Raw genomic sequence first — 57,671 nt, forward strand, 5'->3', positions numbered from 1 at the left:
GCTGCCGGATTCTGGTGACGCTGCTGCACGAAATGCAGCGCCGTGACGCGAAGCGTGGCCTGGCCTCGCTGTGCATCGGCGGCGGCATGGGCGTGGCGCTTGCGCTCGAGCTTGTCTGAGCACGGCTGGGCACGATTAAGCGCAGCCGGGCCGCGGCAGCAACGGATTAGAAGCGCGGCCGTCGGTCGGCGCTCCGGAAAACGATAATGGAGTGTGGTTTATGTCACAACGTATTGCGTATGTCACGGGCGGGATGGGCGGCATCGGAACGGGAATCTGCCAGCGCCTCGCGAAGCAGGGCTTCAAGGTAGTCGCAGGCTGCGGACCGAACTCGCCGCGTCGGGTCAAATGGCTCGAAGACCAGAAGGCGCTGGGCTTCGACTTCGTGGCCTCGGAAGGCAACGTTGGCGACTGGGATTCGACGAAGCTGGCATTCGACAAGGTCAAGGCCGAAGTGGGCGAGGTCGATGTGCTCGTCAACAACGCCGGCATCACGCGCGACGTGGTGTTTCGCAAGATGACGCGCGAAGACTGGACCGCCGTGATCGACACCAACCTGACGAGCCTCTTCAACGTCACGAAGCAGGTGATCGACGGCATGGTCGAGCGCGGCTGGGGCCGTGTCATCAATATCTCGTCGGTGAACGGCCAGAAGGGCCAGTTCGGGCAAACCAACTACTCGACGGCCAAGGCCGGGATTCACGGCTTTACGATGTCGCTCGCGCAGGAAGTAGCCACCAAGGGCGTGACGGTCAACACCGTCTCGCCGGGCTATATCGGCACGGACATGGTGAAGTCGATTCGTCCCGACGTGCTGGAAAAGATCGTCGCGACCATCCCGGTGCGCCGCTTGGGCGCTCCTGAGGAAATCGCCTCGATCGTCGCGTGGCTCGCCTCGGAAGAGTCGGGCTTCTCAACCGGTGCTGACTTCTCGCTGAACGGCGGGTTGCACATGGGCTGATCCCGCGCCGCCGCGTGCGTGACAGGGGCGCGCGGCAGCAGGGATCGACGGCGGTGGCGGGCCTGTTTGCACGCCGGGGCAGGCTCCGCTTCCGGGCTGGAAGGCAGCGCAACGCGCGATGGGATTGGCCATCGCGCGTTGGCGCTTACAAGGGCGACACATGACCACTACAAAGAAGACCGCCGAACGACTGATCAAGAAATATCCGAACCGTCGGCTGTACGACACGGAGACGAGCACCTACATCACGTTGACCGACGTGAAGCAACTCGTGCTCGATCAGGAGGAATTCAAGGTTATCGATGCGAAGAGCAACGAAGACCTCACGCGCAGCATCCTGCTGCAGATCATTCTCGAAGAGGAAAGCGGCGGCCTGCCGATGTTCTCGTCGTCGATGCTCTCGCAGATCATCCGTTTCTACGGGCATGCGATGCAGGGCATGATGGGCACTTACCTGGAAAAGAACATCCAGGCGTTCATCGACATCCAGAACAAACTCGCCGATCAGTCGAAGAACCTCTATGAAGGCAACGCGATGAACCCCGAGGTCTGGTCGCAATTCATGAACATGCAGGCGCCGATGATGCAGGGCATGATGACCAGCTATATCGAGCAATCGAAGAACATGTTCGTGCAGATGCAGGAGCAGATGCAGAACCAGGCCAAGAACATGTTCAGCACCTTTCCGTTCAAGCCCGTGACGCCTGGCTCGCCCGCGCAAGGCACGAACGAGGGCGGCAGCGGCGAAAACGAGAAGAAGTAGGCTCAGGCGATTTTCAGATCGCGCAATGCTTCCGGATGGCGCTCGGCGACGCGCAACAGCGTTTGCGCGGCGCCGGTTGGCTCGACCCAAGTGCTGCGCGCCGTTCGATACGCCAAACGGGTAAAATGCCGGATTAGCTTGATTTCGCGCGGCGCATTCTTCGCCGTGCGCCCCACATCCGGACGTACACGTGAAAAACCCTGTTGAATCAACGACCTCCCGCAATCCTGCGCCGCGCGTAGGCATGGTATCCCTCGGCTGCCCCAAAGCGCTCGTAGACTCGGAGCAGATCCTCACCCAACTGCGCGCCGAGGGTTATGAAATATCGGGGTCTTATGACGGCGCCGATCTGGTCGTGGTCAACACCTGCGGGTTCATCGACGAAGCCGTGCAGGAGAGCCTCGACGCCATCGGCGAGGCGCTCAATGAAAACGGCAAGGTGATCGTCACCGGGTGTCTGGGCGCGAAGGCCAGCGCGAGCGGCTCGAATCTCATCGAGGAAGTGCATCCGAAGGTGCTGGCCGTGACTGGCCCGCACGCCGTGGGCGAAGTCATGCAGGCGGTTCATAGCCATCTGCCCAAGCCGCACGATCCGTTCGTCGATCTCGTGCCGCCGGCGGGCGTGAAGCTCACGCCGCGTCACTACGCGTATCTCAAGATTTCCGAAGGCTGCAATCACCGCTGCACCTTCTGCATCATTCCGTCGATGCGCGGCGACCTCGTTTCGCGTCCGGTTGCGGAGGTCATGCTCGAAGCGGAGAACCTCTTCAAGTCGGGCGTGAAGGAGCTGCTCGTCATTTCGCAGGACACGAGCGCTTATGGCGTCGATGTGAAATACCGCACCGGCTTCTGGAACGGCAAGCCCATCAAGACGCGCATGACCGATCTGGTTGCCGCGCTCGGCGAACTGGCCGCGCAGTACGGCGCGTGGGTGCGTCTGCACTACGTGTACCCGTACCCGAGCGTGGACGAAGTCATTCCGCTCATGGCGGAAGGCCCGTTCAAGGGGCACGTGCTGCCGTACCTCGACGTGCCGTTCCAGCACGCGCACCCCGAGGTGCTCAAGCGCATGAAGCGCCCTGCGAACGCGGAGAAAGTGATGGAGCGCGTCAAGGCATGGCGCGAAATGTGCCCGGACCTCACGATCCGCAGCACCTTTATCGCGGGCTTCCCCGGCGAGACCGAAGAGCAGTTCGAGACGCTGCTCGACTTCATCCGCGAGGCCGAGCTCGATCGCGTGGGCTGCTTTGCCTACTCGCCGGTCGAAGGCGCGAGCGCCAACGAACTCGATGGCGCGCTGCCCGACGAAGTGCGCGAAGCGCGCCGCGCGCGGTTCATGGAAGTGGCCGAGGAAGTCTCGGCCAAGCGCATCCAGCGCAAGGTCGGCAAGACGCTCAAGGTGCTCATCGACGAGATCAACCCCGACGGCGGCATCGGCCGCACGGCGGCGGACGCGCCCGAGATCGACGGCGTGGTCTACGTCGCGCCCGCGACCAAGGCTTCGAAGCGCTACAAGGTCGGCGACTTCGTTTCGGTGAAGATCACCGGCGCCGACGGCCACGATCTTTGGGGCGAGGTCTGATCGAGATGACACACCTGACGCCGGAAGTCCTCGCCTATGGCGAGGCCATGATCGAATTCAACCAGGCCGAGAAAGGCAAGCCCCAGTATCTGCAGGGCTTCGGCGGCGATACCTCGAACTTCGCCATCGCGGCGGCGCGCCAGGGCGTGCGCACGGGCTTCGTTTCGGCGGTGGGCGACGATCAGTTCGGACGTCTGCTGCTCGATCTGTGGACGAGCGAGGGCGTGGATACCTCGATGGTGCGGGTCGACGCCAACGCGCCGACCGGCGTGTACTTTGTCTCGCACGGTCCCAACGGCCACGAATTCGATTACCTGCGCAAGGGCTCGGCGGCCAGCCGCTACGCAACGCGCGATCTGCCGCTCGACGCGCTGGCTGCCGCGCGTGTGCTGCATCTGTCGGGCATCAGCGTGGCGATCGGCGAGGCCGCCTGCGATGCTGCGTTCGCGGCTATCGACCATGCGCGCGCGAACGGCGTGCAGGTGAGCTTCGATACGAACTTGCGCCTGAAACTCTGGCCGCTCGCCCGCGCCCGCGCGGTCATGACCGAGGTGCTGCGTGTCACCGACATCTGCCTGCCCAGCTGGGACGACGTTGCGGTCCTGACCGGTCTGGACGATCGCGATGCGATCGTCGACCGTCTGCTCTCGCTCGGTTCGCGCGTGGTCGCGCTGAAGCTCGGGAAAGAGGGGTCTTATGTGGCGACGCCGCACGAGCGCCGTCTCGTGCCGGGTCGCGTCGTAGCGGCGGTCGACGCCACTGGCGCCGGTGACTGTTTTGGCGGTGCGTTCATCGCCAGGATCGTGGCCGGCGACGACCCGTTCGCGGCGGCGCAATACGCGAACGCATCAGCGGCGCTTTCGACGCTGGGCTATGGCGCGGTCGCGCCGATTCCGCGCCGTGACGAAGTCGAGCGCATGCTCGCCGCGAAGGACGGGGTCTGATGGAATCGTCGGCCCCGAAAGTCACAAACATTCTGAATCTCGTGTGGCGGTATGGCTTCGCGTGTTTCGTGGCGGCAGCGCTTGCATTGCCGCTAGCAGCCTGCGCCGCGGGCGGCAATGCATCGAGCGATTCCACGAATGCCTCGGTCGCGCAGGCGCCCGAGCCCGAGCATTCGTCGCTCAAGCCGAGCCCGGAATTTGCCGGGCTGCCGCAATACGTGGGCACGCTCGGCAAGCGCCCGATCGTGATGCGGCTCGGTGCAAAGACCGACGACCCCGAAGACAAGACCGGCGTGCATGGCGAATACCAATTCACCGATACGGGCGAAGTCGTTCTGATCGCGGGTGATCGCACCGGTACCACGCTGGAAGCAGAAGAGTCGGACGACGGTTCGCGCATCACCGGCAATTGGGTCGGCACGTTCGCAGACGATGGCTCGATCTCGGGCGATCGCATGGAAATCGACGACTCGAATCCGCAGCCGTTCGACTTGAAGCCGCTTGCCGCGGGGGCAACGGCGCCCGCAGTGGCCCATCCCGCCGCGAAAGGCGGCCAGGCCGTGAACGGGGTCGGCAATCTCGTGACCGGCGAATAACGCGCAATAACGCGCAATAACGTGCAATAGCGCGCGCCGTATGGCACGCCCCGCACGAAAGAGCGGGCATTGGACCGTCGCGGTGAACAGGGCTGGCGCTGGTGTTAATCTTCTGCATGCGGCGCACTTCGTGACTCTTTGCGGCTCCCGTTTCACTTCGTTGTCGGCCTCGCCCAGAGGAGCCCCGCGCCAACTCAATCCCCCCAGCGCTTTTACCGCTTGCCATCCGACATGAAGAAATCCGATTCCAGCCACGCGCTGCAAACGCGCATCGTCCATCCCGAAGAAGACGTCACGCCCGGCTTTGAGTCATTTGCCGCGCCCGTCACGCGTGCGTCGACCGTCGTGTTCCCCGACCTCAAGTCGGTGCGCGCGCTCGACTGGCGCAACGACGCGCAGTGGCGCTACGGCCTGCACGCGACGCCCACGTCTTCGATGCTCACGCAGCGTCTTGCCGTCATCGAGGGGGGCGAGTATGCGCTGTTGCAGCCGTCCGGCCTCTCGGCCATCTCGAACGTGTACTTCGGTCTCCTGAAGGCTGGCGACGATGTGCTGATTCCCGACAATGTCTATTCGCCGAACCGCGACCACGGCGACTGGCTCGCGCGCGATTTCGGCCTGACGGCGCGCTACTACGATCCGATGATCGGCGCGGGCATCGCCGAGCTGATCCGCCCCGAGACGAAGCTGATCTGGCTGGAAGCGCCCGGCTCGGTGACGATGGAAGTGCCCGACGTGCGCGCGATCACGGCGGCTGCGCGCGCGCGCAACGTCGTCACGGCGATCGACAACACGTGGTCCGCGGGCCTCGCGTTCAAGCCGTTCGAGCATGACATCGACATCTCGGTTCAGGCGCTCACGAAGTACCAATCGGGCGGCAGTGACGTCCTGATGGGCGCAACGATCACGCGAGACCGCGAACTGCACCTGAAGCTCAAGGCGGCGCGCATGCGGCTGGGTATCGGCGTCTCGCCGGATGACTGCTCGTTCGTTTTGCGCGGCCTGCCGAGCATGAAGGCGCGCTTCGAAACGCACGACCGCACCGCGCTCGCGCTCGCGACCTGGCTGAAGTCGCGCGGCGAGATCGCCGCGATGCTGCATCCCGCATTCGCCGATTGTCCGGGCCACGAGTTCTACAAGCGCGATTTCACGGGCGCGGGCGGCCTGTTCTCGGTGGTGTTCGACGGACGTTACAGCCCCGCGCAGATCGACACGTTCTGCGAATCGCTCGAGCTTTTCTCGCTTGGCTGGAGCTGGGGCGGGGCGCATAGCCTCGCGATGCCCTACGACATCGCGTCGATGCGCACGGAGGCGAGCTGGCCGCATCGCGGCACGCTGGTGCGCTTCTACATTGGCCTCGAGGACGAAGCCGATTTGCGCGCCGACCTCGAGCGCGCGCTCGCGACGCTGGAAGGCGGCGCATCGGTGCGCGGCCCGCAAGACTAAAGCCGTAACGAAACGGCCGCGCCTGTTGCCCGGGTGCTGTTCCGGGACAGGCGCGGCCGTTGTCGTTTCAGCAGCGCGCGTGCCGCTTGCGCGGCACGTTTGATTCGCTTCAGAAAAGCCGCAGCAAGCCGTCGAGCCCGACGAAATTGAACGCGACGCTCGCCGCCTCGCGCACCACGGGCTTCGCGCGGAACGCCACCGAAAGACCCGCCTCGGCCATCATCTTCAGGTCGTTCGAGCCGTCGCCCATGGCAATTGCGCGGCGCGGCTCGATGCCGATCTGCGCGCACGTTTCGACCAGCGTGCGCGCCTTCACCTCCGCATTGACGATCTCGCCCACGACGCGGCCGGTGAGCTTGCCGTCGACGATTTCAAGCGTGTTCGCACGCGTGAAGTCGAGACCGAGACGCGCCTTCAGCCGCTCGGTGAAGAACGTGAAGCCGCCCGAAACCAGCAGCGTTTTCAGGCCTGCGGCCTTCGCGCCGGCGAGCATTTTTTCAGCGCCGGGCGAGAGCTGCAGGCGTTCCTCGTAGACGCGCTCCAGCGCGCTCGCGTCGAGGCCCTTGAGCAGCGCGACGCGGCGCGTGAGGCTTTCGTTGAAGTCCTTGATCTCTCCGCGCATCGATGCCTCGGTGATCGCCGCAACCTCGGCCTTCAGGCCACAGAAGTCGGCGATTTCGTCGATGCATTCGATCGTGATGAGCGTCGAGTCCATGTCCATGGCGAGCAGTCCGAAGCCGGCAAGCGAGCGGCCCGGCTCGATGAACGCGAAATCGAGCTGATGCGTCCCGCAATAGACGTCGAGGTCCGCGTGCTGTGCAGGCGCGGCGTCTTCGATACGGATCGCATGCGCGTCGATCGGCACGAGGCGGGCGCCGCGCGCGAGCGCGAGCAATGGCTTGTGGTGGACGGCTTGCAGCGGAGCGGGACTCTGGATGACGAGATTCATGACTTGAGCGGTGCCGGGGATCCCGGGATGGCGCCCCGGAAACGGCGGAAGATCGAGCGGATTTCGGTAAAAAGGGCGCAAGGACCGGTGAACCCGGCCGATGCACGGCGGCGAAAGGCGAATTGTACCGTTTCGAGGTACGCGCGCGGCCCGGCTCACAGCTTACAGAGACGAAAGCCGTCTTTTTAGGCACAATGAAAGCACGTGCGGCGCCTGCCGGGGGACGGTCGCCGCGTGCCGTCAACCGTGCGTATCGTGATGAGCGGCTCGTGCCGTGCGATGCGTCGCATGCGCCCTGCAGGGCGCCAGGGGAACCGGTATGCAGGAAGCTCACAATGCCCAGACGGGCACCGCCCGAACACCGACCGGCGCGCGGGCCGAAGCTGCGGACACCGCAGTGCAATCCACGCCCAGCGCGCCAAGTGGGTCCGGCCAGCGCGCGCCGCGTGCCTCCATGCCCCGCGCGCCACGATCTCCTCGAACCTCTGCTGGCCGTCACGGCACCATCGGCGAAGTCGCCGGCATATGCATCACCAGCGCGCGCCGCGTCATCGACGTGGACAGCGGCACCCGCAAGCTCGACCTCGTGCGCTACTACGCGCGCGCCGCACCCTGGCTGCTGCCGCAGTTGCGCGATCGTCCAGTTTCGCTCGTGCGCGCGCCGCAAGGCTTCGACGGCGAGCTTTTCTTCCAGCGCCACAGCGCGCGCGCACCGATTCCCGAGGTCACGCAACACGAAGGTCTCGATCCCGGCCATCCGCCGGTGCTTACCATCGATTCGCTCGAAGCGCTCGTGCACGTCGCACAAATGGACGCGATCGAACTGCACACATGGAATGCCGTCACCGCCGATATTGAAGCGCCCGATCGCATCGTGCTCGACCTCGATCCCGATCCGGTGCTCGACTGGGAGCGCATGATCGAGGCCGCGCAGCTCACGCGCGCGATGCTCGCCGATCTCGGCCTCGATGCGTTTTGCAAGACGAGCGGCGGCAAGGGGCTGCATATTGTCGTGCCGCTCGTGCCTGGCGCGAACTGGGAGGACGCCAAGGCCTTCGCGCGCGCCGTGGCGCAGCGGCTGGCCTCGGGTTGGCCCACCCAGTTCACGGCGACCATGGGCTCCGAGCATCGCAAGAAAAAGATTTTTGTCGATTATCTGCGCAACGTGCGCGCCGCCTGCACGGCGGTTGCCTATGGCGTGCGCGCGCGGCCAGGCATGGGCGTCTCGGTGCCGATCACGTGGGACGAACTCGCCGATACGACGGGCGGCGCGCAATGGACGCTCGCGAATATCGACGCGCGTCTCGCGCACGTCAAACGTGCGGATCCGTGGGCGAGTTACGCGCGGGTGCGTCAGTCGATCAGCAGCGAGCTGACGCTGCGGCTGGAGCAGGGCGGTGCTTAGGTGTGTCGGCAGGCATCGTGCGATGGAGCACGCTTTGCGCAGCACTAGAGCACATTGCGCATTGCTAACAAAATGGGCGGCCTGGCAAGCCGGATAAAACCTGGTCACGCCGACGTCATCGTCCGGCGCAAGGCTTCGCGTGTCGCGCTAGACTGACAGTAGAAGTTCCGCCACGTGCTGCCTACACCGCGTCGATCGCGGCCGCGGCAGCTCCCGCCAGGAGGTGACGCATGCCTTGCAGCAGCTCCAGCCGTCCCAGCCGCACTCGCGCGGCGCTCGTTCGTGTTGCCGTTGCCCTGTCTTGCGCGATCGCGCTGCCGGTGCTCGCCTCGACCCCGATCAAGGTGACGTCGAAGACGCCGCCCGATGGCCCGATTCGTTACACGGTCAAGGTCACATCGAAGTTCTACGGCAACTCACAGGAAACCCGCACGCTGCGTTCGGGCGACACCGATGACTTCACCTGGCGCACCACGCCGCCGGGCGGCGCGGTGCCGGCGGCGCAGAGTTGTCCCGATTACGCCTCGCTGCCGCTCGACGCGAACGGCGCGATGGTGCGCCAGACCCAGTTGCGTCTCGCGCCCATCGTCGCGCCGGACGGCACGGCGAATGTCCAGGTGAGTTTCCGGGCCCAGGCGCCGCGCACCGGCAAATCGGCCGCCGGGGCGCAATGTCCCGAAGTGATTGCCCATAGCGAGGTGTTGCACTTCTCGATGCCGACCAACGGCACTGCGAAGACGCTCACGCTCAGCGACGGCACGCAGTTGAGCATTTCGGCGCAACGGTAGTCCGCTGCGTTCAATACTGAGCCAACGCTGCGGTAGCGCGGATGTACCTTCGCGCACGTCGCGGCGGGCGGCTGGAAGCCACGAACCGTGCGTGTACTGCGCGTGCCGTCAAGGCGATTCATGCCCGGGACGTCACGCGCGCGCTTTCGTGCGAGCCTCCCGCTCGACGAGCCGAGCGGCCAAAAAGCAATGCTCGGCCGAAAAAAGCCGCCGGTACGCGAGCACGACAGCGCCCACGGTGCCCAGCGCCGACGAAGCCGCGATCAGGAACATGATCACGATCTGATAGCGCACCGCCTGCAGCGGCGATTGCCCCGCGAGCACCTGGCCCGTCATCATGCCGGGCAGGCTCACCACACCCACCACCGCCATCTGGTTGAGCGTCGGGATCATGCCCGCGCGCACGGCCTCGCGCGCGCTCGCCTGCGCCGCCTCCCAGCGCGTGGCGCCGAGCGCGAGGGCGCTTTCCACGCGGTCGCGCCGCGCCGTGAGTTCCTGCATCATGCGCTCAACGCCGAGCGACACGCCCGTGAGCGTATTGCCGAGAATCATGCCGAGAATGGGTATTGCATATTGCGGCTCATACCACGGCCGAATGCGGATCACCACGAAAAGTCCCACCGCCGCCACGAGCCACGCGCTGATCCAGATCGACACGATACTGTCCACGCGCTGGCCCATATACGTGCGCGTGCCGCGCTGCGAGCCCGCAAAGCCGGCGATGAGCGTCATCAGCGCCATGAGCGGCAGCACTGCGTACCAGCGGTTAAACGCGAACACCCAGCCGAGCACATAGCCAATCGCGAGCAACTGTACAACGGTGCGCACGGCGGCCCATGCGAGCTTGCGTTCGAGGTCGAGCTTGAGCAGCACCGAAACGGCGCCGTTGACGAACACCAGCAGCGCCGCGATGGCGACGTCGCCGATGCCGAGGTCTTGCAGAACGCCAGGGCTCATCGCAGGGCTCCCATGGTGGCGTGCGTGGCGGCGGGCTCATCGAGCGCACCCGCGCGCATCGTGATGTGACGCTCGCCCACGCGTTGCGCCTGCGCCGGATCGTGCGAGACCCAGACGGTCGCGCGTGCGGCTCGCTCGTGTTCGAACCACTGCGTGATCAGCGTTTCGACCTCGCGCGCCGATTCGGGATCGAGCGAGGCGGTGGGCTCGTCGAGCAGCAGCGCTTCGGGATCGAGTTGCAGCACGCGCACGAGCGCCACGATTTGCGCTTCGCCGCCGGACAGCTCCGATGTCTCGCGCGCGAGGAAACCCGTCCCCCGGCCTGCCGCGTCGAAGAGCGCACGCACGCGCGCGGCGTCGAAGGCTGCGTCACGATAGGCCGCGAGCGAGAATGGATAGCGCAGATTGTCTTCCACTGTGCCGTCGATCAGCGCGGGCCGCTGCCGCACGTAGGCGATGTGACGCCGGTAGTGCGGAATCCGCGCAGATGCGATCGGTTGGCCGTGCCAGTGCAGCATGCCGCCATCGAGCGGATCGAGCAGCGCGAGCGCGCGCAGGAATACACTCTTGCCCGATCCGGACGGTCCCGTGAGCACGACGCGTTGACCCGCGTGAAGTGCGAAATTGGTGGGCTGCAGCAAGACCTGGCCGCGCTGGGCGTCGCGGCGCGTGATGCGTCTTGCTTCGATGAGCGGCGCGCTCGACCTCAGGTCAACGCCAACGTGGCTCGAATCGTTGTGATGAGTCATCGGAGAATTACAGACAAATAAGCAGCCACCAGGCACGCAGGCTGCTGCGCCATCGTTGGCGAAACAACAAATGCATAACATGGAGTGCGCATGACATCACGGCAACCCCACGGCTTGGGCCGCACGCTCGCCAAGATCTTCGCATGGCTCGTGGCCGTTGTCGTGGTGCTCGTTGCCGGGCTGGGCGTGTTCATTTACACCTTCGACTGGAATCGCGCCAGACCCTTTGTCAACGACAAGGTGACGCAAGCTATCGGGCGGCCATTTGCCATCGTCGGCGATCTCAAGGTCGGCTGGCACCGGCCGCCGAGCGAAACGGGCTGGCGCGCCTGGGTGCCCTGGCCACGCTTCTCGGCCTCGCGAATCGAAGTGGCGAACCCCGACTGGACCCAGACGCCGCACTTTGCCACGCTCGATGCGATCGATTTCGAGGTGGCCGTGCTGCCGCTGCTCGCGCACGACATCGTGATTCCGGCGATCAATCTCGTGAATCCGGCCGTCGATATCGAACGTCTCGCGGACGGCCGCAACAACTGGACATTCAAGCTGGCGTCGTCGGGCGGGCCTTCCACGTGGAAGCTCGATCTGCACGACATCACGTTCTCCAGCGGCAATATCGCGGTGAACGACCAGCAGACGAAAACCGATGTGAAGATCGCCGTGAGTCTGCTCGGCCGAGGGATCCCGATCGGCGAGGTGATGGCGCAGCAGGAGGCAGCATCGCGCCAGGGCTCCGCCGAGATGATCGGGCGCGCGGGTGCGAACAGGCTCGCCCAACAGGCCGAGAAGGCGCAGGCCTCCGAGGCGGCGGCCGCCAGCGCCGCATCCGGCGCGAGTGCCGCTAGCGTGGCTAGTGCCGCCAACGCTGCAAGCACGCCCGCAGCACGCAAGCCGGGCGAACCGTTCTACGCGATCGGCTGGACCCTCAAGGGCACGTACAACAAGACGCCGATCTCGGGTAACGGCAAGTTTGGCGGTGTGCTCGCGCTGCAAGATGCAAAGCGGCCGTTCCCGCTCCAGGCCGACGTGCATGCCGGCGACATGCATATCGCGCTGGTCGGCACGCTGACCGACCCTACGCATCTCGCCGCTGTCGATCTGCGCCTCTGGCTGCAAGGCCAGAGCATGGCGCACCTGTACAAGCTGACCGGCGTGACGCTACCGGAAACGCCGCCTTACGCAACCGAAGGGCGTTTCGTCGGCCAGTTCCATCGCGGCGCGAGTGTGTTCCGTTACGAGAATTTCACGGGCCGCGTGGGTGGCAGCGACCTGAACGGCACGTTCGTGTACGAGCAGCGTGAGCCGCGTCCGCTGCTCTCCGGCGAGCTCGTGTCGAACCTGCTGCAATTCTCGGATCTGGCGCCGATCATCGGCGCGGACAGCAAGGCGAGCAAGGAGAAGCGCGGCGACACCGCCAAGCAGCCTGCCGGCCGCGTGATCCCCGCCGAGCCGTTCAAGACCGACCGCTGGACGTCCATCGACGCCGATGTGAAATTCACCGGCAAGCGCATCATCAAGCAGGGCAGCCTGCCGATCCAGGACCTCCACACGCACGTGATCCTGACCGACGGCGTGCTCAAGTTCGATCCGCTGCAATTCGGCGTGGCGGGTGGCACGTTCGCCACGCGGCTCGCGCTCGACGGCAGCGGCGAGCCGCTCAAGGCGCGCGGCACCGTTACCGCGCGCCACCTGAAACTCAAGGAACTATTCCCGAGCTTCAAGTCGATGCAGTCGGCGCTCGGCGAGATCAACGGCGACGCTTCGCTTTCCGCGATCGGCAATTCGCCGGCGGCGCTCGCGGCCACGTCCAACGGCGAAGTGAAGGCGCTGGTCACTCAGGGCACCATCAGCCGCCTGCTGATGGAAGCGGCGGGCTTGAACGTGGCGAATGTGGTCTACGAAAAGCTGTTCGGCGGCCGCGACGTGAACATCAATTGCGCGGCGGCGGATTTCGTGGCGACCAACGGCGTGCTCGATCCGCGCGTGTTCGCGCTGGACACCGACGACGCGGTGATCAACATCGATGGCCCCATCGATCTGCGCGACGAATCGATGGACATGAAAGTGCATCCGCATACCAAGGGCTTTCGGGTGTTCTCGTTGCGCTCGCCGCTCTACGTGAAGGGTACTTTCCAGAATCCTCACGTGGGCGTGGATGCCGCCGCGCTCGCGCTGCGCGGCGGCGCCATGGTGGGGCTCGGGCTCGTCAACCCATTCTTGGCGCTCTTGCCGCTCGTCGCGCCGAGCAACAACAAGCCGCTGCCGTGCGATCAGTTGTTCGCGCAGATCCGCCAGCGTCCGATGGCGCCGCCGCCGGGCCAGAAGATGCGAGCGTTGCCGCCGCCCGCTAGCGGGGCGAAGGCGGTTTCGCTGCCTGCGTCGCATGGCGACGCTGCGCAATCCAGCGCACAGAGTCTCTACAAGGGCAGTTGAGGTGGTGCCGCACGCGCATGGGTCGCGTGCGCACCCGCCGCAGCGTGGCGTGCTGGCAAATGACCGGCAATAGCTGGCAGGCAGACACGAAAACGCCCGGCGCTTGCGCGTCGGGCGTTTGTTGAAAATAACTCAGCGTAACTGTTGGCGCGGCGCCGGATCGCCGGTGATGTCCTGGCGGCGCGCCGCGTGCCGCAAGCCGATGCCGGGCCGGGTACCGCCGAACTCGGGCAGGATCCGCCCGCGCGCCCGGCTCGCGAACACGAGGAAGCCGAAGCCGTCAGCTTCGTACCAGTAGCCGCCGTTCTCGAGCCCTTCGATCGGCTGCTCGAGCGCATGCGCGATCGATTCGATGCAGCGCCGGCGCAATTCGCTCGTGCCGGGATAGGGCGGGTGCGCACCGCGAACGCTGCACAACAGCACGTCGAGCCCAGGCAGCACGTGCGCATAGAGCACCGGCTCGTCCTGCGCGCGTGCGCGTGCGATCTTGGTGTCGAGTTGACCGAAAGGCTTGAAGTGACTCAGGACGGCGAGAAACGACTCGTCGCCATCAGCCCTGATGCGTTTCCGCTTTTTCGGGAAGGACATAAAAATTCGCCTGAAAAAGGTGGATTGCAAAAAACGCAGCGTTCCCATGCGACCACTCCCGGACTGGTGCGCCGCACGTCGATCCTTCAAGCATACCGATTTGCCGGATTCACGAGGACTCAGGTCCGTGAGGACTCTGTCGACACCCTCGTTGTGTCAGGCAAACGCCATGCCGGACCACACGTCGCGCTCATGTAGGTATCCCGGCGCTCTCTAGTTGCCATTTACTTATCTCCGGTCTCAATAATAGACCTGCGCGCGCGCGCGGTGTGACGATTTCTCTGGAAAATGCCGGCTTTTCTCACTACGTGGTGCGGGTCACCACATACGTTGTAATCTCATAATCTACCGGAGATAATGATTCAGCACGGGCGGCGTGGCCATTTCACGGCACGCGAGGACCTGGCCTGGGGTGGCCGGGCGGGGAGGTCCGGCGCGCAAGCGCGGCCCGGAGCGGCATCCAATCAGACCGACATGAAACTGTTCGCCAAGGGGCTTTTGCTGATCGCGATACCGAGCGCAATCGAGCTTGCGCTGCTCGGCATCGTATTCGATACGCAAGGCGAGGCCGCCCAGGCCGCGAAGAGCGCCGAGAACAGCAAGCAGATTCTCTGGCAGGCCGAGGGCCTCGTCCATCCGCTGTTGCGCGAGGCGGCGCGGGTACGCACCGCGATCGTGCTCGAAGATCCCTCGTTCATCGACCGCCGCGCCGTCTGGGCCGAATTCTCCGACCGCATCGCGTTGCTCGCGCATATGGTGAGCGACAACCCCAAGCAGCTCGCGCGCATCCAGCGCATCAACGACTACGCGCGAACGTGGCGTGCGCGTTGCAGCATGGTGGCCGACGCGCTGCGCGCCGACCCTCCCGGCGGCTTTGCGTACGCGGGCGGCGTTGGCCTGCCGCCGGAAATCGACGCGGTGCGCAGCGAGCTGGATGCGTTCATCGCCGAGCAAACGCGCTTTGACGAAGCGCGCAGCGCCTCACTGCGAGAGAGCCGCGAGCGGCAGCAGGATGCGCTCATCTTCGCCGTCGTCGGGTCGATGTTGGTCTGGGCCGCCACCGCAATTGTGTTCGCGCGCAATGTGGGCCTGCGCCTTGCCGCGCTGAGCGCCAATGCGCAACGACTGAGCGTTGGCGTGGCGCTCGCGCCGCCGCTTGCCGGCAACGACGAAATCGCCTCGCTCGACGCCGTGCTCAACCAGACGAGCCGGCGCCTGAACGAAGCCGAGCATGAACAGACGGCGCTCAAGGCGCAATTGCAGGAGCGCGCCGCGGACCTCGCCGCCGCCAACGACAATCTGCGCCAGGAGAGCCAGGACAATGAGATGTTCATCTACAGCGTCTCGCACGACCTGCGCTCGCCACTCGTGAACCTGCAGGGCTTTTCGAAGGAGTTGCAGGTTTCCTGCGGCGACCTGCGTGAGCAGATCGATCTGGCCGATCTGCCAGCTAACGAGCGCCGGCACATGGTGGAGGTGCTCGACGGCGATGTCGACGAATCGTTGCAATTCCTGCGCCAGGCCGTGGCGCGCGCGGCGGCCATCATCGACGCGCTGCTGCGCATTTCGCGCGCCGGGCGGCTCGAGTATCGCTGGCAGCGCGTGAATGTGGGCCGGATAGTCGAGCGCGCGCTCGCAGGCCTCGCCGAGGGGCTTGCTCTGCAGGCGCGCATCGAGGTGCGCGAGTTGCCGCCCGCGTGGGGCGACCCGGCGGCGCTCGAGCAGATCTTCGGCAACCTGATCGACAACGCCTTGCGTCACCTCGATCCGGCACGGCCCGGGCAGGTGGAAATCGGCGCGCTGGAGCTGGGCGAGGGCGTGGACGGCCGCGCGGCTCCGTCCGCAATTTCCAGCGCGGCCAGCGCGAATGCGCGCGATGCTTCGCGCATATCGGGCACGCGTACGCGGACCTATTATGTGCGCGACAATGGCATCGGCATCCCGGCTGCGTATCTGCCCAAACTCTTTCGTGCGTTCCAGCGCCTGCATGGCGGCGATTCGGACGGACAGGGCACGGGGCTCGCGCTCGCGCGCCGCATTGCGGAGCGCCATGGCGGCCGAGTCTGGGTCGAGTCGACGGAAGGCGCGGGCTCCACCTTCTTCGTCGCGCTGCCCGACGAGCCGCTGCGCGCAGCATGAAGGCAAGACCATCGAAAACGCATGAGGAAACGTCGGAGAGCGGTATGAGAGAGGGAGAAAAGGCGGAACAGAAGGCGGACGACAGCGCGGGGGCGCAGCCGGATCTGCACCGGAGCAGTGCGCGCGCCGGCCTGTCGGCAGAGCCCGTTGAGACTGGGCGGCGCGTGAGTATCGTGCTGATCGAAGACGACGATGGCCATGCCACGCTGGTCGAACGCAACCTGCGGCGCTCGGGCGTGTCCAACGGCTTTTTGCGTTTTCGCGACGGCCAGGAGGCGCTCGATTATTTCTTTGGCGTGCCGGGTGCCGGCACGATTGCAGCGTCGAATTACCCGTCGCGGGAAGAACTGGCGAATTTCGTCGTGCTGCTCGATTTGCGCATGCCGCGCGTGGACGGCTTCGAAGTGCTGCGGCGCTTGAAGGCCGATCCCGTGACCGCTTCGGTGCCGGTGATCGTGCTCACCACGACCGATGATCCGCGCGAGATCGAGCGTTGTTATGAACTGGGCTGCAATGTGTACATCACGAAACCCGTCGAATATGACGCGTTCATCGAGGCCGTGCGGCGGCTCGGATTTTTTCTCCAGGTCGTCAAGCTGCCGCCGGGACATCGCTTCGTGCGTCCTTGAAGTATTCGATACACGCAGGATCATCATGACAATATTGATACCGCGCGCGCCAGCGGCGCGGCGTCAGCCACGAGGGATGCTCGACGTATGGGCGGCATGAGCAGCATGAACGGCTTGAACGAAGGGGCGCCGATGTTGGCGGGCGCGCACGTGCTCGTCGTCGACGACGACGAAGGCATTCTGCGGCTCGCGCGCAAATCGCTGGTGCGGGCCGGCGCGCGCGTGGACACTTGCACGGGCGTTGGGGAGGCGCGCGCGGTGCTTGCGGCGCGCACGCCCGATGTGCTCGTGCTCGATTACCAGTTGGACGGCGCCGAGACCGGCCTCGACTTTTTCCGCCGCCTGCGTGCCGAGGACGTGCGCGTGCCGGCGATTCTCGTCACCGGCTTCACCGACGAATCGCGCGTGATCGCCGCGCTGCGCGCGGGCGTCTCCGACGTGGTGCCGAAATCGGGCGATTACCTTGATTACTTGCCCGAAGCGGTGGCGCGCGTGCTCGCACAGGTCGCGCTGCAGCACGCCTCCGACCAGGCGCTGCTTTTGCGCGATCGCGAAGAGCACTACCGCACGCTGTCTGAAGCGCTGCCGCACCTCGTGTTCACCTGCCGCGCGGACGGCGAGTGCGATTTTCTTTCGAAGCAATGGCGCGAATACACGGGCCTCGACGCCGACACCACGCACGGCCTCGCGTGGCTCGACGCCGTGCATCCCGACGACCGCGACGAGATTCGCGACACCTGGCTCAAAGCCGTGCGTACCGCCAATGACGATTATCGGCACGAACTGCGCATTCTTCGCCACGATGGCGCATATCGATGGTTCGATGTCCGAATCGTTGCCATGCGTGATCCACGTGGCGGCGTCAACAAGTGGTTCGGCAGTTGCACCGACATCCATGCGCAGCGCGAATCGAACGAAGAGCGCGAGTTGCTGTTGGCTTCAGAGCAGGCCGCGCGTCAGACGGCTGAAGAGGCCAATCGCGCAAAGGACCGCTTTCTGGCGATGCTTTCGCACGAGTTGCGTACGCCGCTCACGCCGGTGCTGGCCGGCACGCGCCTGCTCGAGCAGATTGACGGCTTGCCCGACGCCGCGCGTGCGGGCGTGCTGATGATCCGCCGCAATATCGAACTCGAGGCGCGCCTGATCGACGATCTGCTCGATCTCACGCGCGTCGCGAACGGCAAGCTGAGCCTCACGCTCGACACGGTCGACGTGCACGAGGTGATCGACGCTGTGCTCGAACTCTTTCACAGCGAAATTCAGATCAAGCAACAGGACGTGCACGTCGAGCGTCGGGCGCAGCATCACTACGTGCGCGGCGACCGCGCGCGCATGCAGCAGATGTTCTGGAATCTCGTGCGCAACGCCGCGAAATTCACGCCCGACGGCGGCCATATTTTCGTGCGCACGCGCGATGAGCGCATGCATGTGGCGATCGAAGTCGAGGACACCGGCATTGGCATCGCGCCTGACCAGATCGGCAAGCTCTTTCATGCCTTTGAGCAGGGCAGCCACAACATGACGCGGCAGTTCGGCGGCCTCGGCCTCGGCCTCGCGGTGACGAAGGCGCTGACCGAGGCGCATGGCGGCACCGTGAGCGCGAAGAGCCCGGGCTCGCATTGCGGCGCGACCTTCACGATCGTGCTGCCGACCGCGGCGCCCGGCTCGGGCGCCGCGCTTCCCGCGGACCACAGCGGGCCGCACCGCGCCGGTGCGCTCGACATCCTGCTGATCGAGGACCACGAGGACACGGCCGAGGTCATGTCGCAACTGATCCGCGCGCTCGGCCACGAAGTCTCGGTGGCCGCGAGCGTGGCCAGCGCGCTCGCGCTCACGGCCGCGCAGCCCTTCGATCTGGTGGTGAGCGATATCGGTTTGCCGGACGGTTCGGGTATCGACTTCATCCGTGCGTTCCGCAAGGAGTCGACGGCGCCGGCCATCGCGCTCACCGGCTTCGGCACCGACGACGACGTGCGCCGCAGTCTCGAAGCCGGCTTCACCTCGCATCTCACGAAGCCGGTGAATTTCGAGCAGCTCGAGCGTTTGATCGAAGCGACGGTGACCCAGCGCGCAGGCGATGCATCGGCGGCTTGAGATCGCCTGCGAGGACGTAAAAAAGCCCGCGAAAGCGGGCTTTGTGCTAACTATTCCTACTTCTTGAGCGAGTCGCGAATCTCGCGCAGCAGCAGCACGTCTTCGGGCGTGGGCGGCGGCGCGGCGGGCGCGGGCGCTTCCGCCTGACGCAGCTTGTTCACGAATTTCACCATCAGAAAGATGATGAACGCGAGGATCACGAAGTTGATCAGCGCCGTGATGAACGCACCGTAGCCGAACACGGCCACGCCGGCGGTTTGCAGATCCTTGTACGAGTCGGGATTGCCCTTGAAGGTATCGGGGATGTGGCCGAGCCGGACGAACAGGTTCGAGAAGTCGAGGCCGCCCGTGACCACGCCGATCACCGGCATGATGAGATCCTTCACGACCGAGTTGACGATGGTCGAGAAAGCGCCGCCGATGATCACACCGACTGCCAGATCCATCACATTGCCTTTGACGGCAAACTCCTTGAACTCCTTGACGATGCTCATGAGCGGGTTCTCCTTGAACGGGGGCGGCACGGGCCAGGGGGCTAACGGCACAATGGCGCAATGATAGCGAACGCATCCACAATGCGGTAGAGATTTGACACAGCCTGACATTGTGCCGATTGCCGGTAGGGCATGGCGTCAACGGATTTCAGCGCATCTTAGTGGGCTTCGGTGTGCTTCAAGGAGCGAGCTCGATCTGCTCGCCAAAGCGGCGCGGGTCGGTATTGGTCCCGCACAGCAGCACGCCCACACGCTTGCCTTGCAGCGTCTCGCGCAGCGGGCCGTAGAGGCCCGCGGTGGCGGTGGCGCACGCCGGCTCCACGGCCAGTTTCAGTTCGTCGAAGAGCACGCGCATCGCGGCGCGCAGGGCGTCGTCCGAGACCGTGACGATGCGCTCGACATGACGGCGGCACAGCGTATAGCTGTACTGCTCGGTATGCGGCGACATGAGTGAGTCGGCAATCGTCTGCATGTGGGTCATGCGCACCGTATGGTTCGCCGCGAAGCTGCGGCTCATTGCATCGGCGCCCTCGGGCTCCACGCCGTAGACGCGTACGCGCGGGTTGGCGAGGCGCAGCGCCGTGGCCACGCCCGCAGCCAGTCCGCCGCCGCCGATCGGCACGATCACGGCGTCGAGATCGGGTGCCTGGGTCGCCCATTCGTAGCCGAGTGTCGCTGTGCCGAGCACCGTGCGATAGCCGTTGAACGGATGCACGAAATAGCGGCCTTCCTCGGCCTCGATGCGGCGCACGATCTCGAACGCCTCGCGGTTGTCGTTGGCGCGCACGATTTCGGCGCCCAGCTGGCGACATTGCTCGACGCGCGCTTCGCTCGCGGTGCGAAAGAGCACGACCTTCACGCCGATGCCGAGCCGCTTTGCCGCATACGCGACGGCGATCGCGTGATTGCCGCCCGAGACGCAGGTGACGCCTGCGCTGCGCTGTGTCTCGCTGAGCGCGAGCAGGTGCGTGAACGCACCGCGCACCTTGAAGCTGCCGCTCGCCTGCAACAGTTCGAACTTGAAGTTGACGTGCGTGTTGCCGAGCGAGGGCAGGTCGTGGCGGTCGAATACCGGCGTGCGCCGCACCCACGGCGCCAGCGTGAAGTGCTGCGAGGCGATCTCGTCCAGCGTTGGAACAGCTTCGCCGTCGATCGTGCGATCGGTGGGCAGCGGCGTGGCGGTTGACATGGCGTTGGACCTGCGGCGCGGGACGAGTGCGTTGGGGAGGACTACCTCGATGACTACTGTGCTTGCGCCTCGACCGAAAGGCCGCGCACGAGCTTGCGCAGGAAACCCTCGCACGCTGCGAGCTGATCTAGCGAGACGAATTCGTTGGGCTTGTGCGCCTGCTCGATGTCGCCCGGTCCGCACACCACGCTCGGAATGCCGGCGCGCGCGAAGAGGCCCGCTTCCGTGCCGTACGCGACCTTGCGGCGCGTGCGGTCGGCGGTGAGTGCGCGTACGAGCTGGGTGATCGCCGCCTGCTCGCTGTCGTCGAGTCCCGGCGCGGCCGCGATCTTCATGAATTCGATCGCGCCCGCCGCATTTTCGCGCTGCATTTTCGGCACGAGCGTCTCGCGCGCGTACTGTTCGATGCGCGCGAAGATTGTGTCGGGGTCGAGTGTGGGCAGGTTGCGGAATTCGAAGGCGAAGCGGCATTCGGCCGGCACCGTGTTGATGGCGTTGCCGCCTTCGATCGTACTGGTTTGCGCGGTCGTGAACGGCACGTCGTAGAGCTCGTCGAACGGGCCCTTCGCGCGGAATTCATCGGCCAGATCGCGGATGTAGCAGATCAGGCGCGCCGCGTATTCGATGGCATTGAGGCCGCGCGGCGTGAGCGACGAATGGGCCGCATGGCCGCGCACGCAGCATTGATACGCATTGATGCCCTTGTGCGCCACGATCGGCCGCATGCTTGTGGGTTCGCCGACGATGCAGCCCTCGGGTCTCACGCCGCGCTTCACGAGATCCTCGATCATGAGCGGCGCGCCCACACAGCCGACTTCCTCGTCGAACGAGAGCGCGAGATGTAGCGGCTTGGCGAGCTTCGTTTGCTGGATCTCGGGTACGAGCGAGAGCGCCGTGCCGATAAAACCCTTCATGTCGCAAGTGCCGCGCCCATACAGCAGACCGTCGCGGATCTCGGGCTTGAACGGGTCGCTGTCCCACTTCTGGCCGTCGACCGGCACCACGTCGGTGTGGCCCGAGAGCACGATGCCGCCATCGGTCGAGCCGTCGTGCGCCGGTAGCGTGGCGAACAGGTTGGCCCATTTGCCGTTGTGGCCGTAGGTGAGCGTCGCTTCGATGCCGCGCGTGCGCAGGTCGTCGCGCACGGTCTCGATCAGCCCGAGATTCGGATGGCGGCTGACCGTGTCCATCGACACGAGACGGGTGACCCAAGGGAGCGCAGCGGGGAGGGACGACGATGCTTCGGAGGACGGTGTGGACGACTGCGCTGATTCAGCGGCGATGGTCATGATGGACTCCAGCTTGCTTGTCTATCCATATTACCCAAAAAGAATCGTCCAGGCCAAATGGCCCAAGCCAAACAGCCCGGGCCAAGACAGCCCTCGCCAAAGCGGCTCGGGTGCGATGGCGCGGTGCAATATCTGCCCCGCGCCATCGCGCCTTTAGCGCGCCGCAGCCCGCGCGGGTGCGCCGAGCGCGCGCAGCGTTTCCTTGACCGTCGCCACGCGCACCGCGAGGTCGGGGCTGCGCGATTCGATGCGCAGCTTGTCCTGGCCCGCGAGCTTGACGTGCTTGTGCTTCTGCACCATTTCAATGATGCGCATGGCGTCGACAGGCGGATTCGGCACGAACTGCAGCCCGATCACGGCTTCGCCCGCGTCGATCTTGGTGATGCCGAGCGGCTTGGCCGCGAGGCGCAGCCGATGCGTTTCGATCAGCGCGTGGGCCTGCGGCGGCATCTTGCCGAAGCGGTCGATCAGCTCCTCCTGAATGCCGTCGATCGAATCGTCGTGCTCGCAGTTCGCGAGGCGCTTGTAGAGCGACAGACGCTCCTGGACGTCGCCGCAATAATCGGCGGGCAGGATCGCAGGGGCGTGCAGGTTGATCTCCGTGGTCGCGGCGAGCGGCGCGTTCAGGTCCGGCTCGCGGCCGTCCTTGAGCGCCTTCACGGCGTCGTTGAGCATGTCGGTATAAAGCTGGAAGCCGATCTCGTGAATCTCGCCCGACTGCTTGTCGCCGAGCACTTCGCCCGTGCCGCGAATTTCGAGGTCGTGCATCGCGAGATAGAAGCCCGCGCCCAGTTCCTCCATCTGCTGAATGGCTTCGAGACGGCGCTGCGCCTGCTTCGTGAGACCCTGCGGATCGTGCACGAGCAAATACGCATACGCCTGGTGGTGCGAGCGCCCGACGCGGCCGCGCAACTGGTGCAACTGCGCGAGGCCGAATTTGTCGGAGCGATGCATGAGGATGGTATTCGCGGTCGGCACGTCGATGCCCGTCTCGATGATGGTCGTGCACAGCAGCACGTTCGCGCGCTGCGCCACGAAATCGCGCATCACGGCCTCAAGCTCGCGCTCGTGCATCTGGCCGTGCGCGACCGCAATGCGCGCCTCGGGCACGAGCGCTTCGAGCATCGCGCGGCGGTTTTCGATGGTTTCGACTTCGTTGTGCAGGAAATAAACCTGGCCGCCACGCTTGAGTTCGCGCAGCATGGCTTCGCGAATCACGCTGTCTTCCTCGCGGCGCACGAAGGTCTTGATCGCGAGGCGCTTTTGCGGCGCGGTCGCGATCACGGAGAAATCGCGCAGGCCTTCGAGCGCCATGCCGAGCGTACGCGGAATCGGCGTGGCGGTGAGCGTGAGCACGTCCACTTCCGCGCGCAGCGCCTTCAACGCTTCCTTCTGGCGCACGCCGAAGCGGTGCTCCTCGTCGATGATCACGAGCCCGAGGCGCTTGAACTGCACATCGGAAGACAGCAGCTTGTGCGTGCCGATCACGATGTCGACGCTGCCATCGTTGATCTGCTGGATCGCCGTACCGACTTCCTTCGTCGACTTGAAGCGCGACAGCTCGGCGATGCGCACGGGCCAGTCGGCGAAGCGGTCGGTGAAGGTTTGCGTGTGCTGCTCCGCGAGCAGCGTGGTGGGCGACAGGATCGCCACCTGCTTGCCGCCCATCACGGCGATGAAGGCCGCACGCAGCGCCACTTCGGTCTTGCCGAAGCCCACGTCGCCGCACACGAGGCGGTCCATCGGCTTGCCGCTCGTCATGTCGCCGATCACGGCCGCAATCGCCGCCGCCTGGTCGGGCGTTTCCTCGAAGCCGAAGCTCTCCGCGAACTTCACATAGTCGCGCGGCTCAAGCGCAAACGCGTGACCCTCGCGCGCGGCGCGGCGCGCGTAGAGGTTGAGCAGCTCGGCGGCGGTGTCGCGGATCTGCTGCGCGGCCTTGCGGCGCGCCTTTTCCCACTGGCCGGAGCCGAGCGCGTGCAGCGGCGCGCTGTCCGGATCGGCGCCGCTGTAGCGCGATATCACGTGCAACTGCGAGACCGGCACGTAGAGCTTGCTCGCGCTCGCGTATTCGAGGTGCAGGAACTCGGTGTCGCCTTCGCCGAGGTCCATCGTCACGAGCCCGTGATAGCGGCCGATGCCGTGCTGCGCGTGCACGACCGGGTCGCCCACCTTGAGCTCGGAGAGGTCGCGCACCATCGAATCGACGTTGCTCGCCTGTTCCTGGCGGCGGCGTCCCGCGCGGCGCGCGAGCGGGCCGTAGAGCTCCGTTTCGGTGATGATCGCGAGGCCTTCGCCGGGCAGCGCGAAGCCGGTCGAGAGCGGCGCCACGCCCAGCGCGAAGCGCTCGTCACTGCCGAGCCAGTCGGCGTAGCTGTCCGCAGACGTGGGACGCAGTTGGTTTTCGGCCAGCAGTTGCGCGATGGTCTCGCGGCGTCCCGCCGACTCCACCGCGAACAGCACGCGGTTTTTCGTGGTGTCGAGGTAGCCGCGCAGCGCGGCGAGCGGGTCGTCGGCGTGGCGGTCGATCGCGAGGCTCGGCAGCGCGTTGGCCCAGCCACCCGCGCTCGCGGCCGGCAGCGCGAGGCGCGCGAACGGCTTGGCGAGCGTGAAGAAGTCCTCGTCGGTCAGGAACAGGCGCTGCGGCTCCAGAATCGGCCGCTCGCGGTCGTGCGCGAGGAAGTTGTGGCGCTGCTTGGTGTCGGCGGTGAAGCGGCGGATCGAGGCGTCCAGGTCGCCCGAAAACACCAGTTGCGCGTTTTCCGGCAGATAGTGGAACAAGGTGGCCGTCTCTTCGAAAAAGAGCGGCAGGTAGTACTCGATGCCCGCGGACGGCACGCCGTTGCCGATGTCCTTGTAGATGGACGCGCGGCTCGGGTCGCCTTCGAACACCTCGCGCCAGCGGCTGCGAAACGCCGTGCGTGCGGCCTCGTCGAACGGAAACTCGCGGCCCGGCAAGAGGCGCACGTCCTTGACCGGATAGAGGCTGCGCTGGTTGTCGGGGTCGAATGCGCGGATCGAGTCGACTTGATCGTCGAAGAGGTCGATGCGGTACGGCAGCGGCGAGCCCATCGGGAACAAGTCGATCAGCGAGCCGCGCACGCAGTACTCGCCGGGCCGCATGACCTGGCTCACGTGCTCGTAGCCGGCCAGCGTGAGCTGCGACTTGAGCTTCGCCTCGTCGAGGCGCTCGCCCTGCTTGAACGAGAACGTGTAGGCCGCGAGAAACGACGCGGGCGGCATGCGGTAGAGCGCGGTCGTGGCCGGGACGATGAGGATGTCGCAGCGGTCTTCGCCGAGATCGTGCAGCGTCGCGAGGCGCTCGGACACGAGGTCCTGGTGCGGCGAGAACGTGTCGTAGGGCAGCGTTTCCCAGTCGGGCAACAGGCGCACGCGCGCCTCGGGCGCGAAGAACGGGATCTCTTGGGCGAGACGCTGGGCATCCACGGCGCTCGCGCAGATCACCGCGAGCAACGGCGCATTCGGGGCGCTGGCGCGCGAAGCCTCGCGATAGCGGGCGATCAGGAGCGCATCGGACGAGCCGTGCGTGCCGTCGAAGGCAAAGCGCTGCCCCGGCTTGACGACGGCGACCGGGGACGGGGACGAAGACGGCGACTGCTGGGGTGCGGCGATATCGGACATAGAGGGCAACAGAGTGGCGAGGCGCTGCTTATCGTATGCGTCAGTTATGTATCAGTAGCGAAGCGCACGCGAAGCAACGCGCATGCGATCCGTGTGTCGACAGCCATTCGTAAGGCGAAAGGGCGCACGCGGCCTTGCGAAGGGCGGCCAACGTGTCCGCCACGCCCGCCAGGCAGCGCCGGTTGGGGGCGCTGATCGAGGGTATGAGCGTGCGGCTGACGTGCGGCCAAAGGACCTATTATAAAATCCGTCCTTTACTTTGACTCATGCGGCCCGCAATACCGTGACTTCACGCCTTTTTGCCTTGATCCCCTGCGCCGGAACCGGCAGCCGTTCGGGATCGGCGATGCCCAAACAATACCGGGCGGTCGCCGGACACGAACTTCTGCACTATACGCTTGCGGCATTCGACGCCTGCAGCGAATTCACCCAGACGCTCGTGGTTATTTCGCCCGACGATAATCATTTCGACGCGCGCCGCTTCGCCGGCCTGCGCTTCGCGGTGCGCCGCAAGGGCGGGGCGTCGCGTCAGGCATCGGTCTACAACGGCCTGATCGCGCTTGCCGACTTCGGCGCCACGGACAACGACTGGGTGCTCGTGCACGACGCCGCGCGCCCCGGCATCACGCCCGCACTGATTCGCTCGCTCGTCGAGGCGCTGAAGGACGACCCCGTGGGCGGCATCATGGCGCTGCCGGTTGCCGACACGCTCAAGCGCGTCGCGCCCCAGCACGTGCCGGGCGGCCCGCGCATCGAGCGCACGGAAGCGCGCGACGGCCTCTGGCAGGCCCAGACTCCGCAGATGTTTCGCATCGGCATGTTGCGCACGGCGATCGAGCGCGCGCAGCAAGAGGGCCACGATCTCACCGACGAAGCGAGCGCCATTGAATGGCTCGGCCATTCGCCGCGGCTCGTGCAGGGCAGCCTGCGCAACTTCAAGGTGACCTACCCGGAAGACTTCGCGCTTGCCGAAGCCATCCTCAGCCGCAATCCAGCAAACTGAGCAGGAAACTGAGTTACACGGAAGACCTCATCTATGGATATCAGAATCGGACAAGGCTATGACGTGCACGCGCTCGTGCCGGGACGCCCGCTCATCATCGGTGGCGTGACGGTGCCTTACGAGCGCGGACTGCTCGGCCACTCGGACGCCGACGTGCTATTGCACGCGATCACCGATGCGCTGTTCGGAGCCGCCGCGCTCGGCGACATCGGCCGCCATTTCCCGGACACCGACAAGCAGTTCTACGGCGCGAACAGCCGCGTGCTGCTGCGCGAATGCTTGCGCCGCGTGCAGGAGGCGGGCTTCACGCTCGTGAACGTGGACACCACCGTGATTGCACAGGCGCCGAAGCTCGCGCCGCATATCGAAGCGATGCGCGCATGCATTGCGGAAGATCTGCAACTGCCGCTCGATCGCGTGAACGTGAAGGCGAAGACCAACGAGAAGCTCGGCTATCTGGGCCGTGGCGAAGGTATCGAGGCACAAGCGGCCGTGCTGCTCACGCGCGTCTAGCAGTCCGCGTGCCTGCTGCCGTACCCAGGGCGGTGATTGCATCTGCAATCACCGCCCTTGCTTTTCTTGTCGATTAATTTCCGTTTTTTTCGCTGCATACTCAAAGCGTATTAAGTCGTACCGGAAGCGGAAAGGTTCATGACGGGACTCGAAAGACGCGTGAAAGGCCTCGACGGTCTCCGGGCGCTAGCTGTGATGCTGGTGTTCCTCTCGCACAAGGCGCACGTCGACGCAATCGACGCAGGCAAGATCGGCGTGTGGCTGTTCTTCCTTATCAGCGGTTATCTCATCATCGGCGAACTGCATCGCAACCGCCTGCGCGTCGAACAACGCACAGCGCGCCGCGATGCGGTGCTCTATGTATTCTTCGTCAAGCGCGCGTTGCGCATCTTCCCGGTCTACTATTTGCTGCTCGTCGCGCTGACGATCGCACACGCGTTCTTCTATCAACGCGATGTGGATCTCGGACTCGCGTGGCATTACGTATTCCTCTCCAATTTCTGGATCGGCATCGTCCATGATGGATGGCCGGGCTCGGTCTCGCATTTCTGGAGCCTCGCGGTCGAGCAGCAGTTCTATCTGATCGCGCCGTTTGCACTGCTGTTCACGCGCGCCTCGTATCATCTGGCGATATGCGTCGTCATGATCTGCTGTGCGGCGCTCGCGCATCTCGTGCTCTATGCAACCGGTGCGGTCGAGCCGCTCGTCTATGCGTTCTCACCGTGGAATTTCGCTTTGCTCGCGCTCGGCGGCGTGCTGGCAATCTTGCCGATTGGCGACGCTCGCGTGCCGATCCAGGGGAGGGTGCGAAGCGGCGTCTGGTTTGTGCTCGCGTGCGCGAGTCTCGTGACATTCGCGCTTGCGCGCGCCGATTGCGACACTTGTGAAGCGGCACAACGCGCCGTTTTGCCCGGTTTGCTCGACATCGGCCTCGCGCTTTCGCTCTGCGCCGTATTTCTATGGCTCGTGCGACGCCAGGACAGCGTGCTCGTTAGCATGCTCGAAGCAAGACCGCTCGCGTATCTCGGCACCATCAGCTACGGGTTCTATCTGTTCCACAATCTGGTGCCGTCGCGTCTGGGCGAGGCTCCGGAACTCTATGCAAGCTTGAATGTGCCGCCGCTGGCGCAGGACCTGCTGTCGCTCTTCATGCAGTTCGCACTATCAGTGCTGCTCGCGCATCTATCGTGGCTGTTGCTGGAAAAGCGCGTGCTCGAGTGGAAGGAACCGCTTGCCACGGCGATCCGTAGTCGCCTGCCTGCGCGCGCGCCGGCAGGCCAGACTTGAGAAGAACCCGCCGAGTCATGCTTACCGCGCGACTTTCAACAGGCGAACCTCAGAACGTCGCGCCGCCCACTTCGCGCTCACTCGGGCAGAGCTCGCCGGTTTGCAGTCCGTCGAGCACGCGCAGGATTTCGGCGGCGCTGCGCCCGACACTCAGGTTGTTCACCGAGACGTGCTGGATGACATTGTCCGGATCGACGATGAAGGTCGCCCGCAGCGCCACGCCCGCTTCCTGGTCGCGAATGCCGAGCTGATCGATCAACTCGCCTCTCACATCGCCGAACGCATAGTGGTTCAGCCGGTCGAGCGCTTTGTTCTCGCGCCGCCACGCGAGCTTCACGTATTCGTTGTCGCAACTGCCGCCCAGCAGCACGGTCTCGCGGTCTTCGAATTCCTTGTGCAATTGCGCGAATGCCGTGATCTCGGTCGGGCAGACGCTCGTGAAATCCTTCGGATAGAAGTAGATCACTTTCCACTTGTCGGGAAAGCTGCGCTCGGTGAACTCCATGAACGCGGATTCGCCGTTTTCTTCGGGCTGGTTGAAGCCGGGTTTAGCGGCGGTGACAGTGAAGGCTTCGAGTTTGTCGCCAACGGTTTTCATGGCGTCGCTCCTTGAACGCGGGGCGCACGCGCGCCCCGTGCGCGCGCCTCATGGCCCAATGCTTACGTCAATTGTGGCAGGGGTGGGGGACGCGTGCTACGGGCGTGTGCCGGGATGAGCGGAGGCAGAGACTCAGGCGCCCTTGGCGAGCGGGAACTCGATGGTGACTTCGAGACCGGGCCCGGGCGCGCGATTGCGCAGGCGCAGCGCGCCGCGATAGCGGCCCACGAGGCGCTGCACGATAGCCATGCCGAGGCCCGTGCCGTTGGCCTGGGTGCGGGCGCTGTCGACACGATAGAACGGCCGCGTGACGAGCGGAAGCTGGTCTTCGGGAATGCCGGGGCCTTCGTCGACCACCGAAAGCTCCACGCGCGAATGCGAGACGCGCGTTTCCAGCATGATGTGCGGAATGCCGTCCGACTCGCTCAAGCCGTACTTGCGCGCGTTTTCGATCAGGTTGCCCACCACGCGGCGCATGTCGGTGTCGTCAGCTTCGATTACGGCCGTGGGCGCGAGACGCGTGATGAGACGCACGTCATCCTCGGTGGCCATGCGCGCGGCCATTTCACTCGCGATGACCGACAGGTCGACGCGCTCGGGCATGCGCTGTACGGGCCGCGCATAGTCGAGGAAGCGGCCGATGATCATGTCCATCTGCTCGATGTCGTCGATCATTGCGTCCTTGGTCGCCTGGTCGGACGGACTCATTTCCGTTTCCAGCCGTAGCCGCGCGAGCGGTGTGCGCAGATCGTGCGAGATGCCGGCGAGCATGAGCGCCCGGTCGGCCTCTAGCTGCTCGAGGTCGCGCACCATCTGGTTGAACGAGCGATTGGTGTCGGCGGCCACGCCCATGCCGCTCTCGGGCAGTTTCGCGGGCGATTGCCCCGAGCCCACCATGCGCGCGGACATGGCGAGCCGCGCGAACGGCCGGTTCACGAGGCTCGTGATAAACGCCGCGCCGAACAGCGAAAGCGCGAGCGCAGACACGCCCCATCCGACCCATTGCAGGCCGGTGACGTTGTCGAGCTGGTCGCGATCGAGCGCGACCCAGTAGTCGTCGTCGTCGATTTTGAAGCTGATCCACACGCCCGGGATGCCGTTCACGGACTGCGCGATCACGGTGTCGTCACCAAGACGCCCGCGGATATCGTGCTCGATCAGGCGATTGAGCGACTCGTCGGGCTGAAGCTTGTATTTGTCGGTGGCTTCGCGCGGGTAGACGCGCACGCCCTCATTGCTCTCCAGGTCCTGGAGCAGGGCGCGGCGCAGATCGGGATCGGAGTAGAGGAGCGCGGTGCGCGTGAGCTTGACGACGGCGACGAGCTGGAGCGCCACGCGCTGTGCGCGCGGCTCGCGCTCGATCACACGAAAGCTCTGGAACCACGCGGCGAGACTGACCGCGATGAGAAGGGCGATCAGCAGGAAGGTGCGCCAAAACAGATCGCCAAACGCGAGCGTCAGCAAACGCCGGTCAATCCGCATGGATCCTTCCCGTTTCAACAAAGGCAGTGCAGACAACGAGACCCCGTCGAGTATCAGGCCGCACCGTCGGGAATGAACACGTAGCCCAGGCCCCAGACCGTCTGAATGAAACGCGGGCTGCCCGGATCAGGCTCGATCAGCTTGCGCAGACGGGAGATCTGCACGTCGAGGCTACGGTCGAACACTTCGTATTCCCGGCCACGCGCGAGCTCCATGAGCTTTTCGCGCGAGAGCGGCTGGCGCGGATGGCGCGCGAACACCTTGAGCACCGAGAATTCGCCCGTGGTGAGCGGAATTTCCTGGCCGGCTTTGGTGAGCGTGCGGGTGGCGAGGTTCAGCGCGAACTCGCCGAACTCGAATACTTCAGTGGTTTCCGAGGGCGCGCCCGGCAGTTCGGACGGCGCCTGGCGACGCAGCACTGCATGAATGCGCGCAACCAGTTCGCGTGGGTTGAAGGGCTTCGGCAGGTAATCGTCGGCCCCCATTTCAAGGCCGACGATGCGGTCCACATCTTCGCCCTTGGCGGTGAGCATGATGATGGGCGTGCGGTCGTTGCTGCCGCGCAGGCGCCGGCAAATGGACAGGCCGTCTTCGCCCGGCAGCATGAGATCGAGCACCAGCAGGTCGAAACGTTCGCGCACCCACAGCTTGTTCATGGCGGGCGCGTTTTCTGCCACGTAGACGTTGAAACCTTGTTCGCCGAGGTAGCGGCGCAGCAGGTCGCGCAGTCGCGGGTCGTCGTCGACAACGAGAATTTTGGACGGGTTCTTGGTTTCCATGCCTGGCATCTTAGCGCGATTGGGATGAGGTGCGAGTTTGCAACAAATATCAGGTTACAGTCAGTTACAAAATTTACCCATGCTGTGGCACGGGTTCAAGCACTGACAGATAGACTTCTTTGCGTAAAGCGGCCATTCGTTAGATACTTCATTCGAATTTCGAACCAGTCCCGAATCGAGCCGGGTCCGTACATGAATTCGAGGTAGCCGTTTGCCGCGTCAAGAAGGGAACAAAACGATGGGAGGGGTCAGGCCGACAATGCGCCACAACATGATTGCACTGGCGTTGGCCAGTGGCGTCGTGGCTGCGTTGAACACGGCGCCGGTCCAAGCCCAGACGTTCCCGGACGCTACTCAGGCATCGGCCGCGCCCACTCGCCGCACTGGCGCGAAGCAGCCTGTGCGCAAGATGCGTACCGATACGGCGGCAGGTCCTGCCTCTGACATCACGCAGCGCACCGCGGTTCCCACCGATCTCGACCAGCGCCGGCGTGACGGTCACATGACGCCCGACGAGCGCCGCCTCCTGCGCCAGCACATCGAAGACGCCGTGCGCGAACTCTACAAGCGCTGATCGGGCTGTCGGGCCGTCGTCACTAAAGCCGCTTCTCGGCATCGCTGAAAAATCCTGTAGCAATTGCGCCGTCAACAGATGCGTCGCGTGCATCGTTAGTTCGTTACCTTCGTCTATTGGGGGCGCGCGGGTCGAACCTGCGTGTTTCAGTCCCATGCCAGTCACGCAACGATCTGCATCGGTTCCGTCGGCTCATCGTCCGCATCGTCATAGCGCGGCAAGCTCACCTGCTGCCGCCACGGGCCCGGACACGGCGCTCCTCGACGCGGATGACGCTACGCATCTGCTCATCCGCACCGGCTTTGCGCCGGCGCCCGCCGAGGTCGCGCCTTATGTCGGGCTCACGCGCGCGGCGGCCGCCGAGCGCGTGTTGGCCACGGCCCGCACCGATGCCGTGACACCGCTGCCCACATGGACCGCCGATCTCCCCCTGACCCGTGCGCAGCGCCAAGCCCTGACACCCGAGGCGCGCCGCGACGTGCAGCGCCAGCACCGCTTGCACTACGACGAACTGCGCGCATGGTGGATGCGCGAAATCTTCGTCACGCCGTCGCCGCTCACCGAGCGCATGACGCTCTTTTGGCACAACCATTTCACGTCGGGCCAGGACAAGGTGGGCGAGCCGTTGCTGATGGCGCAGCAAAACGCGCTGCTGAGGCACAACGCATTGGGCAGTTTCGCGACGCTGCTGCACGAAGTCGCGAAGGACCCGGCGATGCTGCTGTATCTCGACGGCGCCAGCAACCGCAAAGGCAAGCCGAACGAGAACTTCGCGCGCGAGGTCATGGAGCTCTTCACGCTGGGCGAAGGGCAGTATTCGCAGCAGGACGTTACCGAGGCGGCGCGTGCGTACACGGGCTGGGGCGTCGACCCCGACACGCGGCGTTACGTCTGGCGCCCAGCACAGCACGACGACGGCATGAAGACCGTGCTGGGCAAGAGCGGTCCCTTCGACGGCGACGCCGTGCTCGATATCCTGCTGGATGAGCCGCAGACCGCGCGCTTCGTCTCGGCCAAGCTATGGCGCGAATTCGTTTCGGATACGCCGGACCCGGCGCGGCTCGACGCGGTGGCGGCGCGCTTTCGCACGAGCGGTTACGACATCAAGGCGGCGCTCGGCGCGCTGCTCGTCACGCCCGAGTTCTGGGACGAGCGCAATCGCGGCGTGCTGGTGAGTTCACCGGTCGAATTCATCGCGGGCACCGTGCGCCGCTTCGAAGTGAGCTACGCGAATACGACGATGTTCGCGCGCACCTCAGCCGCGCTTGGCGAGAATCTGTTCTATCCGCCGAACGTGAAGGGCTGGCCCGGCGGCGCCATGTGGATCAATAGCGCGACGCTGCTGGCGCGCAAGCAGTTCGTCGAGCAGCTTTTTCGCGCCACCGGGGCGGCGCGTCCGCGCATGGGCGCCGCGATGCCAGGCGGCATGCGCTTCGATCTGGACGGCTGGCTCGGGCACTTCGGCGTGACGGCCGATGCCGTGCCCGGTTTGTCCGCCCAACTGCAGATGCAGCACGCCGTGCTGCCGCTCGCGCCCGTCGACGCGATCGCGGCCGGCAGCAATGCGGGAGCGTATCTCGAAGCACTCCTGATGGACCCGGTCTATCAGTTGAAGTGACCCGGTAGAAGTGATCCAATGACGCCTGCAGCGAGCGATTGAAATGAACGCCAGCAACCACGATCAAAGCAACGATCGAAGCACCGAACTCCCCGACAACCGCGGCGCGGCACGGCGCCGCCTGGACCAGCGAGGCTTGGCATGAAGCGGCGCGAATTTCTGGCCGCCGCAGCCGCGATGACGGCTGCGGGCGCTGCGTCGTGGCTTCCCGGCGCGGCGTATGCGCAGGGCAGCATGGCAGTGCAGCGCCGCGCGAGCGGCTACGACAATCTGCTGATTCTCATCGAACTCAAAGGTGGCAACGACGGATTGAACACCGTCGTGCCGTTCGCGGATCCGCTCTATTACCGCTATCGCGCGAACATCGGCGTGCGCCGCGACGATGCGATCCAGCTCGACGAACGCACGGCGCTGCATCCCGCGCTAGCGCCGCTCATGCCGATGTGGCGCGACCACGAACTCGCCATCGTGCAGGGCGTGAGCTACGCGCAGCCGAATCTCTCGCATTTCCGCTCGATCGAGATCTGGGACACGGCCTCCAATGCCGACCAGTACCTGCGCGAAGGCTGGCTTACCCGTGCGTTCGCGAACGCCCCCGTGCCGAAGGGCTTCGCGGCTGATGGCCTCGTGCTCGGCAGTGCCGAAATGGGGCCACTCGCGAACGGCGCGAGCGCCGTCGCGCTCGTCAATCCCGCGCAGTTCGCGCGTGCCTCGCGGCTCGTCACGCCGGTCTCGCTCAAGGAGCGCAATCCAGCGCTCGCCCATATCCTCGACGTCGAGAACGAAATTGTCCACGCCGCCGACCAGTTGCGGCCGCGTCCCGGCCAGTACGTGCTGAAGACCGGGTTTCCAGGCGGCGCCTTCGGCACCTCGGTGAAAACGGCGATGCAGGCGCTGGCCTCGGGCGAAACCATGGCGGGTTCGCAGGGCGGACCCGCGCCGGTGCCGGGGCAAGGCGTGGCGGTGATCCGGCTAACGCTCAACGGCTTCGACACGCATCAGAACCAGCCGCAGCGGCACGCGGATCTATTGCGCCAGTTCGCGGCCGGGATGGTGGCGATGCGCTCGGCGCTCGTCGAGATGGGGCGCTGGGACCGCACGCTGATCGTCACCTATGCCGAGTTCGGGCGGCGTGTGCGCGAGAACCAGAGCCGTGGCACGGATCATGGCACGGCGTCCGCACATTTCGTCGCGGGCGGGAGGGTGGCGGGGGGGCTTCACGGCGAGGCGCCGCAGCTTGCGCGCCTTGACGGCAACGGCAATTTGCCGGTTGCCGTCGACTTCAGGCAGATCTACGCGACGGTACTCGCGAACTGGTGGGGGCTCGACGCACAGGCGGTGCTGCAGCACCGCTTCGATACGCTGCCGTTGCTGCGCGCATAGCGCGCACGTTTGAGCGTTGGCATTGGCGCTGGGCAGAGCCGGCGTCGTGCAATCAGGCTCGGCGCGCGGCGCGCCAGGCGATCCAGAGCTTGCGAATCGGCGTGATCACGATCTGCTGGTGCAGCACCTGGAAGCCTTCGCGCTCTACTTCGTCGAGCAAGGCAAGCTCGAGCGCCGCGAGCGCGCGCAAGGTGCGCTGATGGCGGCGTTCCGGGGCGGGAATCGCATCGAGCGCGGCGTTCACGGTTTCGCGAGCGCGCGCAGTCTGGAACTGCATGAGCTCCGTGAATTCACCGCTATAGCGGCGGTTGATCAGATCGGCAGCGGTGACGTTGTAGCGCTGCAATTCGTCGATCGGCACGTAGATGCGGCCATGGCGCGCATCGTTGCCGATCTCGGGCACGAATTGCGCGAGCATCAGCGCGTTGCCGAGCGGCGCGGCCCAGCGCGCGGCGGCCGCGCGTGCTTCATCGGTGCGCGCGCCGACTTGCGCCACGAGCGTGGCGAACGTGCCGCCCACGCCGTCGATATAACGGCGCAGATTCGGCAGATCGAGATAGCGGGCTTGCTCGAAGTCCATTTCGAAGCCGGCGAGCAACTGCTGAAGCAGCGGATAGATTGCCGCCGTGCGGTCCAGATGGTGCGCGAGCGCCTGGGTTACGGGGTGCGATGCATTGCCGGCAGCGAGCGCGGCCAGTTCCTTCTGCCACCACGCAAGCTTGGTGCGGCCGACTGTGGGGTCGCTCGTTTCCTTGGCGGTTTCCTCGAGCTCGCGGCGCAGCGCGAACAGGGCGGCTAGCAGCGGTTGATGCGCGGCGCTTGCCTGGCGCAGCGCGTAGTAGGTGCTCGATCCGGGCGGGGCCGCCTTTTGCAGGCAGTATTCGTCGAAATTCACGGCGTTTGGGGGCGAGGAGAGGCGCGGATTCTCTGGCGTCCCAACAGGGCGCACGGAGCAAGTCGCTGCGGAGCGGCGATTCTAGCACCGGCCCTTGTTCGAGGCGGCCATCAGGGGCGGGCCGGATGCACGGCCAAGGGGCAGACAAGCGCAGGGCAATCGGTTAGAATCTCGCGCTTGCGCATTGCGGGTGACTTATCCAGCCGCCGGCGGCGCAGTGCAGGTTTGTATCGCACGCGATGTATCCCACGTCCCACACTCACGTGAACTCGCAGCGGTCCCGCCATGCAATGAATTCGCGTGAGTGGCGAAATTGGTAGACGCACCAGGTTTAGGTCCTGACGCCCGCAAGGGTGTGCCGGTTCGAGTCCGGCCTCACGCACCAAAAGCAAAGGCCACGTACCTCCAGGTACGTGGCCTTTTTATTTGATGCCCACGCGCTCGATTATGCGCGCGGGCCATCTATTCCATTTATTGCGCGCGACGCATCAAGACTCTTCCTGGGCCGCCGCAATGACTTTCTCCAGCGCCCGATTGAGCAACTCGCGTTCCTTCTCATCGAGGCAGGCAAACAGGTCCACGTTCCACTTGCGCGCAACAGGCATGACCTTGCGATAGAGCGCGCGCCCATCGGTTGTGAGCGAAACGAGTACGAGGCGCCCGTCTTCCTCGCTGGCGTCGCGTTGCATGAGGCCGCGGCGCATCAATGCTTCCGCGGCACGGCTGGCCTGGCTCTTGTCGAGATTCGCGTGGCGCGCGAGTTCCATCACGGAAAACGGGCCGAATGCGCCGACTGCGGCAATGAGACGTGCTTCCGGCAGCGTGATGCCGAGCTTCGTTTGGTAGCGCTCGCTCGCACCGCGTTCGGAGAGCTTGTTGAGGACATGGAGCCGATAGGTCAGAAATTGTTCGAGTCCGGCTTTGCTTGCCTTCATGGTCGTCCTGGTCTGGTCGCGTGAGGTCCGCGCAATCATGCTGCGCGTCTCATGATTGTTGCCTCAACCAGCGCCCGGGTCAACGCGCAAGAACCCTCGTAGGCCCGTCCTGCATGGGCCTACGAATCTATTAATCGCTTACTGCGAAACCCGGCGAGAACGCGTAACTAAAGTCAGACGAATCTTCAGGCTTGTAGCGCGTTATGCGCCGCGCGAACCGTACTTGAAGCGCGTAAGTTGCTCCGCTTCGTTCGCGAGCAGCGTGGCCGCTTCGCGGATCGCCGTGTCGAGCGTGATCGGGCCCGGAGCGGGCGAGAAGCAGCCGCTGAAGTGCTCGGCGAGACGCGGCAGGGCAGCGGAGTCAACGGCACCCGAAAGCAGCGTGGCCGGCACGCCGGCGGCCTGTGCATGGCGGCACGCGATGAAGGGCGCCTTGCCGTGCAGCGTCTGCACGTCGGAGCGGCCTTCGCCGGTGATTAGCCAGTGCGCGCCCGCGAGCGCGTCGTCGAGGCCGATCGTGCGCGCCACGACTTCGGCGCCGGGTTCGAAACTCCCACCGAGCATGCGCAGCGCAAAGCCGAGGCCGCCCGCTGCGCCCGCGCCTGCTTCGTCGCGCGCGCGCCGGCCGAGCGCCGCTTCGAGCAGATCGGCGAAACGCACGAGGGCGGCGTCGATCGTCGCAACTTGTTCGGGCTTCACGCCCTTTTGCGGGCCGAACACAGCGGTCGCGCCATGATCGCCATTGAGCGGATTGTCGACGTCCGACATCGCAACGAAGCTGGCTTCGCCAAGCCGTGCGTCGAGCCCGGAGACGTCCACCCGCGCGACCTTCGCCAGTGCCTGCGGCGTGGGTGCGAGTGCATTGCCGTTGGCGTCGAACAACTGCAGGCCGAGGCCAACGAGGAGGCCCGCGCCGGCGTCGTTCGTGCTGCTGCCGCCGAGCGCGACATAGAAGCGGCGCACGCCTTCGTCGAGCAGTGCGCGAATGGCTTCGCCCATGCCGCGCGTGCTGCGCGTGTCGACCGGCACGCCCATGCCCACCGGATCGGTGATGCCGACGATCTCGGCGGTTTCGACGACCGCGCTGCCGTCATGCAGCAGGCCGACGGCGGCGTCGCGCCGCGCGCCGGCTGCGCCTTCCACGTTGATCACGCGACGCTCGCCGCCGACGCTGAGCATCGCGTCGAGCGTGCCTTCGCCGCCGTCGGCCATCGGGCAGATGCGGATATCGGCGTCGGCGCGGGCGCGGCGGATGCCGTCGGCGATCGCGGCGGCGACCCCATCCGCGCTGAGCGAGCCTTTAAAGGAATCGGGAGCAATGACGACGACGGGTGCGTCAGCAAACGACTGGTTGGACATGGTGTCTCGACTGGAAGAGTTGTGTTGGCAGAGGCTGTTGCCGGCGGGGCGTCCGGCGCGAGCGCTAGCTTACCAGTGGTCGGGGGCCTGCTGGATACCTCAGGCGAGATAGCACGCATCGCAGCCACGCAGCGGGCGCGAAATATGGCCGCTGCATGAGGGTTTCGCGGGCGTTTTCGCGTCTTGCACGGCGTCATCTTTCCGCAGGAACGGCAATTCCATTTGAGTGTGGCAATAGTTTGCTAAAATACTGGGCTCTTTTGACGGAACCGCACCGCAAACTGCTCGATCCGGCCCAATTTGGCCGATTTGTAGCGGAATGGGTCTCGCGGATCCCGCAAAGGGCGCCGCCCCGTATCCCGGTCGGGCGCAAGCCGGCGGCGCCGACGAGGCATAGGCGAGACGCAAGCGATGCGGGTGACCCATCGGACTGCGGCAGCAAAGATTACTGAAACGCTCGAACAATTTTAGGACGATTGAAGCCATGGCTAACGTTGTAGAAAACCTCGGCAAGCTCGAACGCCGCGTGACGATTTCCCTGCCGAAGGACGCCGTGCAGAAAGAAGTCGACTCGCGCATCCGCCAACTCGCGAAGAACGTGCGCATGCCGGGCTTCCGCCCGGGCAAGGTGCCGCTCAAGATGGTCACGCAGCAGTACTCGGGCCAGGTCGAAGCCGAAGTTCTGAGCGACAAGGTCGGCAAGGAGTTCTTCGACATCAGCCGCGCCGAAAATCTGCGCGTCGCGGGCCAGCCGAGCTTCGCGCCGAAGGTCGAAGCCGCTGAAGGCGATTACGCGTTCGACGCAACTTTCGAGGTCTATCCGGAAGTGGCGCTGGGTGACGTCGCAAGCGCTGAAATCGAGCGCACGACCACCAGCATCACCGAAGCCGAAATCGACCGCACGCTGGACATCCTGCGCAAGCAGCGCGTGCATTACCACGCACGTGGCGAAGCAGGCGAGCACGGTGACGGCGGCGCCGACGTCGCTGCGAAGGAAGGCGACCGCGTGACGGTCGACTTCGTTGGCAAGATCGACGACGTCGCATTCCCGGGCGGCAGCGCCGAAGGCTTCGCATTCGTGCTGGGCGAAGGCCGCATGCTGCCGGAATTCGAAAAGGCGGCAATCGGCCTGAAGAAGGGCGAGTCGCGCGAATTCGACCTCGCATTCCCCGAGGACTATCACGGCAAGGAAGTCGCCGGCAAGACCGCGAAGTTCACGATCACGATGCAGCAGATCGAGTGGCCGCACCTGCCGGAGATCGACGCTGAATTCGCGAAGTCGCTCGGCATCGCTGACGGCGACCTCGTGAAGATGCGCGCCGAGATCAAGGACAACCTCGAGCGTGAAGCGAAGCGCCGCACCCAGGCCATCGTCAAGAACCAGGTCATGGATGCGCTCCTGAAGATCTCCGAACTCGACGTGCCGAACGCACTCATCGAACAAGACCAGCAGCGCCTCGTCGAAATGGCGCGCGCCGACCTCGCGCAGCGCGGCGTGCCCAACGCAAAGGACGCACCGATCCCGGCCGAAATGTTCAAGGAGCAAGCCGAGCGCCGCGTGAAGCTCGGCCTCGTGCTGGCCGAGCTCGTGAAGGCGAACAATCTCGAAGCGAAGCCGGAGCAGATCCGCGCTGAAGTCGACGAATTCGCGAAAAGCTACGAAGACCCGAAGGAAGTCGTGCGCTGGTATTATTCGAACCAGCAGCGCCTCGCCGAAATGGAAGCCTACGTCGTCGAATCGAACGTCGTGGACTTCGTGCTCGGCAAGGCCAAGGTGACGGACAAGCTGGTGAGCTTCGAAGAACTGGCAAGCGCAACGGCGCAGGCTTAAATCTGCCCGCTACGGCGTGCCGGCTGTCGGAGCAACCGACGGCCAGCACGCCGTTTTTGTATCCGCGGAATTTGGCCACACTCTCGTCGTGGTTGATTTTTGCAGGGTCCGTCGCCATTGAGCATTATCAGGGTTACCAGAACAACTCTTCCAGACAAGGATGCACCGCATGACCATTCGCGCTCAATCGCTGGACACGTTGACCTCCCACGCCTCGCGGGATTTCGATCCGCAGGCGCTCGGGCTTGTGCCGATCGTCGTGGAGACGAGCGGCCGCGGCGAGCGCTCATATGACATCTACTCGCGCCTGCTCAAGGAGCGTGTGGTATTCCTGGTCGGCGAAGTGAACGACCAGACCGCGAATCTCGTTGTCGCGCAGTTGCTGTTTCTCGAAAGCGAAAATCCTGACAAGGACATCAGCCTGTACATCAACAGCCCGGGCGGCTCGGTTTCGGCTGGCATGGCGATTTACGACACGATGCAGTTCATCAAGCCTGACGTTTCGACCCTTTGCATGGGCCTCGCGGCCAGCATGGGTGCGTTCCTGCTCGCGTCGGGCGCGAAGGGCAAGCGCTTTGCGCTGCCGAACTCGCGCGTGATGATTCACCAGCCGCTGGGCGGCGCACGCGGCCAGGCGTCGGACATCGAAATCCAGGCGCGCGAAATCCTGTACCTGAAGGAGCGTCTGAACCAGTTGCTCGCCACGCACACGGGGCAGCCCGTCGAGCGCATCGCGCGCGACACCGACCGCGACAACTTCATGTCGGGTGACGACGCGCAGGCGTACGGCCTCGTCGATCAGGTGCTGCACAAGCGTCCCTGATCCGGTGCGCGTTTTTGCTGGCATTTTATTTGCCAGTTAATGGTGCCACTGACGGTGCCAACTGAGGGCCCGCTCGCACCGTGTGCGATCCCCGTGAAATACGGGATAGCCACGGGCGCGCGGACCGTGTGAAATAATCAGCAAACGCGCTTCGCGGCCTGCGGCCCAACGCCGTCACAGCAAGCGGTTCACGCGCCCCCCGGCGTTGTCTGGGGGAAACGGCGTATCATGTAACAGAGTGTCCGGAGGCTCATTAATTCATGGCGGACAAGAAAGGTTCTAACAGCGAAAAGCTGTTGTATTGCTCGTTTTGCGGCAAAAGCCAGCATGAAGTAAAGAAACTGATTGCTGGTCCGTCGGTATTCATCTGCGATGAATGCATCGACTTGTGCAACGAGATCATTCGCGACGAGGCCGCTGGTGCGGGCATCGACGCTGCGCTGTCGCGCTCGGACCTGCCGAGTCCGCAAGAGATCCGCGACATTCTCGACCAGTACGTGATCGGTCAGGAACGCGCGAAGAAGATCCTCGCGGTGGCGGTGTACAACCACTACAAACGTCTGAAGCATCTCGACAAGAAGGACGACGTCGAACTCTCCAAGAGCAACATCCTCTTGATCGGGCCCACGGGCTCGGGCAAGACGCTGCTCGCGCAGACGCTCGCACGCCTTCTGAACGTTCCGTTCGTGATTGCGGACGCCACCACGCTGACCGAAGCCGGTTACGTGGGTGAAGACGTCGAGAACATCATTCAGAAGCTGCTGCAGAACTGCAATTACGAGGTCGACAAGGCCCAGCGCGGCATCGTCTATATCGACGAAATCGACAAGATCAGCCGCAAGTCGGACAACCCGTCGATCACGCGTGACGTGTCGGGCGAGGGCGTGCAGCAGGCGCTGCTCAAGCTCGTCGAGGGCACGATGGCTTCGGTGCCGCCGCAAGGTGGCCGCAAGCATCCGAACCAGGATTTCATTCAGGTCGACACGACCAATATCCTGTTCATTTGCGGCGGCGCATTCGACGGTCTGGAAAAAGTCATAACGGATCGTACCGAAAAGACCGGCATCGGTTTCGGCGCGAGCGTGAAGAGCAAGCAGGAACGCGACACGGGCGAAGTGCTGCGCGAAACGGAACCGGAAGACCTGATCAAGTTCGGCCTGATTCCCGAATTGATCGGCCGCCTGCCGGTGGTCGCGACGCTCGGCAAGCTCGACGAAGCCGCGCTCATGAAGATTCTGGTCGAGCCGAAGAATGCGCTCGTCAAGCAGTATCACAAGCTCTTCAACATGGAGCGCGTGGAACTCGAGATTCGTCCGGCTGCGTTGCAAGCCGTCGCCCGCAAGGCGATCCGCCGCAAGACCGGCGCCCGGGGACTGCGCTCGATCCTTGAGCAGGCATTGCTCGACGTGATGTACGAGCTGCCGGCCATGAAGGGCGTGAGCAAGGTCATCATCGACGATAACGTGATCGACGGCGACGGCAAACCGCTCTTGATCTACGAAGACGCGCCAAAGGTTTCCGGCTCGAACTGATGGTGATGATGATCGGCTAAAGAGTTCCGGGGAAAAGCCGTTCATGCAATGGGATGAACGGCTTTTTCGTTTATCTTGTGGTCGATGGCGCACTTTTTTTGGAGTCACTGAACTTTTCCCACTTGCGCGAGGCTTGCAATCGATTTTTGTGGCCTCACTTACCGAACAATTGATACCACTCATGGGGAAATGAAATGTCAGGAACCCAACTCCTCCCGCCGGAACGCACCACGCTCCCGCTGCTGCCGCTGCGAGACGTCGTAGTTTTCCCGCATATGGTGATTCCCCTTTTCGTGGGCCGGCCCAAATCTATCAAGGCCCTCGAAGCGGCAATGGAAGGCGGCAAGCACATCATGCTCGTCGCGCAAAAGACTGCCGCCAAGGATGAGCCGACCGAAAAGGATATGTACGAAGTAGGGTGTATCGCCAACATCCTGCAAATGCTCAAGCTGCCCGACGGCACCGTGAAGGTGCTCGTGGAAGGCTTGCAGCGCGCGAAAACGCTTTCCATCGAAGAACAGGAAACGCAGTTTTCGTGCGAGGTCATGCCGCTCGAGCCCGATCACGCCGATAGCGCCGAAACCGAAGCGCTGCGCCGTGCGATCGTTTCGCAGTTCGACCAGTACGTGAAGCTGAACAAGAAGATCCCGCCGGAGATCCTGACCTCGCTGTCGGGCATCGACGAGGCGGGTCGTCTTGCCGACACCATCGCCGCGCATCTGCCGCTCAAGCTCGACCAGAAGCAGCACATTCTCGAGATGTTCCCGGTCGTGGAGCGTCTGGAGCATCTGCTCGCGCAACTCGAAGCCGAGATCGACATTCTCCAGGTGGAGAAGCGCATCCGTGGCCGCGTGAAGCGCCAGATGGAAAAGAGCCAGCGCGAGTACTACCTGAACGAGCAGGTCAAGGCGATCCAGAAGGAACTGGGCGAAGGCGAAGAGGGTGCCGATCTCGAAGAACTCGAGAAGCGCATCACCGCCGCGCGCATGCCCAAGGAAGCCAAGAAGAAGGCCGACGCTGAGCTCAAGAAGCTCAAGCTGATGTCGCCGATGTCGGCGGAAGCCACCGTCGTGCGCAACTACATCGACACGCTGATCGGCCTGCCGTGGCGCAAGAAGAGCAAGGTCAACAACGACCTCTCCAACGCCGAAGCCGTGCTCGACGAAGACCACTTCGGTCTCGAGAAAGTGAAGGAACGCATTCTCGAGTATCTCGCGGTCCAGCAACGCGTGGACAAGGTCAAGGCGCCTATCCTGTGCCTCGTCGGGCCTCCGGGCGTCGGCAAGACCTCACTCGGCCAGTCGATTGCGCGCGCAACGAATCGCAAGTTCGTGCGCATGGCGCTGGGTGGCGTGCGTGACGAAGCCGAGATTCGCGGCCACCGCCGTACGTATATCGGTTCGATGCCGGGCAAGATTCTGCAGAGCCTGACCAAGGTCGGCGTGCGCAATCCGCTCTTCCTGCTCGACGAGGTCGACAAGATGGGCATGGATTTCCGCGGCGATCCTTCTTCGGCGCTGCTCGAAGTGCTCGATCCGGAACAGAACCATACGTTCGCCGACCACTACATCGAAGTCGATTTCGACCTCTCCGATGTGATGTTCGTCGCCACGTCGAACTCGCTGAACATTCCGCCGCCGCTGCTCGACCGGATGGAAGTCATCCGCCTCTCGGGCTACACGGAAGACGAGAAGGTCAGCATTGCCCAGCGTTATCTTCTTCCGAAGCAGAAGAAGAACAACGGCTTGAAGCAAGGCGAGATCGAGATCACCGAAGGCGCGATCCGCGACATCATTCGCTATTACACGCGTGAAGCGGGCGTGCGTTCGCTCGAGCGTGAAATCTCGAAGATCTGCCGCAAGGTCGTGAAGATGCTGCTGCTGAAGAAGGCCGACAAGGCCGTCACGGTGGACAGCGTCAATCTCGATACCTTCCTTGGCGTGCGCAAGTACGACTTCGGTCTGGCTGCGAAGGAAAACCAGATCGGCCAGGTCACGGGTCTCGCGTGGACGGAAGTGGGCGGCGATCTGCTCACGATCGAAGCCGCGGTCATGCCCGGCAAGGGCAACGTGATCCGTACGGGTTCGCTCGGCGACGTCATGAAGGAATCGGTCGAAGCGGCACGCTCGGTGGTGCGTTCGCGTTCGCGTCGTCTCGGCATCAAGGACGAGGCGTTCGAGAAGCAGGACATCCACATTCACGTGCCCGAAGGCGCGACGCCGAAGGACGGTCCGTCCGCAGGCGGTGCGATGACGACGGCGCTGGTGTCCGTGCTCACGGGCATTCCGGTGCGTGCCGATGTCGCGATGACGGGTGAAATCACGCTGCGCGGCGAAGTGCTGCCGATCGGCGGGCTGAAGGAGAAGCTGCTCGCGGCGCATCGCGGTGGCATCAAGCTCGTGCTGATCCCGGAAGAGAACGTCAAGGATCTCACCGAGATTCCGGACAACGTGAAGAACTCGATCGAGATCGTGCCGGTCCGCTGGATCGACAAGGTGCTCGAACTCGCGCTCGAACGTGTGCCGCAGCCGCTGCCGGAAGAGGAAGTGAAGGCCGACGACGCCAAGGCGCCTGTTGCTGCCGAAACGAAGGAAGCCGGCGCGACCGAAGTAGTCAAGCATTGAGTTTCACGCGAGCCGCGCTGATCGCGCGGTTCGCCGGAATGCTTGAGCATCCCCAAAACCCGCGGCAGCGTCCGCGGGTTTTTGTTTGATGCGCGTCCGTTAGATTCCCGTTAGATTCGTTGACGTTGAGCGGATCGAGATAAAACGACACCGGTTCCTGAATTGGGGCTTGGTATAGTACCTAAAGATGCGTTAGACTTATGCGCTCGCTGCTTGATGAGCGGTGCAGTAAAAGGCGCAGCAGAAATATGCGATGCGCGAGAGTCATGAGGCTGGGTGCTTAGCTCAGTTGGTAGAGCGGCGCCCTTACAAGGCGTAGGTCGGGAGTTCGAGCCTCTCAGCACCCACCACAGCTTCAGATTCGCATGACGCATCTTGCAGCACGCAAGATGCAGTGCAGCGGCAGCGCAGTAATAATGCAGCGCGGCAGTACACCAGCACGGAGCGGTAGTTCAGTCGGTTAGAATACCGGCCTGTCACGCCGGGGGTCGCGGGTTCGAGTCCCGTCCGCTCCGCCAGATCTATCAGCAAGAAGGCGAACTCCGGTTCGCCTTTTTTGTTGGTCGCTGTTGTAATATCGGGCGTTCCTTTTTTAGGCGCTCTCCAACGCTTGGTCACGCATGCTCGACTTTTTCCGCAATCACAAACGACTGATGATGATGATGCTGATGCTGGTGATTCTGCCAGGTCTCGGCTTCGTCGGCATTCAAGGCTTCCGCGGCTTTTTTGACGAAAGCGCGAACGTTGCGAGCGTCAACGGTCACAAGATCACTCGTGCCGAATTCGACGGCGCCGCGCGTCAGCAGATGGATCAGGCCCGGCAGATCATGGGCGCGCGATTCGACGCGAGCGCCTTCGACACGCCGCAGCATCGCAAGGACATCCTCGACGGCCTCATTCAGCAGCGCGTGCTCGTGGACGAAGTCCAGCGCCTGCATCTGACGGCTTCGGACGACGCAGTGCGCCGCACCTTGCTGTCGGACCCCGTCATCTCGTCGCTGAAGAACCCTGACGGTTCGATCGATCTCGACAAGTACAAGCAATTGCTCGCGATGCAGGGCATGACGCCCGAGCAGTACGACGAGCGCGTGCGCTATAGCCTCGCCATGCAGCAGTTGCCGGCTGCGCTCGTGAACAGCGCGTTCACGCCGAAGGCGCTCGCGCAGCAGCTCACTGAGCTTTCCGAGCAGCAGCGCGAAGTGCAGGGCCTCGCGTTCCGCGCGAGCGACTTCGCGCCGAAGATCAATCCGACCGACGCGCAGCTACAGGTGTACTACGACGCGCACAAGAACGACTTCGCCACGCCGGCCACGGCGCAGATCCAGTATCTGGTGCTGTCGGCCGCAACGGTCGCGGCCGGGGTCAATCCCAGCGACGCCGATCTCAAGAAGTACTACGACGACAACATCGCCCACTTCAAGACGCAGGAAGAAGTGCGCGCGAGCCATATTCTGATCACGGTCGCGAAGGACGCGAGCGCCGCCGATCGCACGGCCGCCAAGCAGAAGGCCGAGCAGATTCTGGCCGAAGTCAAGGCGCACCCCGACCAGTTCGCACAGATCGCCCAGAAGGATTCGCAGGACCCGGGTTCGGCCTCCAAGGGCGGCGATCTCGGCTACTTTGGCCCGGGCATGATCGCCGGCGGCCAGGCGTTCGACGACGCGGTCTTCAAGCTCAAGAAGGACGAAATCAGCGGTGTGATCCAGTCGGACTTCGGCTATCACATCGTCAAGGTGACTGACCTCAAGCCGTCGGTGACCAAGTCGTTCGACGAAGTGAAAGGCCAGATCACCAACGACGTGAAGGCACAGCAGGCCGCGAAGGTACTTGCCGACGCGACCGAGGGTTTCACGTCGACGGTCTACGAGCAGTCGAAGAGCCTCCAGCCGGCCGCCGACAAGTACAAGCTCACGCTTCAGACGGCCACGGTCACGCCGAAGCCGAATCCCGCGCTGCCGCAGGACAACCCGCTGAACAATCCGAAGTTCCTCGACGCGGTGTTCGCGACCGATTCGGTGAGCCAGCACAACAACACGCAGGCGATCGATGTCGGTAGCAACACGCTGATCTCCGCCCGCGTGACGAACTTCCAGCCGGCCGCCGTGCCCGCGTTCGCAGCGGTCAAAGACGCCGTGCGCCAGAAGGTGGTCGCGCAGCAAGCGGGCGAGCAGGCGCGCAAGGAAGGCGAGGCGAAACTCGCGGATCTGCAGAAGTCGAAGGGGACCGATGGCTTCTCGTCGGCGCTCAAGGTTACGCGCAACGATGCGCAGGGCCTGCCGCCCGACGCGCTTTCGGCGGTGTTCAAGGCTGACCCGAAGAAGCTGCCCGCATACGTGGGCGTCGATCTGGGCGACAACGGCTACGCGATCTATCGCGTGGACGGCGTGACCAATGGCCCTGCTGCCGATGGCCCGCGTCTCGCAGCCGCGCAGCAGCAGCTCGCGGGCGTGAGTGGCCAGTCGCAGACGCAGGCTTATCTCGATGCGCTGCGCGATCGCTCCAAGGTCAAGTTGTACGGCTCCCTGAACGCTGCAAACCAGTCTGGCGACGGCGACGGGCAGTAATCCCCGCAGCCCGCTTCAGGTCAAAGCGCGCAAGCGCAAAAAAAGCCCCGCAAATGCGGGGCTTTTGTTTGGGCGCTCGCAACGCGACTGATGCGTTGCGCGTGCGTGCATCGGCGCTCAGAGGCAGGCGCTGATATCGCTCGAGGCGTCGCCGCCGGCGCCACGCATTCCCACCCACGTTTTCGCGTTGGCGTTCCAGGCTGGGCGCACCGTTGCGGCCGCACCGTTCGGCGGCTGCTGGCCGGGCACGTACACGTCGACAGCCTGGTCATTAGCGAGGACGCTCTGTTGGACGACTTGCTGCTGCGATTTGTCGGCCCACTTCTTGGCGATGCATTGCGCAACGGCCGCAGGCGGTTGCTGGCTGGTGCCTACCGATTGCGCGCCGTTCGGTATCGGCTGATTGGCGCAGGCTGCAAGGGTGGCCGTAATGGCAATCAAAGGTAAAAATTTCACGTTTTCTCCCTTCAGTCGGGTCAGTCGAGAAACAGACGAAAGCCGCTCGTCCGGTGCAAAGTCGTGGCCCGGCACGCGGCAAGCGTGACGGCAACACGCACCTTACACGACAAGGAAATCGCGTGTCTTACAGGTGTGTAGGCGTTGTGCTGTCAGTGCTTCGCGCCGCCGCCGAGTAGCGGCTTGAGCGTCGGCCACACGTTTTCGAGCAGCAAAGGCTGTGCCTGCTCGTTCGGATGCATCTGGTCGGACTGAAAGAGATTGGGCTTGTCTGCAAGGCCGGCCAGCAGGAACGGCACCAGCGGCACGTGTAACTCGTTCGAAAGCTGCACGTAGAGGCCGTGGAACGCGCGGGTGTAGTCGGGGCCGTAATTGGGCGGCACGTACATGCCCACCAGCACGGGCTGGGCGTTGCCCTTGCGGATCTGGTCGATGATCGCGCGCAGATTGCCTTGTGTCGTTGCGAGCGGGACGCCGCGCAGCGCGTCGTTCGCGCCAAGTTCGACGATCACGATCGAGGGTTTCATCCGCTGCATCACGAGCGGCAGGCGGGCGAGTCCGCCGCTCGTCGTGTCGCCGCTGATGCTCGCATTCGCAACGCTATAATCGATTCGCTCGCTGGTGAGCCGCTGGCGCAGTAGCGCGACCCAGCCCGTATCGCGCGGCAGGCCGTATTCGGCCGAGAGGCTGTCGCCGAGCACGGCGATCACAGGCTTCGCGGTGGCGGGCTGACCCGCGGGCGCCGTCGCTGCGACGGCGTCATGCGAGCCGCCGGGTAGTATGGCGATAGCGGCCAGGCCGAGCATTGCCGCAGCCGTGAAAGCGGCGCAGCGGGCGACAGGGGTATCGAGGGTGGCGCGGGCCGCAGCGGCCGTCGTGTTGTGCCGCGCCCAGGCGGCGAATCTTTGCTTCATCATGTGCGAATGAATAGCGATCCAGTCATCGAAGTGCGTGGCCTGAGCAAGCGGGTCACCGATGCGACCGGCGAACTGACGATACTCGACGGCATCGACCTGACCGTGCATGCGGGCAGCAGCGTGGCGATCGTGGGTGCGTCGGGTTCGGGCAAGTCGACGCTGCTCGGCCTTCTGGCCGGATTGGACAGCGCGAGCGCCGGCTCGGTTCGCCTGCTCGGTCATGAGCTTACCGGCATGGCCGAGGATCAGCGCGCCGCTCTGCGCAATGGTTCGGTGGGCTTCGTGTTTCAGTCGTTCCAGTTGATGCCGCATCTGAGCGCGCTGGAGAACGTTGCGCTGCCGCTCGAACTGCAAGGCGGCATCACCACGCGCGAGGCTTTCGCGCGTGCCCGCGCGCTGCTGGAGCGTGTCGGGCTCGGGCAGCGCACCGCTCACTATCCCAAGCTGCTGTCAGGCGGCGAGCAGCAGCGCGTGGCGCTGGCCCGGGCGTTCGTCACGCAGCCGGCCGTGCTGTTCGCCGACGAACCCACCGGCAGTCTCGATGCCGCGACGGGGCATGCGGTCATCGACCTGATGTTCGAGCTCAATCGTTCGAGTGGCGACGCTGGCAGTAGTGCAGGTGGTGGCGCGACGCTCGTGCTCGTCACGCACGACGTCGATCTTGCACGTCGGTGCGACGCCGTGGTGACGATCGAAGCGGGCCGCCGCGTGCCGAATGCGCTTCACGTCGACAGCCCGGAGGATGTGCACGAAGCGCCCGAGGCGGACCGCTTCTAGACGCGCTGCTTAGCGCTTGAGCGCGGCTCGCGCCCGCGCAATCAGCGCGGCCGTCGACGAGTCGTGCGTTTTCACGTCGGCGCTCGCGGCCGTGAGGTCGGCCTCGACCACCTTGCCGAGAATCTTGCCGAGCTCCACGCCCCACTGATCGAACGGATTGATATTCCAGACGGACGCCTGCACCAGCACCTTGTGTTCGTACAGTGCGATCAGCGCGCCGAGCGAGCGGGCCGTGAGCGCATCGACGAGCAGCGTCGTGGTCGGGCGGTTGCCGGGGAACATGATGTGCGGCACGAGTTCGGGCTTGTCCGGGCCGGCGATCTTCTTCGCTTCTTCCTCGGTGCGTCCGAGCATCATCGCCTCGCTCTGCGCGAAGCAGTTGGCGAGCAGCTTCGGATGATGATCGGCTAGCGGATGTTCGGGGGTGAGCACGGCGATGAAGTCAATCGGCACGATCGTCGTGCCCTGGTGCAGCATCTGGAAGAACGCGTGCTGGCCGTTCGTGCCCGGCTCGCCCCAAGTGATTGCCGAGGTGGCGTAATCGACGAACTTGCCGTCCAGACGCGCCTGCTTGCCGTTGCTCTCCATTTCGAGCTGTTGCAGGTACGAGGGCAGGTAGTGCAATGCTTCGGAGTACGGCGCGACCAGATAGCTCTGCGAGCCGAAGAAGTTGCGATACCAGATGCCGATCATGCCGAGCAGCACGGGAAGATTTTTTTCGAGCGGCGCCGTGCGGAAATGCTCGTCCATGTCATGGGCGCCCGCGAGCAGTTCGTCGAACTGCTGCGGCCCGATGGCGATCATGATCGAGAGGCCCACCGCCGACCACAGCGAATAGCGGCCGCCCACCCAGTCCCACATCTCGAAGACGTTGTCCCTGGCGATGCCGAACTTCACGACCTCGGCGGGGTTCGCCGAGACGCCCACGAAGTGCTTCGCGAGCGCGCTTTCCGGGCAGCCGTGCTGGATGAACCAGTCGCGCATCGAGTGCGCGTTCGTCATGGTTTCGAGCGTGGTGAAGGTCTTCGAGACGATGATCGCGAGCGTTTCCTCGGGGTCGATACCCTCGATCACGCGCCAGAGGTCGGCGCCATCGACGTTCGAGACGAAGTGCGAGCTGATCTCGGGCGTTTCGAGGTGCTGGAGCGCGTGCACGACCATCTTGGGCCCGAGGTCCGAACCGCCGATGCCAATGTTCACCACGTGGCGGATGCGCTTGCCGGTATAGCCGGTCCACGCGCCGCTGCGCACGGCGTCGGCGAACTTCGCCATCTTCGCTTTTTCGGCGAGGATCTGCGCGTGGAACGGCGCGTTCGGCTCGGTGGCTCGCAGCGCGGTATGCAGCGCTGCGCGGCCTTCGGTCGGATTGACGACTTCGCCCGTGAACATCGCGTCGCGGCGTTTTTCCACGCCGGCTTCTTGCGCGAGCTGCACGAGCAGCTTCAGCGTGGCGTCGTTGATGCGGTTCTTCGAGAAGTCGGCTGCGAGGCCGCCGCCCGCATAGGTGTAACGTTCGGCGCGGGTCGGCGCGGGGTCGTTGGCGGGTGCGAACCAATCGCGCATCTGTTCGTTGCGGATCTGTTCGTAGTGCGTCTGTAGCGCGGACCAGGCAGGAAGCGGATTCGTCATGTTCGTCTAGCGAGGGAAAACGAATGGAGGGCGACGGACGGCGCTGCGCCGGTGGGCCAACGCGCGCGTCACGCGCTGCGGGGATGCGCGCGCCGCCGGTGAGCGGCACGCGAGGGATCAGTATAGCGGGGCTATGTGTCGATGAGCAGCATCGCTGCGGACCGCCGGGGGCTGCAGCAAGCCACGTGCCTCAAGCTCCCGGTGAAGCTTTCATCAATCTTTCGCGGCGTAAAACAGGCGGTTCATCAGGCGCCGAATCACGGGAGCGAGCTCGCCTGCCGCGAGGCCCACGGGGCCTTCTCCCTGGGCGACGAGCGTATCGGCGGCAAGTCCGTGCAGGTAGACGCCCGCCAGCGCCGCCTCCCAAGGCGGCAGGCGCTGTGCGAGCAGGGCGCCGATCAGGCCGCCGAGCACGTCGCCGGTGCCGCCGGTCGCAAGCGCCGCGTTGCCGGTGGGGTTCACCGCGACACGCCCATCGGGCGCGGCAATGGCTGTGCCGCTGCCTTTGAGCACGACGACCGCCGCGTAACGCGCGGCGAGTGCGCGGGCGGCAGCCAGGCGGTCGCGTTGCACTGCCGGCGTATCCGTGCCCAGCAGGCGCGCGGCTTCGAGCGGGTGCGGAGTGAGCACGCATGGCGCGCCATGCACGCGCACATGCTCGGCCACGCGTCCGGCAAGCACGTCGTCGCGGGCGACCAGGTTGAGCGCATCTGCATCGAGCAGCACCGGGACATCGAGTTGCAGGATCCGGTCGACGAGCTGCCGCGCCGACGCGCTTGCGCCCATCCCGCATCCCGCGGCGACCGCGCTCATCGTGTCGAGCGCGAGCTTGCCGGCGGCGTGCAGCATCAACTCGGGGTGCGGCGCATCGTAGGGCGGCGCGTCGTTGCCGAGGAAGCCCACGTGGACCTTGCCCGCGCCCGCGAGCAGCGCAGCGCGCGCGGCGAGGATCGGCGCGCCGCACATGCCGGTGTCGCCGCCCACGACAGCGAGCGTGCCGAAACTGCCTTTGTGGGTGGCGAAGTCGCGCGCGGGCATGGCCGCGCCGAACAGCGCCGGTGCGTTGAGTTGCGCGGATTGCGTGGACTGCGTGGTGGCGGAGGCTTCAATGGGGGTGTCGATGCCCGCTTTCAGCCCTATCGGAGCCACGCTCACAGCGCCTGCGCAGTCGCGGCCCGCGCCCGTGTAAAGCCCGGGCTTCGCGGCAATGAAAGTGACGGTATGCGTTGCGTGCACGGCGGGGCCATCGCCGACGAGGTTGCCGGTGTCGCTGTCGAGGCCGCTCGGCACGTCGAGCGCGAGCACGTGGCCTTGGCTGCGCGCGCGCGCCGCGAGCCGTTGCGCAAGCACGCCGAACACGCCGTCCAGCGCGCGGGCGAGGCCGATGCCGAACAGGCCGTCGACGAGCCAGCCATAGGCATCGAACGATTCGGGTGGTGCAGCGGTGATCGGCACACCCGCGGCGCGCGCCTCGGCCAGCGCCCAGCGCGCGTCGGCGGGCTTCACTTCGAGCGGCATGCAGACTTCGACGACAATCCCGGCGCGCTTGAGCTCGGCGGCGGTCACGAGCGCATCGCCGCCGTTGTTGCCGGGGCCGGCGGCGAACCAGACGGGTTTCACACTGGCCGGCGACGGCGCATGTGCAATCTGCTCGCGCAGGAAATGCGCCGTGGCGGCGCCGGCGCGCGCCATCAGCGTGTGCGCGGGCAGGGCGGCCTGAGCGGTCGTTTCGGCTGCGCGCAACTGCGCGACGGTGAGCAGCGGCACGGCCCGATCGTGCGGATTGACTAGCGTGAGAGCCGGGAGAGCGAGCGGCGAGGTGGGCGTGGCGTCTGTCATGGTGGCGATGGCGGCCGCAAGGGGCTGCGGCGCGTGCGGGAATTCGACAATGCAACGATACCCGAGCGGCGCGCGAGGCGCGCCTCAATCGCTTGTCAATCGCTTGTCAGTTGCGCGTCAGTCGCGTCCGGGCCAGAGCGCCTCGACGGTCTCGGCAGGCAGATCGGGCGCGGTGCCCGAAATTTGCGCGGCAATCAGGCGCGCCGAGCCCAGCGCGAGCGCCCAGCCGGCCGGACCATGGCCCGCGTTGACGTAGAGGCGCGCATGCCCGGCGTTGCCTGCCGCCGGCATGCCGTCGGCGGACAGCAACTTCATGCCTTCCCACGCCAGCGCCGCCGAAATGCGCGCGGCGCCCGGCGCCCAATCGCGCGAAGCCTCGCCGAGCAGGGCGAGGGCTTCTTCGGTGAGCGCTTCGGGCAGCGCTTCGTCAAGTTCCTTCACGCGCTGGAGCACCGCGCCGCCCGAGATGCGCAGCCGGTGGTTCGTGCGCGTGATCGCAATACGCCGCGCCACATCGATCAGTGTCGAATGCGGTACACATTCCTCGTGCGCGACTGGCGCGTTCAGCGTGTGCACCCGCACCGGATGGAACGGCAACTTGAAGCCGAGCGGCGCGAGCAGCTTCGGCGTTTGCGCGCCGGCCGCGACGACCACGGCATCGGCGGAAATGACTTCGACTTCGCGCTTGCGCGCCGTTTCGTCAGGGAGGGGCGCGAGTTCCACGGCTGCGCGCGTGTTTTCGAGCCGGATCGCCCTTACGGTGCGCCCGGTCTGGAATTGCACGCCACCCATCGTATCGAGCACCTGCTTGAGCTGCTTGATGAAGAGCGGGCAGTTGGCCACGCGCGCCTGGTCGAAACGGATGGCGCCCGCAAACGGCGGATCGGCGGGAATCGTAGGTTCGGACGCCACGCACTCGTGAGGCGTAAATACGTGATGCGGCGTCTCGAATTTGCGCAGCAGTTCGAGCGCGGGCTGCGTGAGCGACCACTCGTCGCTGCCGCGCACGAGGTAGAGCAGGCCTTCGCGCTGCTCGTATTCGAGTTCGAAGCGGCCTTCGGCCTCGTCGAGTGCGTTTTGCGCCGATTCGATCAGCGGACGCAGGAGCGTGTAACGTGCGGCGAAGGTTTCGGAGCCGTGCAGGGACGCAAGGCGCTTCACGAAGTTGCGCGCGTGGCCGGTGAAGCCTGTCTTGCAGATCACCCCGCCCGACGACTGCCGGCCATTGCGCAGGAAAGTAGGCCCGAACCAGACGTCGAGCGGTGTGGGCAGCACGACGCCGCTATGGCCATAGCTCGCGCCTTGCGCGACGGTGGCGTGGCGCTCGACCACGCAGACGCGATGGCCCGCCGCGCGCAACTGATAGGCGGTGGCGACGCCGGCGATTCCGCCGCCAATGACGATGACATCCATGACGATTTGATCTGCTGGCAGGCGGCGCGCCGAGGGACGAGGGCGCCGTGCCGAAGAGGGTGAGGCATGCGGCGCAGGCTGTCGCGCCGATCGGGTGAAACGCGCAATCATAGCAGCCAAATCGGCCCGGTTGCCATGCGCGTAGCCAGGGCGCTTTCACGCAGACGTCGCGGGCGTGGGCTCGAGCGCTTCGCGGCTACCTTGCGGCACGGCCAGACGGGGTCTTCCGGGTTATAATCGCGGTCTCCTCATCGCCCGACGTCGGCCCGACGTCATCGCCTGCGTGCGGCGCTTCGCCACCCCGCGAGACGCCCGTGAAAGGCGATGGCGTGACGCAACAGCCGACGCAACCTCGACGCAACGCCCCAGTCCATGGCCCACTTCTCGTGTTTCCCCGGTGCTTCGGCCCTTTCCGACTTCCGTCAGACCCGCCTGCTCGAAACGCTCCAGCGTGTCGACGCCAACATCGTCGGCGTGCACGGCCAGTTCCTGCACTTCGTCAACTCGGCCACGCCGCTCTCCGCTGACGACAGCGCGAAGATCGAAGCGCTGATGCACTACGGCGCGCCGTTCGCGGCCCCGCAGGAGCGCGGCAGCGCGGCAACCTTCCTTGTCGTGCCGCGCTTCGGCACCGTGTCGCCGTGGGCGAGCAAGGCCACCGACATCGCGCATCACTGCGGCCTCGAACAGGTGCGCCGCATCGAGCGCGGCGTCGAGTACACGGTGATCCTGAAGAGCGGCCTGCTGGGCGGCAAGAAGAGCTTGTCGGATGAGGCGCACGCCGCCGTCGCGGCTGCGCTGCACGACCGCATGACCGAGAGCGTGGCGGCTTCGCGCGACACGGCGCTGCATCTGTTCGACGAGCTGCCGGCGCGCCCGATGCAGACTGTCGACGTGCTCGGCCACGGCCGCAAGGCGCTCGAAACGGCCAATGGCGAACTGGGCCTCGCGCTCGCCGACGACGAAATCGACTACCTCGTCGACAACTTCACGAAGCTCGGGCGCAACCCGACCGACGTCGAGCTGATGATGTTCGCGCAGGCCAACAGCGAGCACTGCCGGCACAAGATCTTCAACGCGAGCTGGACCATCGATGGCCAGGACCAGGACCTGTCGCTGTTCGCGATGATCCGCAACACCGAGAAGGTGAGCCCGCAGGGCACGATCGTCGCGTACTCGGACAACTCGTCGATCATGGAAGGCGCGGTGGCCGAGCGCTGGTTCCCGCGCAAGAACAATGCGGACGGCGTTCCCGGCGAACAATACGGCCGCCACACCGAACTCACGCACACGCTGATGAAGGTGGAGACGCACAACCACCCCACGGCTATCTCACCGTTCGCGGGCGCGGCCACGGGCTCGGGCGGCGAAATCCGCGACGAAGGCGCAACGGGCCGCGGCGCGCGTCCGAAGGCCGGCCTCACGGGCTTCACGGTCTCGAACCTCGACTTGCCCGACGCGCGCGAAACGTGGGAAAACGCCCGCGACGCGGTCACGCCGCTCGCGCACCGCAATCCCGCCGATGAAGCGCAGGCCTATGGCCGCCCGGACCGCATCGCTTCGCCGCTGCAGATCATGATCGACGGCCCGCTCGGCGGCGCCGCGTTCAACAACGAATTCGGCCGCCCGAACCTTGGCGGCTACTTCCGCACCTACGAGCAGAACGTCGCGGGCACCGTGCGCGGCTATCACAAGCCGATCATGATCGCGGGCGGCATCGGCAACATCAGCGCGAAGCTCACGCATAAGCTCGACCTGCCCGCGGGCACGCTGCTGATCCAGATCGGCGGCCCCGGCATGCGTATCGGCATGGGTGGCGGCGCGGCCAGCTCGATGGCCACGGGCACCAACACCGCTGAGCTCGATTTCGACTCGGTGCAGCGCGGCAACCCGGAAATCGAGCGCCGCGCGCAGGAAGTCATCAACGGCTGCTGGCAGCTGGGCGAAGCCAACCCGATCCTGTCGATTCACGACGTGGGCGCGGGCGGCCTCTCGAACGCGTTCCCCGAACTCGTCGACGGCGCCAACAAGGGCGCGCGCTTCGAATTGCGCGAGGTGCAGCTCGAAGAATCGGGCCTTTCGCCGCGCGAAATCTGGTCGAACGAATCGCAGGAGCGCTACGTTCTGGCGATTCCGCCCACCGATCTGCCGATGTTCGAGGCGATCTGCAAGCGCGAGCGCTGCCCGTTCGCTGTGGTGGGCGTGGCGACCGAAGAGCGCGAACTGAAGCTGATCGACACCGACGAAGCGGCGCTTGCCGCGAACGGCGGCCACCAGCCCGTCGACATGCCGATGGACATCCTGCTCGGCAAGCCGCCGCGCATGCACCGCAACGTCGAGCACGCGAGCGTGCCGCTCACGCCGGTCGAAGTCACGGGCATCGCGCTCGATGAAGTCGCGAAGAGCGTGCTGCGCAATCCCACTGTGGGCAGCAAGTCCTTCCTTATCACCATCGGCGACCGCTCGGTGGGCGGCACGACGGTGCGCGACCAGATGGTTGGCCCGTGGCAGGTGCCGGTGGCCGACTGCGCGATCACGGCACTCGATTACGCGGGCTACAAGGGCGAAGCGATGACGATGGCCGAGCGCACGCCGCTCGCCGTGATCGATGCGCCCGCGTCCGGCCGCATGGCCGTGGGCGAGGCGATCACCAATATCGCCAGCGCGCCGATTCTGTCACTCGACAAGCTCAAGCTCTCGGCGAACTGGATGGCTGCGTGCGGCGCACCGGGCGAGGACGCTGCGCTCTACGACACGGTGAAGGCGATCGGCATGGAGCTGTGCCCGACGCTGGGCATCGGCATTCCGGTGGGCAAGGACTCGCTCTCGATGCGCACGAAGTGGAGCGATGAAGGCGTGGCGAAGGAAGTGGTCGCGCCGGTTTCGCTCATCATTTCCGCGTTCGCGCCGGTCGAGGACGTGCGCCGTCACCTCACGCCGCAACTGCGCCGCGTGGATGAAGTGGGCGAATCGGTGCTGATCGCGATCGATCTGGGCCGGGGCAAGAACCGCATGGGCGGCAGCATCTTCGCGCAGGTCACGCAGCAGGTCGGCGACGCCGTGCCTGATGTCGATAGCGCAGAGGACCTCAAGCAGTTCTTCACGGCAATCCAGCAACTGAACGCGAACGAGCAACTGCTCGCGTACCACGACCGCTCGGACGGCGGCCTGTGGGCGACGGTCTGCGAAATGGCCTTTGCCGG

Annotated in this window: 46 protein-coding genes and 3 tRNA genes (1 of these 49 running past the window's edge); 29 read left to right on the forward strand and 20 right to left on the reverse strand. The window is 65.0% G+C overall.

The features are described 5' to 3' along the window. The 3 genes from HV773_RS20265 to phaR form a co-directional block, all read left to right on the forward strand. On the forward strand, window positions 1-119 hold a 119-nt coding region (locus HV773_RS20265; RefSeq protein WP_175196542.1), incomplete at its 5' end, for a hypothetical protein. Between the two features lie 101 nt (window positions 120-220). After that, window positions 221-961: a 3-ketoacyl-ACP reductase gene (locus HV773_RS20270; protein WP_129562099.1), complete on the forward strand. Its 741-nt coding sequence runs from the start codon at window positions 221-223 to the stop codon at window positions 959-961. Between the two features lie 160 nt (window positions 962-1,121). Next, window positions 1,122-1,724 (forward strand): polyhydroxyalkanoate synthesis repressor PhaR, encoded by a 603-nt coding sequence (gene phaR, locus HV773_RS20275; protein ID WP_129562098.1) that lies wholly within the window; start codon window positions 1,122-1,124, stop codon window positions 1,722-1,724. 2 nt (window positions 1,725-1,726) lie between these two features. On the opposite strand, the gene HV773_RS36920 is transcribed toward phaR, so the two are convergent. Continuing rightward, window positions 1,727-1,936 carry a hypothetical protein gene (locus tag HV773_RS36920; RefSeq protein WP_227875289.1) on the reverse strand — a complete coding sequence of 70 codons (210 nt, stop codon included), beginning with the start codon at window positions 1,934-1,936 and terminating at the stop codon, window positions 1,727-1,729. A gap of 32 nt (window positions 1,937-1,968) precedes the next feature. On the opposite strand from HV773_RS36920, the gene rimO reads away from it, so the two are divergent. The 4 genes from rimO (at window position 1,969) to HV773_RS20300 (ending at window position 6,292) form a co-directional block, all read left to right on the forward strand. Continuing rightward, window positions 1,969-3,306, forward strand: coding sequence for a 30S ribosomal protein S12 methylthiotransferase RimO (rimO, locus tag HV773_RS20285; protein ID WP_217481925.1), 1,338 nt, complete (start codon window positions 1,969-1,971; stop codon window positions 3,304-3,306). 5 nt (window positions 3,307-3,311) lie between these two features. Continuing rightward, on the forward strand, window positions 3,312-4,250 hold the full coding sequence (locus tag HV773_RS20290; protein WP_129562096.1) for a sugar kinase: 939 nt from the start codon (window positions 3,312-3,314) through the stop codon (window positions 4,248-4,250). Continuing rightward, a complete protein-coding gene (locus HV773_RS20295) occupies window positions 4,250-4,846 on the forward strand; it encodes a hypothetical protein (protein WP_227875288.1) in 597 nt (198 codons plus the stop codon). Before HV773_RS20290 ends, HV773_RS20295 begins: the two co-directional genes overlap by 1 nt. 231 nt (window positions 4,847-5,077) lie before the next feature. Then, window positions 5,078-6,292, forward strand: coding sequence for a cystathionine beta-lyase (locus tag HV773_RS20300; protein WP_129562095.1), 1,215 nt, complete (start codon window positions 5,078-5,080; stop codon window positions 6,290-6,292). A gap of 109 nt (window positions 6,293-6,401) precedes the next feature. On the opposite strand, the gene serB is transcribed toward HV773_RS20300, so the two are convergent. Then, a complete protein-coding gene (gene serB / locus HV773_RS20305; protein WP_129562094.1) occupies window positions 6,402-7,241 on the reverse strand; it encodes a phosphoserine phosphatase SerB in 840 nt (279 codons plus the stop codon). Between the two features lie 454 nt (window positions 7,242-7,695). Between serB and ligD the strand changes: the two genes are divergently transcribed. Then, the gene (ligD, locus tag HV773_RS20310; protein ID WP_227875286.1) at window positions 7,696-8,646 is read left to right on the forward strand and encodes a non-homologous end-joining DNA ligase; all 951 of its coding nucleotides are present in this window, start codon (window positions 7,696-7,698) and stop codon (window positions 8,644-8,646) included. 230 nt (window positions 8,647-8,876) lie between these two features. Continuing rightward, a complete protein-coding gene (locus HV773_RS20315; RefSeq protein ID WP_129562092.1) occupies window positions 8,877-9,434 on the forward strand; it encodes a DUF6013 family protein in 558 nt (185 codons plus the stop codon). A 132-nt stretch (window positions 9,435-9,566) separates the two neighbouring features. Here the strand turns inward: HV773_RS20315 and HV773_RS20320 are convergent, their stop codons facing one another. After that, window positions 9,567-10,391, reverse strand: a complete 825-nt coding sequence (locus tag HV773_RS20320) for an ABC transporter permease (protein WP_129562091.1) — start codon at window positions 10,389-10,391, stop codon at window positions 9,567-9,569. Beyond that, the gene (locus tag HV773_RS20325) at window positions 10,388-11,140 is read right to left on the reverse strand and encodes an ABC transporter ATP-binding protein (RefSeq protein ID WP_129562090.1); all 753 of its coding nucleotides are present in this window, start codon (window positions 11,138-11,140) and stop codon (window positions 10,388-10,390) included. The genes HV773_RS20320 and HV773_RS20325 overlap by 4 nt, the downstream gene beginning before the upstream one ends. A 90-nt stretch (window positions 11,141-11,230) precedes the next feature. On the opposite strand from HV773_RS20325, the gene HV773_RS20330 reads away from it, so the two are divergent. Next, window positions 11,231-13,573, forward strand: coding sequence for an AsmA family protein (locus HV773_RS20330; RefSeq protein WP_129562089.1), 2,343 nt, complete (start codon window positions 11,231-11,233; stop codon window positions 13,571-13,573). A 132-nt stretch (window positions 13,574-13,705) separates the two neighbouring features. On the opposite strand, the gene HV773_RS20335 is transcribed toward HV773_RS20330, so the two are convergent. Continuing rightward, window positions 13,706-14,209, reverse strand: coding sequence for a hypothetical protein (locus tag HV773_RS20335; protein ID WP_129562088.1), 504 nt, complete (start codon window positions 14,207-14,209; stop codon window positions 13,706-13,708). A 426-nt stretch (window positions 14,210-14,635) separates the two neighbouring features. Here HV773_RS20335 and HV773_RS20340 point away from each other — a divergent pair, with 426 nt between their 5' ends. From HV773_RS20340 to HV773_RS20350, 3 genes are all read left to right on the forward strand, one after another. Next, window positions 14,636-16,300: a sensor histidine kinase gene (locus tag HV773_RS20340; protein ID WP_129562087.1), complete on the forward strand. Its 1,665-nt coding sequence runs from the start codon at window positions 14,636-14,638 to the stop codon at window positions 16,298-16,300. Between the two features lie 44 nt (window positions 16,301-16,344). Continuing rightward, on the forward strand, window positions 16,345-16,929 hold the full coding sequence (locus HV773_RS20345) for a response regulator (protein ID WP_129562086.1): 585 nt from the start codon (window positions 16,345-16,347) through the stop codon (window positions 16,927-16,929). A gap of 105 nt (window positions 16,930-17,034) precedes the next feature. Further along, entirely contained in the window at window positions 17,035-19,023 is a 1,989-nt protein-coding gene (locus HV773_RS20350; protein ID WP_227875285.1) for a hybrid sensor histidine kinase/response regulator, read from the forward strand. A 56-nt stretch (window positions 19,024-19,079) separates the two neighbouring features. Here the strand turns inward: HV773_RS20350 and mscL are convergent, their stop codons facing one another. The 4 genes from mscL to mfd all read right to left on the reverse strand — a co-directional run bounded on the left by mscL (window position 19,080) and on the right by mfd (window position 25,637). Further along, window positions 19,080-19,517: a large conductance mechanosensitive channel protein MscL gene (mscL, locus tag HV773_RS20355; protein ID WP_129562085.1), complete on the reverse strand. Its 438-nt coding sequence runs from the start codon at window positions 19,515-19,517 to the stop codon at window positions 19,080-19,082. Window positions 19,518-19,695: 178 nt separating this feature from the next. Next, a complete protein-coding gene (locus HV773_RS20360; protein WP_129562084.1) occupies window positions 19,696-20,706 on the reverse strand; it encodes a threonine/serine dehydratase family protein in 1,011 nt (336 codons plus the stop codon). A gap of 53 nt (window positions 20,707-20,759) precedes the next feature. Beyond that, on the reverse strand, window positions 20,760-21,995 hold the full coding sequence (argE, locus tag HV773_RS20365) for an acetylornithine deacetylase (RefSeq protein ID WP_129562083.1): 1,236 nt from the start codon (window positions 21,993-21,995) through the stop codon (window positions 20,760-20,762). Between the two features lie 153 nt (window positions 21,996-22,148). Next, window positions 22,149-25,637 (reverse strand): transcription-repair coupling factor, encoded by a 3,489-nt coding sequence (mfd, locus tag HV773_RS20370; RefSeq protein ID WP_129562082.1) that lies wholly within the window; start codon window positions 25,635-25,637, stop codon window positions 22,149-22,151. Between the two features lie 283 nt (window positions 25,638-25,920). Here mfd and ispD point away from each other — a divergent pair, with 283 nt between their 5' ends. The 3 genes from ispD to HV773_RS20385 all read left to right on the forward strand — a co-directional run bounded on the left by ispD (window position 25,921) and on the right by HV773_RS20385 (window position 28,440). Then, window positions 25,921-26,640: a 2-C-methyl-D-erythritol 4-phosphate cytidylyltransferase gene (gene ispD, locus HV773_RS20375; protein ID WP_129562081.1), complete on the forward strand. Its 720-nt coding sequence runs from the start codon at window positions 25,921-25,923 to the stop codon at window positions 26,638-26,640. A 33-nt stretch (window positions 26,641-26,673) separates the two neighbouring features. Beyond that, a complete protein-coding gene (ispF, locus tag HV773_RS20380) occupies window positions 26,674-27,153 on the forward strand; it encodes a 2-C-methyl-D-erythritol 2,4-cyclodiphosphate synthase (RefSeq protein ID WP_129562080.1) in 480 nt (159 codons plus the stop codon). A 138-nt stretch (window positions 27,154-27,291) separates the two neighbouring features. Then, window positions 27,292-28,440, forward strand: coding sequence for an acyltransferase family protein (locus tag HV773_RS20385; protein ID WP_129562079.1), 1,149 nt, complete (start codon window positions 27,292-27,294; stop codon window positions 28,438-28,440). A gap of 49 nt (window positions 28,441-28,489) precedes the next feature. Here the strand turns inward: HV773_RS20385 and HV773_RS20390 are convergent, their stop codons facing one another. From HV773_RS20390 to ompR, 3 genes are all read right to left on the reverse strand, one after another. Continuing rightward, window positions 28,490-29,038, reverse strand: a complete 549-nt coding sequence (locus HV773_RS20390) for a peroxiredoxin (protein ID WP_129562078.1) — start codon at window positions 29,036-29,038, stop codon at window positions 28,490-28,492. A 132-nt stretch (window positions 29,039-29,170) separates the two neighbouring features. Continuing rightward, window positions 29,171-30,520 (reverse strand): ATP-binding protein, encoded by a 1,350-nt coding sequence (locus HV773_RS20395; RefSeq protein WP_129562077.1) that lies wholly within the window; start codon window positions 30,518-30,520, stop codon window positions 29,171-29,173. Between the two features lie 53 nt (window positions 30,521-30,573). Beyond that, window positions 30,574-31,308, reverse strand: a complete 735-nt coding sequence (ompR, locus tag HV773_RS20400) for an osmolarity response regulator transcription factor OmpR (RefSeq protein WP_027814652.1) — start codon at window positions 31,306-31,308, stop codon at window positions 30,574-30,576. Between the two features lie 262 nt (window positions 31,309-31,570). Here ompR and HV773_RS20405 point away from each other — a divergent pair, with 262 nt between their 5' ends. From HV773_RS20405 to HV773_RS20415, 3 genes are all read left to right on the forward strand, one after another. Continuing rightward, a complete protein-coding gene (locus tag HV773_RS20405; RefSeq protein WP_227875284.1) occupies window positions 31,571-31,873 on the forward strand; it encodes a hypothetical protein in 303 nt (100 codons plus the stop codon). A 154-nt stretch (window positions 31,874-32,027) separates the two neighbouring features. Next, entirely contained in the window at window positions 32,028-33,491 is a 1,464-nt protein-coding gene (locus tag HV773_RS20410) for a DUF1800 domain-containing protein (protein ID WP_129562075.1), read from the forward strand. 141 nt (window positions 33,492-33,632) lie between these two features. Next, window positions 33,633-34,874 (forward strand): DUF1501 domain-containing protein, encoded by a 1,242-nt coding sequence (locus tag HV773_RS20415; protein ID WP_129562074.1) that lies wholly within the window; start codon window positions 33,633-33,635, stop codon window positions 34,872-34,874. A 52-nt stretch (window positions 34,875-34,926) separates the two neighbouring features. On the opposite strand, the gene HV773_RS20420 is transcribed toward HV773_RS20415, so the two are convergent. Further along, a complete protein-coding gene (locus HV773_RS20420) occupies window positions 34,927-35,769 on the reverse strand; it encodes a squalene/phytoene synthase family protein (protein ID WP_129562073.1) in 843 nt (280 codons plus the stop codon). A 298-nt stretch (window positions 35,770-36,067) separates the two neighbouring features. Here HV773_RS20420 and HV773_RS20425 point away from each other — a divergent pair. After that, a tRNA-Leu gene (locus HV773_RS20425) sits at window positions 36,068-36,154 on the forward strand. A 103-nt stretch (window positions 36,155-36,257) separates the two neighbouring features. Here HV773_RS20425 and HV773_RS20430 read toward each other — a convergent pair. Next, on the reverse strand, window positions 36,258-36,704 hold the full coding sequence (locus HV773_RS20430) for a MarR family winged helix-turn-helix transcriptional regulator (RefSeq protein WP_129562072.1): 447 nt from the start codon (window positions 36,702-36,704) through the stop codon (window positions 36,258-36,260). 201 nt (window positions 36,705-36,905) lie between these two features. Further along, window positions 36,906-38,063, reverse strand: a complete 1,158-nt coding sequence (locus tag HV773_RS20435; RefSeq protein WP_129562071.1) for a glycerate kinase — start codon at window positions 38,061-38,063, stop codon at window positions 36,906-36,908. A gap of 484 nt (window positions 38,064-38,547) precedes the next feature. On the opposite strand from HV773_RS20435, the gene tig reads away from it, so the two are divergent. The 7 genes from tig to HV773_RS20470 all read left to right on the forward strand — a co-directional run bounded on the left by tig (window position 38,548) and on the right by HV773_RS20470 (window position 47,437). Further along, window positions 38,548-39,894: a trigger factor gene (gene tig / locus HV773_RS20440; RefSeq protein ID WP_129562070.1), complete on the forward strand. Its 1,347-nt coding sequence runs from the start codon at window positions 38,548-38,550 to the stop codon at window positions 39,892-39,894. Between the two features lie 169 nt (window positions 39,895-40,063). Then, window positions 40,064-40,717 carry an ATP-dependent Clp endopeptidase proteolytic subunit ClpP gene (clpP, locus tag HV773_RS20445; protein ID WP_035533252.1) on the forward strand — a complete coding sequence of 218 codons (654 nt, stop codon included), beginning with the start codon at window positions 40,064-40,066 and terminating at the stop codon, window positions 40,715-40,717. 260 nt (window positions 40,718-40,977) lie between these two features. Then, the gene (clpX, locus tag HV773_RS20450) at window positions 40,978-42,249 is read left to right on the forward strand and encodes an ATP-dependent Clp protease ATP-binding subunit ClpX (RefSeq protein ID WP_035533250.1); all 1,272 of its coding nucleotides are present in this window, start codon (window positions 40,978-40,980) and stop codon (window positions 42,247-42,249) included. 194 nt (window positions 42,250-42,443) lie between these two features. After that, window positions 42,444-44,873 carry an endopeptidase La gene (gene lon, locus HV773_RS20455; RefSeq protein ID WP_129562069.1) on the forward strand — a complete coding sequence of 810 codons (2,430 nt, stop codon included), beginning with the start codon at window positions 42,444-42,446 and terminating at the stop codon, window positions 44,871-44,873. A 274-nt stretch (window positions 44,874-45,147) separates the two neighbouring features. Continuing rightward, window positions 45,148-45,223 (forward strand) — tRNA-Val (locus HV773_RS20460). Between the two features lie 91 nt (window positions 45,224-45,314). Next, window positions 45,315-45,391, forward strand: a tRNA-Asp gene (locus HV773_RS20465). A 102-nt stretch (window positions 45,392-45,493) separates the two neighbouring features. Further along, window positions 45,494-47,437, forward strand: coding sequence for a SurA N-terminal domain-containing protein (locus HV773_RS20470; protein WP_129562068.1), 1,944 nt, complete (start codon window positions 45,494-45,496; stop codon window positions 47,435-47,437). A gap of 117 nt (window positions 47,438-47,554) precedes the next feature. On the opposite strand, the gene HV773_RS20475 is transcribed toward HV773_RS20470, so the two are convergent. Then, complete coding sequence (locus HV773_RS20475; protein WP_129563333.1) at window positions 47,555-47,893, reverse strand: hypothetical protein; 339 nt, start codon at window positions 47,891-47,893, stop codon at window positions 47,555-47,557. Between the two features lie 152 nt (window positions 47,894-48,045). Continuing rightward, a complete protein-coding gene (locus HV773_RS20480) occupies window positions 48,046-48,810 on the reverse strand; it encodes an arylesterase (protein ID WP_377730904.1) in 765 nt (254 codons plus the stop codon). 6 nt (window positions 48,811-48,816) lie between these two features. Here HV773_RS20480 and HV773_RS20485 point away from each other — a divergent pair, with 6 nt between their 5' ends. Then, window positions 48,817-49,587 (forward strand): ABC transporter ATP-binding protein, encoded by a 771-nt coding sequence (locus HV773_RS20485; protein WP_129562067.1) that lies wholly within the window; start codon window positions 48,817-48,819, stop codon window positions 49,585-49,587. A 9-nt stretch (window positions 49,588-49,596) separates the two neighbouring features. On the opposite strand, the gene pgi is transcribed toward HV773_RS20485, so the two are convergent. From pgi to HV773_RS20500, 3 genes are all read right to left on the reverse strand, one after another. Next, window positions 49,597-51,216, reverse strand: a complete 1,620-nt coding sequence (pgi, locus tag HV773_RS20490) for a glucose-6-phosphate isomerase (RefSeq protein WP_129562066.1) — start codon at window positions 51,214-51,216, stop codon at window positions 49,597-49,599. A gap of 213 nt (window positions 51,217-51,429) precedes the next feature. Next, window positions 51,430-53,055, reverse strand: coding sequence for an NAD(P)H-hydrate dehydratase (locus HV773_RS20495; protein WP_129562065.1), 1,626 nt, complete (start codon window positions 53,053-53,055; stop codon window positions 51,430-51,432). Between the two features lie 117 nt (window positions 53,056-53,172). Continuing rightward, window positions 53,173-54,468 (reverse strand): FAD-dependent oxidoreductase, encoded by a 1,296-nt coding sequence (locus HV773_RS20500; RefSeq protein WP_175196544.1) that lies wholly within the window; start codon window positions 54,466-54,468, stop codon window positions 53,173-53,175. Between the two features lie 372 nt (window positions 54,469-54,840). Between HV773_RS20500 and purL the strand changes: the two genes are divergently transcribed. Then, on the forward strand, window positions 54,841-57,671 hold the 5' portion of the coding sequence (gene purL, locus HV773_RS20505; protein ID WP_175196546.1) for a phosphoribosylformylglycinamidine synthase. It continues 1,246 nt past the right edge of the window; only the first 2,831 of its 4,077 coding nucleotides appear in the window; its start codon is at window positions 54,841-54,843; its stop codon lies beyond the right edge, outside the window.

The sequence above is a fragment of the Paraburkholderia caffeinitolerans genome (assembly GCF_902859945.1).
Classification (GTDB): domain Bacteria; phylum Pseudomonadota; class Gammaproteobacteria; order Burkholderiales; family Burkholderiaceae; genus Paraburkholderia; species Paraburkholderia caffeinitolerans.

Bases quoted from the DNA above. Each gene is read 5' to 3' on its own strand.
- HV773_RS20270 (WP_129562099.1), top strand. From the start codon at position 221: ATGTCACAACGTATTGCGTATGTCACGGGCGGGATGGGCGGCATCGGA.
- phaR (WP_129562098.1), top strand. From the start codon at position 1,122: ATGACCACTACAAAGAAGACCGCCGAACGACTGATCAAGAAATATCCG.
- rimO (WP_217481925.1), top strand. From the start codon at position 1,969: ATGGTATCCCTCGGCTGCCCCAAAGCGCTCGTAGACTCGGAGCAGATC.
- HV773_RS20290 (WP_129562096.1), top strand. From the start codon at position 3,312: ATGACACACCTGACGCCGGAAGTCCTCGCCTATGGCGAGGCCATGATC.
- HV773_RS20295 (WP_227875288.1), top strand. From the start codon at position 4,250: ATGGAATCGTCGGCCCCGAAAGTCACAAACATTCTGAATCTCGTGTGG.
- HV773_RS20300 (WP_129562095.1), top strand. From the start codon at position 5,078: ATGAAGAAATCCGATTCCAGCCACGCGCTGCAAACGCGCATCGTCCAT.
- serB (WP_129562094.1), bottom strand. From the start codon at position 7,241: ATGAATCTCGTCATCCAGAGTCCCGCTCCGCTGCAAGCCGTCCACCAC.
- ligD (WP_227875286.1), top strand. From the start codon at position 7,696: ATGCCCCGCGCGCCACGATCTCCTCGAACCTCTGCTGGCCGTCACGGC.
- HV773_RS20315 (WP_129562092.1), top strand. From the start codon at position 8,877: ATGCCTTGCAGCAGCTCCAGCCGTCCCAGCCGCACTCGCGCGGCGCTC.
- HV773_RS20320 (WP_129562091.1), bottom strand. From the start codon at position 10,391: ATGAGCCCTGGCGTTCTGCAAGACCTCGGCATCGGCGACGTCGCCATC.
- HV773_RS20325 (WP_129562090.1), bottom strand. From the start codon at position 11,140: ATGACTCATCACAACGATTCGAGCCACGTTGGCGTTGACCTGAGGTCG.
- HV773_RS20330 (WP_129562089.1), top strand. From the start codon at position 11,231: ATGACATCACGGCAACCCCACGGCTTGGGCCGCACGCTCGCCAAGATC.
- HV773_RS20335 (WP_129562088.1), bottom strand. From the start codon at position 14,209: ATGGGAACGCTGCGTTTTTTGCAATCCACCTTTTTCAGGCGAATTTTT.
- HV773_RS20340 (WP_129562087.1), top strand. From the start codon at position 14,636: ATGAAACTGTTCGCCAAGGGGCTTTTGCTGATCGCGATACCGAGCGCA.
- HV773_RS20345 (WP_129562086.1), top strand. From the start codon at position 16,345: ATGAGAGAGGGAGAAAAGGCGGAACAGAAGGCGGACGACAGCGCGGGG.
- HV773_RS20350 (WP_227875285.1), top strand. From the start codon at position 17,035: ATGAACGGCTTGAACGAAGGGGCGCCGATGTTGGCGGGCGCGCACGTG.
- mscL (WP_129562085.1), bottom strand. From the start codon at position 19,517: ATGAGCATCGTCAAGGAGTTCAAGGAGTTTGCCGTCAAAGGCAATGTG.
- HV773_RS20360 (WP_129562084.1), bottom strand. From the start codon at position 20,706: ATGTCAACCGCCACGCCGCTGCCCACCGATCGCACGATCGACGGCGAA.
- argE (WP_129562083.1), bottom strand. From the start codon at position 21,995: ATGACCATCGCCGCTGAATCAGCGCAGTCGTCCACACCGTCCTCCGAA.
- mfd (WP_129562082.1), bottom strand. From the start codon at position 25,637: ATGTCCGATATCGCCGCACCCCAGCAGTCGCCGTCTTCGTCCCCGTCC.
- ispF (WP_129562080.1), top strand. From the start codon at position 26,674: ATGGATATCAGAATCGGACAAGGCTATGACGTGCACGCGCTCGTGCCG.
- HV773_RS20385 (WP_129562079.1), top strand. From the start codon at position 27,292: ATGACGGGACTCGAAAGACGCGTGAAAGGCCTCGACGGTCTCCGGGCG.
- HV773_RS20390 (WP_129562078.1), bottom strand. From the start codon at position 29,038: ATGAAAACCGTTGGCGACAAACTCGAAGCCTTCACTGTCACCGCCGCT.
- HV773_RS20395 (WP_129562077.1), bottom strand. From the start codon at position 30,520: ATGCGGATTGACCGGCGTTTGCTGACGCTCGCGTTTGGCGATCTGTTT.
- ompR (WP_027814652.1), bottom strand. From the start codon at position 31,308: ATGCCAGGCATGGAAACCAAGAACCCGTCCAAAATTCTCGTTGTCGAC.
- HV773_RS20405 (WP_227875284.1), top strand. From the start codon at position 31,571: ATGATTGCACTGGCGTTGGCCAGTGGCGTCGTGGCTGCGTTGAACACG.
- HV773_RS20410 (WP_129562075.1), top strand. From the start codon at position 32,028: ATGCCAGTCACGCAACGATCTGCATCGGTTCCGTCGGCTCATCGTCCG.
- HV773_RS20415 (WP_129562074.1), top strand. From the start codon at position 33,633: ATGAAGCGGCGCGAATTTCTGGCCGCCGCAGCCGCGATGACGGCTGCG.
- HV773_RS20430 (WP_129562072.1), bottom strand. From the start codon at position 36,704: ATGAAGGCAAGCAAAGCCGGACTCGAACAATTTCTGACCTATCGGCTC.
- HV773_RS20435 (WP_129562071.1), bottom strand. From the start codon at position 38,063: ATGTCCAACCAGTCGTTTGCTGACGCACCCGTCGTCGTCATTGCTCCC.
- tig (WP_129562070.1), top strand. From the start codon at position 38,548: ATGGCTAACGTTGTAGAAAACCTCGGCAAGCTCGAACGCCGCGTGACG.
- clpP (WP_035533252.1), top strand. From the start codon at position 40,064: ATGACCATTCGCGCTCAATCGCTGGACACGTTGACCTCCCACGCCTCG.
- clpX (WP_035533250.1), top strand. From the start codon at position 40,978: ATGGCGGACAAGAAAGGTTCTAACAGCGAAAAGCTGTTGTATTGCTCG.
- lon (WP_129562069.1), top strand. From the start codon at position 42,444: ATGTCAGGAACCCAACTCCTCCCGCCGGAACGCACCACGCTCCCGCTG.
- HV773_RS20470 (WP_129562068.1), top strand. From the start codon at position 45,494: ATGCTCGACTTTTTCCGCAATCACAAACGACTGATGATGATGATGCTG.
- HV773_RS20480 (WP_377730904.1), bottom strand. From the start codon at position 48,810: ATGATGAAGCAAAGATTCGCCGCCTGGGCGCGGCACAACACGACGGCC.
- HV773_RS20485 (WP_129562067.1), top strand. From the start codon at position 48,817: ATGAATAGCGATCCAGTCATCGAAGTGCGTGGCCTGAGCAAGCGGGTC.
- pgi (WP_129562066.1), bottom strand. From the start codon at position 51,216: ATGACGAATCCGCTTCCTGCCTGGTCCGCGCTACAGACGCACTACGAA.
- HV773_RS20495 (WP_129562065.1), bottom strand. From the start codon at position 53,055: ATGACAGACGCCACGCCCACCTCGCCGCTCGCTCTCCCGGCTCTCACG.
- HV773_RS20500 (WP_175196544.1), bottom strand. From the start codon at position 54,468: ATGGATGTCATCGTCATTGGCGGCGGAATCGCCGGCGTCGCCACCGCC.